This window comes from [Zimmermannella] faecalis ATCC 13722 (assembly GCF_000381765.1).
In the GTDB taxonomy this organism is placed as follows: Bacteria; Actinomycetota; Actinomycetes; order Actinomycetales; family Microbacteriaceae; genus Gulosibacter; species Gulosibacter faecalis.
The window spans coordinates 69442-125618 of sequence record NZ_KB907079.1 but is presented as its reverse complement, the minus strand read 5'-3'; the positions used below and the strand labels follow the sequence as shown (position 1 = coordinate 125618).

The window sequence follows — 56177 nt, the reverse complement described above, 5'->3', positions numbered from 1 at the left end:
GCCGACGAGGTCTCGACGATTTCGAGGCCGTCCCAGCCGTACTCGCGGAACGCCTCGGTGAGGTTCGCCCGCAGCTCGTCGACGCGGTCGCTCGGGATCAGCACGAACACGCTGCCGCCGAATCCGGAGCCGGTCATGCGGGCGCCGAGCGCGCCCGACGCGGCCGCGAGCTCGGTGATGAGGTCGATGCGCTGCGTCGAGGCGCCGAAGTCGTCGCGCAGCGCGCGCTGCGACTCGGTGAACAGCGGCCCGGTGTGCGCGGCGCCCTCGCTGCGGAGCACCCGCGCGAGGTCGAGCACGCGCTGAATCTCGGAGCTCACGTAGGCGGCCCGGCGCCGGTCGACATCGTCGAGCCCGGGCGCCTGCTCGATCTCTTCGAGCTTCGCCTCGCGCAAGAACTGGTAGCCGAGGGCCCGCGCGACGCGGTCGCACGACTCGTGCCGGTCGGCGACGATGCGCTCCCAGTTGCGGTGGTGCTCGCCCGAGCTGACGAGCAGTTGCGTGAGGCCGAGCTCCGCGAGCGGCGGCGCGTCGAGCAGGGTGACGTCGTTGCCGCGGGCGTCGTAGAAGACGTCCTTGCCCGCGGCCGCGGTAAGGCACGCGATGTGATCGGCCAGGCCCGCGGACGCGCCGACGTAGGCGTTCTCGACGCGGTAGCCGAGCCGGGCGAGCCGCTCGGGCTCGAGGCCGAACTCCCAGAGGTCGTTCAGCGCGAGCGACACGGCGGCGCAGATCGACGCGCTCGAGGCGAGGCCGCCGCCGATCGGCAGGTCGGTCGTGAGAAAAATGTCGAGTCCGGTCGGCGTGAGGGGCGCGGTTTCGTCGCCCTCGACGAGCTCGCCGTTGAACAGCGCGATGTGCTCGAGTGCGGCCCAGACGACGCCGAGCGGATAGTCGTACCAGTTGTGGTCGGCGGGCGGCACGAGGGCCTCGAGCGAGGTCTCGATGACGTCGCCGGCGAGGTCGGTGCGCACCCGGATCGTGCCGTCACTGCGGCGCGACACCGCGGCCGCCGATCGCCGCTCCGTCGCGTGCGAGAGGGTGAGCCCGTCTTCGATGTCGGTGTGATCGCCCATGAGGCTCACACGACCGGGAGCCGACCAAACGCCTTCGGGCGGTGCCCCGAACGCTGCGGTGAACTGTTCGGCGACGAGTCGGCTCGTGTCTCGAATCATCAATCTTCCTGGGGCTCGGGATCAGGGCATGCCTGCGGCACCTCGACTCTACGATGACTTGCTGAATCCGACCGCAGACGCGAATGTGCCCGAGCCGATCGTGCGCGCCCCCTTCGCCTCGACGCGGGCGCGCAGCTCGCGGTCGCTCGTGACGACGAGTGTGGCCGTGTCCGACTGCACCGCGTCGACGATCGCGTCGTCGCCGCTGCCAGCCGCGCGAAGGATGCGCACGTCGGGATGCGCGTCGGTCGCGTCGGCCGCGCGGGCGGCGCCTTCGAGCACGAACGTCACGCGTGGCCAGGCCCACTCGGCGTCGACACCGAACAGCTCGGCGGCGCAGCCACGGTCGCGCACGGGGGAGAGGTCGCGAATGAGCCGCTCGGCGGCACCCGCGCGGTCACGCCACCAACCGTCGGGCCGCGAGCCCATGAGGTTCGCGACGTCGACGACGAGTTCAGTGCGGGTCGCGAGCAGTCGGCGCAGGCCCGGCCAGGCGCGGCCGAAGCCCGGGTGGAGGTCGAGCCGTTCGACCTCGTCGACCGCAACCCACGCGAGCTGGTGCGATTCGGCGTCGTTCATCCGCGCCTCGAACGGACGGGCAACGTCGGCGACGACGGTCGAGTAGCTCCAGAAGTCGAGGCTGCGCACGATCGAGAAGCGCAGCCGCAGGGCGTCGCCGGGCACGGCGGCCTCTTCGAATGACTCGCGCAGCGCGGCCTCGACCGTCGTCTCGTCGCGATCGCGGGCGCCGCCCGGAATTCCCCATGTGTTGCCGTGGTGGCTCCACGCAGCGCGGTGCTGCAGCAGGATCCCCCGGTCGGGGTCGTGCGCGAGCAGACCGGCGGCGCCGTAGAGGCCCCACATCCGGGTACCGTCGGGCCCGGTCGCCCAGCCGTCGCCTGAGTTGCTCACGCGCGAAGTCTACGAGCCGGGCCTGGGGCGGCGCCCCTCGGCCGACTCGCGAGGTCATGCCGCGCGCCCAGGCTCATGTGATGAGTCGGGACATCCGCGACAGTTTGTGCCTCGACTCAGTGCGTTTGCGCCCTGGCCCTCGACCGACCTGCTTCTTGCCCATCCGCGCATCCCGCGCTCGCCACTTTCGCTGACTGACGGCAATTTGCAGCTTTTCGGTTGGAAAAGCCGCGAGTTGCCGTCAGTCGGCGGGAGAGGCGGATGCGTTCGGGCAGTACTCTCGCGTGGTCGCGTGGTCCCGTGGTCGCGTGGTCGCGTGGTCGTCGGGGCGAAGCCGAGTTGGCCTCGCTCGTCCGCGCATCCTGACCGCCCCCGCATCCTCGACTGCGCATCCCGATCGCCGCCAACGCCTCGTCGACTGCACCCACCTCCGCTAACTGACGGCAATTTGCAGCTTTTCGGTTGGAAATGCCGCGAATTGCCGTCAGTCGGCGGGAGAAGCGGATGGCGTGAGGCGGGTGTCGCGGATGGCGCGGGGGAGGCGCGGGTGTCGCGGGGCGTGCCGAGCGCGTCAGCTCATGACGACGAGGGCGTACACCGCGAACACGACGAGGTGGATCGCGCCGTGCGTCGCGGTCACCCGCTTCGCCGCGAAGGTCGCGACCGACAGCAGCAGCGAGCCCCCGAGCAGCAGCAGGTTCGCGGGCGTCTCGGCGAGCACGACGGTTTGTCCGGTGAGCGTGCCGATCACGAGCACCGCCGGAATCGTGAGGCCCACCGTCGACACGAGCGCGCCGTGGCAGAGGTTGCTCACGCGCTGCCCCTCGCCGGCGAGCGCGGCCCGAATCGTCGTGATCGACTCTGGCAGAAACACGATCATCGCGATGAGGATGCCCGAGAGCGCGACGGGCGCGCCGAGCCGGTCGAGCCCGTCATCGAGCAGCGTCGCGAGGTCGTGCGAGAGCAGCACGATCGGGAGCACCGTGACGACGAGCAGCACGAGCCGGGTCAGCACCTCGCGGCGGTGGATGCGCAGGGTCTCGCGGATGTCCGCCCGGGCGGGGTGCGTATCCGGGTGCTCGCTCGTCGCGGCGTCGTGTGGTGGCTGCGTTGCAGCTTCCCCCGCAGGCTTGCGCGGTGCCAGTTTCGCCGCGTCGCCCGCGACCTCGCGGAAGTCACCCGCCTGCGCGCCGAGCTGCCGCGCGAGAAAGAAGCCGTAAAGCGCGACGGTGAGCACGACGATGAATAGCCCTTGTCCGCTGCGATACGCGCCGCCGTCGCCGATGAGCGCGGGCAGCGCGAACGCGAGCGCCGTGAGCGTGACGAGCATCGCGAGGTACGTCGAGGTGCCGTTGGGGTTGTGGCGGAGTCCACCGTGGCGGAGCCCGCCGACGAGCAGCGCGGCGCCGATCACGAGGTTGAGGATGATCATCGACACCGCCATGACCGAGTCGCGCGCGATCGTCGCGTGGTCGCCCGGTCCGAGCATGACGGCCGAGATGAGGATCACCTCGATGAGCACGATCGAGAGCGTGAGCACGAGCGAACCGTACGGATCGCCGAGCCGGTGGGCGAGCGCCTCGGCCTGCTGCACGACGCCGAAGGCGCACACGAGAATGACGGCGATGATCGCCGCGAGGGCGCCGACGAGCACCGGCGCCGGCACGGGCGGCTCGAGCAGCGAGCCCGAGAGCGCGAGCGCGGCGAACGCGCCCCAGCCGAGCAGGATGCGCGCGAGGTCGGTGCGCGTGACGATGCGGGCTTCGCGGGTGGTCGTGGCGCGAGTGTCGCGGGTGGTGACGTGTGGCATGGCGTGACTCCGTGCCGAGGCCGTCCCCGGAGGCGTGGTGCGGTCGGGTCGTCCCGGCCGGCGCGCGACGCGTGCGCGCGCTCCTCCAATGTAGCGAATTTTCTGCGCGGTGGCAGGGCGCGGTGGCAGGGATGCGCTGGCCGGATGCGACGGCAGGGTCGCGGCGCGCGGTCGTGCCCCCGCGTATCCGCCCCGCTACGCCGGCGTTACGACATCGGCCGAACCGTGAGGATCTGGTTCATCGCGCCGAACGGCCCCGCGGCGTCATGGAGGATGCTGTGGGTGAGGCCCGCGCCGGTCGGCCCGAACGTCGCCGTCGTGTCGAAGCCGAGCCAGCCGGGTTCCGGGGTGCGGAACAGGTGCGCCGTGAGGTCGAGGTTCGGGAACGCGACCTCGTCGATCGGTGCCGGGTCGGTGAGTCCGTTCGCGACGTCGATGAGGCCGAGCACGCGCGCCGTTGTGCTGACGGGCTCGTTGGCGATGAGGTCGATGCCGGTGCGTACCCACGCGGATGCGCGGCCCCGCTCGGCCGGCAGGCGGCGCGCCTCGAGCGACGCGATGAAGCCGCCGGGCCAGGTGTCGGCAGCCGCCCACTCGGGATGCGCGTCGGGCGGCGCGATCGCGGGCAGCGGCGAGAGCGCGCGGTCGGCCGTGTCGAACGTCTGCGCGCACCAGGCGCGGGCGATCGCGGCGGTGCGGCCGTCGTGGTCGACGCGGGCTTCGATGAGCTCGATCGTGCGGCCGGGGCGCAGCACCGTGACCTGCACGTCGACCGCGTCGATCGGGATCACGCCGAGAATGTCGCACGACATGCGGGTGAGGGGGAGCGTGTCGGCGCCGCGGCGCTCGCGGTGGTCGGTCTCGATGACGTGCGCGAGCAGGCCGATCACCGGCGCGATGTGCTGCTCGCGCGGATTCCAACCGCCGCCGACGTGCTCGGTCGCGCGGAATCGGGTGGCGCCCTCGCGCACGAAGTACGACGTTGCGGCGGTCATCGTGGGTGGTCTCCCTCTGGGGTCGGGTTGGTGGGGCGTGCTCGGCGGGGCTGGGGTTGCTCGCTCCGGATGGGCTGGGCTCGGATGGGCTGGGCTCGGATGGGCTGGGCTCGGATGCGCTGGGCGGGGCCGCGCTCGGCGTTGCGAGGCTCGGCTCTGCAGCGCTCGGCGTGCGCGCCCTCGTGCGATTGTTGCGGCGCGGCGACGGCCCCGCAAATCGATGTGTGCCGGGTGACCAGCGGTCGTGCCGCTGCGCTGGTGCCGCGTTGTGCGTATCCGTGCCGCTGCGCGCACCGACTGGCGCCGGTGCGAACAACTGGCGCTGTCAGGACGGCGCCACTTGTCGCTGGCGGCGCCGCTTGTCGTTGGCAGCGCCGACGCCGTCGCGGGGGTGCTGATCGCGGCCCTCGCCTCGAGCACCGACATTGGCGTGGCGTTCGGCGACGCGGTGCTGCAGGCCGTCGTGACGATCCCGGCCGTGTGGATGATCACCGCGGTGTCGGTCGCGGTCGTCGGCGCTCGGCCGCAGGTGCCGCTTGCCGCGTTGGTGGGCGTCGTCGCCGCGTTCGGCCTGACGCTGCTCGGCCCAACCTTCAAACTCTGGGACTGGGTGCTCGCTATCAGCCCGTTCTGGCACATCCCGAACGTCGCCGAGGCCGGCGCCGACTGGTCGGGGCTCGCCTGGGTGAGCCTCGTGACCGTCGTGTTCGTGGTCGTCGGGTTTGCGGGTTTTCGGCGCCGCGACCTCGCGACGACGTGAGGGGGCGGATGCGCGGGGTCGGGTCGCGCTCGACGCGTGCGCGATCGTCGAGGCAGTTTCGCCCTGGTCCGGCTGACGCAGCAGCGCCAGTTGCGGATGCGCGGGGCGGATACGCGGGGTGGGATACGCGCGGGGACCCTAGCGGGTTCTTCGCCACTGTTAGGCCGACAAATGAGGAGTAGCCCGGCGGGGCTCGACGCCCCACTCGCCACTCCACGCGCGGCGGGTTTCGGGGTACGTCACGCGGGTGCGTGGGTGCCGCGCGTGGAGCCTCCGGCGAGCGGGGACCCCGGCGGGTTCTTCGCCACCGCTCCTCCTCATTGGTGGGCCCAGCGGGGCTCGAACCCGCGACCCATGGATTAAAAGTCCACTGCTCTGCCAACTGAGCTATAGGCCCGCCCGAAAGTCTAGCGGCTACTCGCGGCGCGAATCGTCGCTTGCGGCGGACTCGTTGGCGGACGCGTCGTCGGTGGTCTCGTCGGCGGCACCAGCGTCGGCGACCACCTCGTCGTCGACCACCAGGGGCTTGTCGCGAGCCACCGTATCCGCCTCGCTGCTGTCGATGCCGAACAGGGAATCCATTTCGGCGTCGCTCGCGGCGGCCCGGCGGCGGCCACGCGCGGGCCACAGGCCTTTCTCGCCTCGGCGCCACCAGTTCATGAGCGTCACCGCCGAGTAGACGGCCGCCATCGTCGAGGGCAGCATGCCCCACAGCGTCGGGAACTCGCCGAAGCTCGCGTTGAGGCGCGCCCATCCGAGCGCGACGAGCCAGAGCTGGCACAGCAGCGAGAAGACCGCCCACAGCGCGATGTTCGGCGCCGGAATCGCCCGGGGCCGCGTCGCACGCACGACGAGCAGCACCGCGAGCAGCAGCCCCGCGACGGTCGGCACGACGCCCCAGAGCACGTTGCCGAACGCCGAGAAGTTCGTCTGCGACGCCCAGTCACCGAACCCGAGCCCGAGGCCGAGCAGCTGCCAGCCCGTGAGGAAGTCGGCGTCGTTGCGAATCGGATACGTCGTCAGCCACCACGGCAGGAACATCGACACCACAATGAGCGCCGCCGCGATGAGCGCGGACCAGCGCTTCTCGGGCGTATCCGGCCGCACACGCTGGCTTTGCGACTGGCCGAGCGACTCGTCGGCCGCCTCGGGGGTGCTCGCGGCGGCGGGGGAGGAAGAGCGAAGTGCCATGCCGACAACTGTAATCGTGCGCGCCCACGCGGCGGCCGCGCGCGGTTCGCGGTGGGCGCATCCGCTCGCGTCGGCGCCGTGAACGCGAGAGACTAGAGGGCGTTGTCAGCTCAGCCGTCACCCGAAGGGAGCCACGTGGACCGCTTTCACCGACCCGTGCGAATGCCGATCAGCGCGTTCGACACGTTTGAGGGCGCTCCCGATCCCGCTGCGGTGAACCGCGTGGCGCACGACACCGCGCATGCGCTGCTCAACGGCGTGCGCACGAGCGACGATCCCGACGTCGTCGAGCGCACCGTGTCGTACGCGAACAGCAACGGGCTGGATGATCTGGTGCAGCTCTGGGCGCCGGCCGCGGCCCACAGCCTGCCGGGCTCCCTGTGGCGGCTGTACCTCGTGCACGCCGCCGTGACGCAAGACCCGACCACCTCGAGCTACCTCTACCGCCGCGGGGTCGAGGTCGACGTGTCGATCTCCCGCGTCGTCGCGGGCGCCGTCGAGCCGACCGGGCCCGACGAACTGTTGACGCTCATCGAGCAGATTCTGCGCGGCGCGTTCACCGGTGACTTCGCGGATGCGCTCGACCGCGCGGCCGCCTTCTGCGCCGTCATGTCGCAGGGAGCCGCCTCGATCGCCGAATCGGACGAGCACATCAACCCGGCGCGCGCATCCGCCGCCCTGCGCCGTGGCGCGCGGTACCTCGACTTTGCCCGCGATCTTTCGGCGAGTGCGAAGCTCTGGTGTGCGGGGCAGCTCGAGTAGGCGGGCGGCCTGCGTCGCTGGCGAGCTCGAGTCGGCGCCGCGTTTCCGTACCAAATTCAGCGCGTTCGCGGGGTGATTCATTCCCGCGCTCGCGAGTGGCGAACACGGGTTGCGACGTCGACGTGCGGCCGTAAACTTGTGGTCGCCGGGCCGCAGTAACCCCGGGCTCCAATTTTTGCCGCTTCGAGCGGCCTTCCGCCGAGAGGCGTTCTGCGGTCCGGCACTTTTTCGTTTCCGGCAGCCTTCCTCGCAGCGCCGCCCTGCGCCCTGCCTGCCGTGTCTGCCTTGCCTTGCCTGCCGGTCGCCCTGGCGCCCACGCCCATCCGCCCGCTTCCGCTGCCTGACGGCAATCCGCAACGTTTTCGCCGGCAATCCCGCAAATTGCCGTCAGGCAGCGGAAGAGACGGATGCGCCTGTGGACAACGGCGGCGGGCTCCCGTCGACCCCGGCTACGTTGCCCGCATGAATGCAGACGACCTCCCCGCAGCCATTTCGCGAGACCCGTTCTCGCTCGCCTCGGGCACGGACGCCGGACTCTCGCTGCAACAACTCCGAAGCCGCCGATTCTCGGCACCGCGATACGGCGTGCGGGTGCTGCCGGGCCCAAGCACCGATCGACTCCGCGACCTGCGCGAGTACGCGGCACGGATGCCCGAAGGCGCGGCATTCTGCGGTGCGACGGCGGCGCGAATCTATGGACTCCCGCATCCCGAGCTGAAGGCGAAGCCGGCCACCGACCAGCAGCCCGAGCAACACTATGACTCCACCGAGGAATCCACTGACACAGAACTGGTCAAACCAGCGGCCCCGCAGCCGCTCCACGTCGCCGTTCCAGCGGGCCGCTCGCAGCCGATCGCCCGCGATGTGCGGGGCCACAGGATTGACGCATCCCTCCTCCCCACGACGACGTTCGAGGGGCTGCCGGTGCTCTCGCCGCTCGCGACCTTCGTCGCGTGCTGTCGCGAACTCTCGCTGACCGACGCCGTCGTCATGCTCGACGCCTTGCTCACCGACAAGGCGCACTATCCGGGCCTGCAGCTACTCGACCGGCCGGTTACTACCCGCTACGAGGTCGAGCGGATGCTCGAAGACCTCGGGCCGCTGCGGGGCATTCGAGTTGCGCGCGCCGCCGCCGAACGGGCGCGGCCACGGGTCGCGTCGCCGATGGAGACCCGGCTGCGCCTGCTGCTCGTCGACGGCGGGTTGCCGGAGCCCGAGGTCAACGTCGAGCTGCGCGGTCGGGCGGGGGAGCGCCTCGCCGAGGTCGACCTGCTGTATCGCGAGGAGCGGCTCGTGATCGAGTACGAGGGCGACGGGCACCGGACCAGCAGCACGACGTTCCGCAATGACCTTGAGCGCGAGCGCCGTCTCCGCGCCAACGAATACGAGTACGTGAGCGTAACGGTCGAGGCGATGCGCGACGCGGGCCTGGAGCTCGTGGCGGACATCCGCCGCCAGCTCGACCGCCGCATCCGTACCCTTCGACACCCCACCAACTGACGGCAACTTGCAGCATTTCGGCCCGAAACCGCGCAAATTGCCGTCAGTTAGCGGATGGGTGAGGGAGCCGGGCGGTGCCTCTCTTCGCTGACTGACGGGAACTTGCAGGATTTTGGCCCAGAACGACGCGAATTGCCGTCAGTCAGCGGAAGAGAGAAGAAGATGCGCGGGGAAACGCGACGGCGCCCCACACGCTCGTGTGGGGCGCCGTCGCGAAAGAGCCGCCGACCTAGCCGAAGCGGCCGGTGACGTAGTCCTGGGTCTGCTTGTTCGACGGGTTGTCGAAGATGGTGCGGGTGTCGTCGAACTCGATGAGCTTGCCGGGCTTGCCGGTGCCGGCGATGTTGAAGAAGCCGGTGCGGTCGCTCACGCGGGTCGCCTGCTGCATGTTGTGGGTGACGATCACGATCGTGTACTCGGTCTTGAGCTCGTGAATGAGGTCTTCGATCGCGAGGGTCGAGATGGGGTCAAGGGCCGAGCAGGGCTCGTCCATGAGCAGCACGTCGGGCTTCACCGCGATCGCGCGGGCGATGCACAGACGCTGCTGCTGTCCGCCCGAGAGGCCGCCGCCGGGGGCGTCGAGGCGGTCCTTGACCTCTTCCCAGAGGTTGGCGCCGCGCAGCGACTTCTCGACGAGCTCGTTCGCCTCTTTGGTGCCGATGCGCTTGTTGTTGAGGCGCACGCCGGCGAGCACGTTCTCTTTGATCGACATCGTCGGGAACGGGTTCGCGCGCTGGAACACCATGCCGACCTGGCGGCGCACGTTCACGGGGTCGACGCCGGTGCCGTAGAGGTCGTCGCCGTCGAGGAGCACCTCGCCGTCGACCCACGCCTTCGGAATGACCTCGTGCATGCGGTTGAGCGTGCGCAGCACGGTCGACTTGCCGCAACCCGACGGGCCGATGAACGCGGTGACGCTCTTCGGCTCGATGGTCATGTTGACACCCTCGACAGCCTTGAACTTGTCGTAGTAGATGTCCAGGTCCTTGATTTCAATGCGCTTCGACACTGTGAAAGATCCTTTGTTTCGAAGTTGAGGCCCGACCTAGCGGTCTTTCTTGGGCGAGAAGTAGTAGCTGATGACGCGGCCGATGACGTTGAGCGCCATCACGATGAGGAGCAGGGCGAGCGCGCCGGCCCAGGCGAGGGCGTCGGCCTCCTCACCGTTGAAGCCCCACTGCTGGTAGACGAGCGTCGGCAGGGTGGCCATGGCCCCGTGGAAGGGGTTGTAGTTCATGTTCACCGACATGCCGGCGGCGACCATGAGCGGCGCGGTCTCGCCGATGACGCGGGCGATCGCGAGCAGCACACCGGTGACGAGACCGCCGAGGCAGGTGGGGAGCACGACCTTGACGATCGTGCGCCACTTCGTCACGCCGAGCGCGTACGAGGCCTCACGGAGGTCCATCGGCACGAGGCGAATCATCTCTTCGGCCGAGCGCACGACGGTGGGAAGCATGAGTACGAGCAGCGCGATCGAGCCGACGAAGCCGCTCTTGATCTGCGTGATGTCGCCGCCCGAGAGCTGCGTGAACAGCATGAACAGGGCGAAGGCGAACAGACCGGCGACGATCGAGGGGATACCCGTCATGACGTCGACGAAGAAGTTCAGCAGCTTGCTCAGCCAGTTGCCGCGGCCGTACTCGACGAGGTAGATCGCGGTGAAGATACCGATGGGCACGGCGATGAGCGAGGTGATGCCGGTGATCCAGAGGGTTCCGATGATCGCGTTGAGCGCGCCGCGCTGGCCGGGACGCGAGGCGTCGTACATCCAGAAGTTCGGCTCAATCAGGCCGGGCAGGCCGTTCACGACGAGCGTGAAGATGAGCGAGAGCAGCGGCACCATCGCGAGCACGAACGCGACGAGCAGCAGGCCCGAGATGAACCGGTTGGTCGCCTGGCGCGGCCCTTCGATCTGGCGCGAGATGAAGTAGATGCCGAGCAGGTAGAGCACGGCGGTGAGCGCGAGCCACGCACCCCAGTTGAAGTTGAGAGTGAGCTTGCCGGTCTGCTCGGTGAAGATGTACAGCGGGTCGCCGCTGAGCATCCAGAGCAGGCCGAACACGATCGTCGAGATCACCAGCGCGCCGAGCGCGATGCCGGTGACCTGGCCGCGCGAGAGGTGGCCGGCGGTGAGGGCGTTCTTGACGCGGGGCTTCGCTGGGGCAGCGGGGGCTGTCGTGGTGGTTGACATGTTTCAGTACCTCACTACTTCTTCACGCTGCGGCTGATGATCCAGCGGCCGATCGAGTTGACGATGAGGGTGATGGCGAACAGCACGAGGCCGCCGGCGATCAGCGTCGACGAGTTCTGCCCGGAGGCTTCGGGGAACTGCAGGGCGATGGATGCGGCGATGGTGGTCGGGTTCTGCGACTGCAGCAGGTGGAAGGTCACGGCACCGGTGGCCGAGAGCACCATGGTGATAGCCATCGTCTCGCCGAGCGCGCGGCCGAGCGCGAGGATCGCCGACGCGAACATGCCCGAGGAGGCGTAGGGGAACACGGCCTGGCGCACCATCTCCCAGCGGGTCGCTCCGAGGGCGAGCGACGCCTCTTCGTGCAGGCGGGGCGTCTGCAGGAAGATTTCGCGGCTCAGCGAGGTCATGATCGGCAGCACCATGATCGCGAGCACGATCGCACCCGTGAGCATGTTCTTGCCGGTCGGCGTGACGGGGCCCTCGAACAGCGGGATCCAGCCGAGGAACTCGCCGAGCCAGGCGTAGAGCGGGCCGGCGATCGGCGCGAAGACGAGGATGCCCCAGAGACCGAAGATGACCGAGGGCACGGCGGCGAGCATGTCGATCACGAACCCGAGGATGCCCGTGAGCTTGCGGCTCGCGAAGTGGCTGATGAACAGCGCCACCGCGACGCCGACGGGGAACGCCATGATCATCGCGAGGAACGATGCCCAGATGGTGCCGAACACGAGCGGGAGGATGTACCCCGCGAATCCGCCGTCGTGGCGGAAGGAGTCAGTGCCAAGGTCCTCGTTCACCGGCGTCGCGATCGCGGGGAACCCCTGCACGAGCAGGAAGAAGAACACCGCGGCAAGAATCGCGAGGATCAGGGCGCCGGAGGTCGTGGAGATGGTCTGGAAGATGGTGTCGCCAATGCGGCGTACCGCTTTCGGCGTGGACGACTGCGCCCGCGCAGTCGTGTCAGTGTTGCTCATCTGACATGCCTTCCTCGGTGATTCGTGGGGGTGAGGTAAGTCTCAAGATCGGAATGCTCTACGCAGACGGTGCCCGGGCCGGCAAAATGCACGGCACCGGGCACCAATTATTGCGTACGCAGAAGCGCGTTTCGTTACTACTGGATGCTGTCGATCGCGGTCTGGGCCTGCGTGCGGATCTCGTCGGAGATCGGCGCGTTGCCCGCGGCAGCGGCGGCGGCGTCCTGCGCCTCGGCGGTAATCACGTAGTTGAAGTACGCCTTCACGAGCTCGCCCTTGGCGTCGTCCTCGTAGTCGGCGCAGCCGATGAGGTACGAAACGAGAACGATCGGGTAGGCACCCTCAACACCGGTGTAGTCGAGGTCGTACGCGAGGTCGGTCTCGGCGCGGCCGTCTTCGAGCTGCGAGCCGGCGACGACCGCGGCGGCGGCGTCAGGCGTGTAGGGCACGAAGTCCGAGCCCGACTTGATCGCGGCGGTCTGGAGGTCGGTTGCGGCCGACGCGTCGAGGTACCCGATGGTGCCCTCACCCGCGGCAACGGCCTCGGCGACACCGGCGGTCTTGTTCGCGGCCTCGCCACCGAGGTCACCGGGGAACGCGTCTTCGGCGCCGTAGGTCCAAGCGTCGGGCGCGGCGGCCTCGAGGTACGAGAGGAAGTTGCCGGTGGTGCCCGACTCGTCGCCGCGGTGCACGGCGGTGATCGCGGTGTCGGGGAGGTCGACGCCCTCGTTGAGCGCGGCGATCTTCTCGTCGTTCCAGGTCGTGATGGTGCCGTCGAAGATCTGCGAGATCGTCTCAGCGTCAAGGTTGAGGGTGTCGACGCCCGGGAGGTTGTACGCGATGGCGATCGGGGAGATGTAGGCGGGGAACTCGACCAGGTCGGAGCCCTCGGCGCACAGCGGGAAGGTGCTCTCTTCGATCTCGTCGGTGTGGAAGGGGCGGTCGGAGCCGATGAAGTCCGAGGTGCCGGCGACGAAGTTGTCGCGGCCGACGCCCGAACCGGTGGCCTCGTAGTTCACGGTGACGCCCGACTCGACGCCCTGGAATCCGGGGACCCAGGCGTTGAGCTCGGCCTGCTCCTGCGAGCTCGCGCCGGTCGCGTTGAGCTGGCCCGACAGCGAGCCGCTGTCAGCCGCGGCGGTCGAACCTGCGGTGTCGCCACCGGCGCAGCCGGCGAGGGCGAGCGCGGCGATTGCGGTCATGGCGACCGAGGCGCCAACACGCGAAAGCTTCATTGAGTTTCCTCCGTAAGAAACGTTTGTGGTTTTCGAACCAGATGTGGTTTCTCGAACCAGTGGTTTTCCGAACCAAGGGGGGTTCGTGCTCAAAACGTAGGGTCGTGCGGTGACGCGTTCGGGCATGGAGTGTGAACGCGAAGTGAACGATCCCAGATCACTTGCGGGAATGAACAGCGGATGACGGTGTCGCGCCTAGCGCGTGAATTCGCATGAACTCGCCGGGAAACGGCGTCACCCCCCCCTCAGCGGAGGATGAAGGGCCACCGGAGGACGGAGGACCAACGGAGGATGAAGCTAGATGCGGGGCCCCTGCGACTCGACGGCGACGAGCCCGCGGCTGGCGCCCTCGGCCGGAACGTGCAGCAGCGTGAACTCCGCGGTCGACAGCATCGAGTACCGCGAGAGCGACGTCGGCTCGTTGCCGCACGCCCGCGCGACGGCGCGCACGATGTCGGGCATGACGGGGGAGTGGCTGCAGAGCACGACGGTGCTGCGGTCGGCCATCGCTTCGGCGATGACTTCGGCGATGTCGTCGTCGCCGGGCGCAGCCGACTGCGAGATGGCGCGCTCGCTCACGGGCGTCACGTCGAGTTCCTTCGAGATCGGGCCGACGGTCGTGAGGCAGCGCACCGCCGACGATGAGACGAGCCGCTTCGGGCCGAACGCGCGCAGAATCGGCATGACCTGCTCGGCCTGCTCCTGGCCGCGCGAGGTGAGCGGCCGCGAGTCGTCGTCGCCGGGCCACGAAAGGGGCGGCACCGCCTGCGCGTGCCGCAGCGCGATCACTGCGAAGGTGCGGGCGGTACCGGCGTCGATGCGCTCGCGCAGCACCGCGAGCAGCTCCTTGTCACGCGCGTAGGTGAGGTGCTTCGCGGCCTTCTTCAGGCCCATCCACTTCTGCTCGTCGACTTCTTCGTTCGGGGCGAACTGCACGCGCTCGAACTCGGCCTGCGACACCTCGGCGGCCCAGTAGTGCACCTCTTTCTGGCGCCCGCTCGGCAGCTGGTACTCGATCGACCCGAGCGGCGCGTCGAGCGTCACCCGGTAGCCGGTCTCCTCCTCGATTTCCCGCACCGCCGTCTCGGGCAGCGTCTCGCCCGGGTCGACCTTGCCCTTCGGGAACGAATAGTCGCCGTGGCGGTCGCGGTGAATGACGAGAACGCGCGGCTTCTCGCCGTCCATCCGCCAGAGAATGGCGCCAGCGGCGTAGACGGTGTCGTCGCGCAGTGCGGTGGTCATCGAGGTGGTGCTCCAGAAAAATTGATCGGATGCGCGGCGTCGACCGCGTCGTCGTGCTCCCGAATGCTAACGCAGCGCGTGCGCTACCGCAGGGCGGTGTGCCGCATGGGGCGGGCCGCGATGCGTCGCATGAGCTCGTCGTGCACCTCGGGCAGCGGCTGGCCGTCTTCGTCGAGCCGGTGGCGGGTCCACTTGCCGTCGGCGCCGAGCCACCAGGTCGCGAAGTGCTCCGACATGCCGATGTCGAAGTAGTCCTCGAGCTCCTGGATGTGGCTCGGGTCGGTGAGCCGCACGAGCGCCTCGATGCGGCGGTCGAGGTTGCGGTGCATCATGTCGGCCGAGCCGATGTACGTGTGCGTGTCGCCGCCGTTGTGGAACGTGAAGATGCGCGAGTGCTCGAGGTAGCGGCCGATGACCGAGCGCACGCGAATCGACTCGCTGAGCCCCGGCACGCCCGGCCGCAGGCCGCAGATACCGCGCACGTAGATGTCAATCGGCACGCCAGCCTTCGACGCCGAGTAGAGCGCGTCGATAATCTCTTCGTCGACCATCGAGTTCACCTTGATGCGAATGCCGCTCGCCTCGCCGCGCAGCGCGGCCTGACGCTCGCGCTCGATGAGGTCGAGCAGGCCCTTGCGCAGGTGCAAGGGCGCGACGAGCAGGCGCTTGAAGTCGCGCTCGATCGCGTAGCCCGAGAGCTGGTTGAACAGGCGCGTGACGTCGCCCGACACCTCGTCGTCGCAGGTGAACAGGCCGAGGTCTTCGTAGATGCGCGAGGTCTTCGGGTTGTAGTTACCCGTGCCGATGTGGTTGTAGGCGCGCAGCCGGCCGTCTTCGCGGCGCAGCACCTGCAGCAGCTTGCAGTGGGTCTTCAGCCCGACGAGGCCGTACACGACGTGCACGCCCGCCTTCTCGAGCTTGCGGGCCCACACGATGTTGTTCTGCTCGTCGAAGCGCGCCTTGATCTCGACGAGGGCGAGCACCTGCTTGCCCGACTCGGCGGCCTTGATGAGCGCCGCGACGATGGGGGAGTCGCCCGACGTGCGGTAGAGCGTCTGCTTGATCGCGAGTACGTCGGGGTCGGCGGCGGCCTGCTCGATGAACTCGACCACGCTGGTCGAGAACGACTCGTACGGGTGGTGAACCAGCACATCCTTCTCGGCGATGGCGCGGAACACGTTCACCTTCTCGTCGGAGTCGGAGGTGCGGAACGCGCCGTGCGTCACCGGCACGTGCGTCGGGAACTTCAGGTCGGGGCGGTTGATCTTGCCGAGCGCGAACAGCGACGAGAGGTCGAGCGGGCCGGGCAGCACCGTGACGGCGTCGTCGGTGATGTCGAGCTCGTCCTTGAGCAGGTTGAGCGTCTCGTCGTCCATGTCTTCCGACGCCTCGAGGCGAATCGGCGGGCCGAAGCGGCGGCGCAGCAGTTCCTTCTCGAGCGCCTGCAGGAGGTTCTCGGTCTCGTCTTCTTCGATCGTCACGTCTTCGTTGCGGGTGACGCGGAACGCGTGGTGGTCGAGCACGTGCATGCCGGGGAACAGCGAGTCGAGGTGCTGCGCGATGAGGTCTTCGAGCAGGATGAACCAGGCCTCGCCCTCGGGCGCGTCGAGTGGGTAGAGGCGCGGCAGCATGGGCGGCACCTTGAGGCGCGCGAAGTCGGTCTTGCCCGCGGTCGGGTTCTGCACGCGCACCGACAGGTTGAGCGAGAGGCCCGAAATGTAGGGGAACGGGTGCGCCGGGTCGACCGCGAGCGGCATGAGCACGGGGAAGATCTGCGTCGCGAACACCTCGGTGAGCTTCGCCTGCTGGTCGGCGCTGAGGTCGGCCCAATCGAGAATGTGGATGCCCTCGGCGGCGAGCGCGGGCCGCAGCGAGTCGCGGAAGTGCTCGGCGTGCCGCACCTGCAGTTCGCCGGCGAGGGCGCGGATCGTCGCGAGTTCCTGTCGCGGCGGCACGCCGGCGGGCGTCGGCACGGCGAGCCCGGTGTCGATGCGGCGCTTGAGGCCGGCAACGCGCACCATGAACCACTCGTCGAGGTTGGATGGGAAAATCGCCATGAAGTTCGCGCGCTCGAGCAGCGGCACGGCCGGGTCTTCGCCGAGTTCGAGCACGCGCTGGTTGAACGCGAGCCAGCTCGTCTCGCGGTCGATGAACCGGTCGAGGCCGATCGTGTCACCCGTCAGGGGCGTTTCGTTTTCCATGGGGCGAATCTTTCCTATCGACGGTGAACAACAAGTAATGCGTGGCGCGGATGCGCGTGGGTCGCGCGGCGGCGCGGCTAGCGGTACTGCACGTCTAGCGGTACTGCACGTCGACCGACCGCTCGGTGAACCCGAGCTTGCGGTAGAGCTCGACGGCACGGTCGTTGTCGCCGTCGACGTAGAGCACGGCGGTGTCGGCGCCAGAGTCGCGGAGGCGGCGCAGGCCCGCCTGCATGAGCGCCTTGCCGAACCCCGTGCCGGCGGCCTCGGGGGCGACGCCGATGACGTAGATTTCGGCCTCGTCGTCGGTCACTTTGAGCCAGTTGTAGCCGAGCATGACGCCGCCGGCGCCCTCGAGCACGAGGAAGTCGTCGGCGTTGAACCATGGCTGCGCGATGCGGTCGTCGAGGTCGTCGAGCTGCAGCGCGCCCTGCTCGGGGTGGTCGGCGAAGACCCGCGCGTTGAGTTCGACCCAGTCTCGGGCATCCCGTTCGCGGTTGAAGGGGCGGATGCGCGCGCCCGACGGCAGCTGCGTGGCCGGGAACTCGTCGTCGGTGAGGGGCCGCTCGAGCACGTAGAGGCGGCGGGATGCGGTGAGGCCGGTCGCGGAGGCGAGGCGCTGGGCGGGCGGCAGGTCGCCGTGGGCCCAGAAGACGGCGGCGCCGGCGGCGCGAACGCGGTGCACGAGTTCTTGCCCGAGTCCGAGGCCGCGGGCGTGTGGGGCGACGGCGAGTTCGGCCTCGACTCCGCCCTCGTCGAGGGTGCGTACGAGGGCGAGGGCGTCGAGGTCGCCGCTGTCGCCGCGGATCACGCGCGCTTCGCGCTCGGCGGGGTTGAGGAGGGTGGCTTCGTTGAAGGGGGCGACCCCGTCGGCTTTGGTGATGAGCGCGGCGAACTCGGGGAGTTCGTCGCCGAGGTCGGCGCCGGTGAGTTGCGGTGTTGCCATGCTGTGATCCTAGGCCGCGCGCCTGGCCGAATCGTGGCACGTCGGGCGGGTGCTGCGTAGACTGTCGGCCATGTCGCAAGTGCCGCCGAATGCCGAGCCCGCCGAGGGCGCGCTCGCCGAGCCCGCTTCGAGGGCGACGCGGCTGCGCATCGTCGCGGTGTGGTTCGCGGCCGTGCTCGCGGCGCTGCTCGTGGGGCTGCTCTCGTCGCCCGAGCGGCAGCTGACGTGGGTGCCGATTGCGATGCTCATGCTCCTGTTCTTTACCGCGCTGATGCAGCTCGTCGAGGGCCGACCCGAGGGCTTCATTCACCGCTTCGCACTGAGCCTCACGGGGGCCGGCGTCGTGATGGCGATTGCGTCGGGCATCTTCGTGCTCATGGGCGCGAGCGCGTCGGTCACCCCGTAGCGCAGTTCGGGTGACAGCTGGCCGGGTTAGGGCTGGGCGGCGAGGTAGGTGTCGGACTCGTAGAGGTCGAAGCTCAGCGTGGTCGAGATGCTCTGGATGGTGCCGGTCACGGTGATCGTGCGGCCGGCGGCGGCGACGGTGGCCGAGTAGTTGATGATGGCGCTGACGGTGACGGGTGCGTCGACCGAGTAGCGGTGGCTCGTGTGGGTGTCGCTGAGTTCGGGCAGGCCCTGATCGGCCCACGATGCGCCGGGGGTCTCGAGGGTCTGCGAGGTGCCGTCGCCGTAGTCGTAGGTGGTGGAGACGGGTGTGAACGTGACGGTCACCGAGTGGCCGAGCACGGTCGTGTCGACGGTGTGGGTGGATGCGCTGGTCCAGAAGTTCACCGGCTGGCCGAGAATTGCCCAGCCGTCGGGCTCCATGAAGAGCTCGGCCTGCGTTGGCGCAACGTTGGCGAGGTCGCTCGCGTTGAGCGTCGCCGGCAGGGGAGCGGGGCCCGGATCAGCCGGGTCTGCGTCTCCGAAGATGAGCTCGCCCATGCAGCGCGAGTCGGACGAACCTCCCGCACACGCGCTCGGCGGTGCATAGCCCGTGCCGCCGGTCCAGTCAGCGCCGCCACCGCCACCACTGCCGCCCGACCCGCCGCCGCCCGAGCTGTCGATCGAAATATCGACCGAGTCTCCGCCGTTGCTGCAGTTCATTTGCCAGGTCACTTGAGCGGCGCAATTGTCGGCGACGGCAGGTGCTGCGGGAGACAAGACGGCGAGCGCTACGAGTATGAGCGCTACTGACAGGCGCTTGAGTCGTTCCATGATTCGTGCTTGTCGATCTTGGGCTGTGTTGATACTTGGACTACTCGAACCTCGACAGCTTGTATTACATCTTGACGATTCGGATCGAGAGGCTTCCCGTCTTCATCGACGAGCTGGCTATCGCCAAAGTCAAGGCATGCATAGTAGGTGACAGTGTCGAGAGAGTACGACTGGATGCGAGTCCCGATGATGCTCATCTCGCCCTCTGGCGTGAATGTGCCTTCCGTGGCCAGCGCCATGAGCTCGTCGCGATAGTCGCCCATGTTGTCCGTGATGAGTGCGTCCATCGTGGCGATATCCTCACCACCCGAGGTAATGACATCGCGTTCGGCTTCGAGGAACTTCTCGTACGTCGCGACGCCGATCTCCAGCGCCTCGGCCTCGCTCAGCGCGGTCGGCGTCGGCGTCGCGACCGACTCGGCCACAGTCTCGCTCGGCGCGGGTTCCGCCTCGACATCGCTGCATCCGGCAACCAGCGCCGCAACCACCGCCGCGGCGCACACCGCGCGAACTACCGACCTGCGCATCCGACCTCCCGATTCACTCACCATCGCGAGCGTACGGAACTTTCGCGGCCCGCGGCGCAGTTATCCACAGGCCGCGCTGCCGCCCAGGAGCCGGTAGGATAGCGGTATGGAAATGTTCTTCGAGATTCTCTTCCTCGGCCTGCTCGGCGCCGCCGTTATCGGCATCCTCGGCGTCAGCGTCACGGTGCTTCGCCGCCTCTTCAAGGGCCAGAGCTAACCCCAATGATCGAACTCCCGGTCGGGCTGCAGCCCGAGCTGGTTCCGCTCTCATGGCTCATTGGGTCGTGGGAGGGCACCGGCATGATCGAGTATTCGGTCGACGGGAACCTCCGCGAACACGCGTTTCGACAGCGCGTGGAGTTCGCGCATCGCGACCTGCCGTTTCTCGAGTACCGCTCGCAGATCTGGCTCGTCGACGACACGACGGGCGACGAGACGCCCCTCACCGGCGAGAGCGGCTACTGGCGCCTCGCCCGCCCGCGCAGCGACGGCGATGTCGGCCCGGGCATGCTGCCGCCGTCGGCAGGGCCCACCGTGGCGACCGTCGACGATGTTGAGGCGCTCCGCACCGAGGCGGGCGCGTTCGAGATCGAGGTGACGCTCGCGCATCCGACCGGCGTGGCCGAGCTCTACACCGGCACGATCGCCGGACCCCGCATCGACCTCGCGACCGCCGGCGTCGAGCGCGCCGAGGGCTCGCACGACTACGAGTCGGCCACCCGCATGTACGGCCTCGTGAACAACATGCTGTTCTGGGCCTGGGACATCGCCGCCCTCGGCCAGGAGCTCGCGACGCACGCCTCGGGCACGCTCAGCCGCGTCGCAGCGCCTGAAACAGAGCCGGCCGCAGAGCCGGCAACCGAAGCCGCGCCCGACCCCGCCGCCGATCAGCCGAGCCAGGCATGACCTCCCCGTTCCTCGCGCGCCCCGGCGCCGTCGCGGTCGAATCGGGCCCCGACGTCGGCGTCGCCGCCCACTACGGTCAGCCGCTGCCCGAGCAGCGCGCGCTCGCGGCGGGCGACGCGATCGTCGACGTCTCACACCTCGGTGTCGTCGAGGTGCGCGGCGACGACCGCCGCAAGTGGATCGACTCGCTCACGAGCCAGCACGTCGCCGACCTCGCCCCGGGCGAGAGCGCCGACAACCTGCTGCTCACGCCGCAGGGCCGCATCGAGCACGAGTTCGGGATGCTCGACGACGGCTCGAGCTCGTGGCTCATCACCGAGGCGGGCGCGGCCGCCGGGCTTGCCGAGTGGTTCGCGAAGATGCGCTTCATGATGCGCGTCGAGGTGCTCGACCGCAGCGACGAACTGTTCCCGGTCGCGACGCTCGGCGACCACGACCTCGGCGCCGCCCTCGTCTGGCGCGACCCGTGGGCGACCGGCGCGCTCGGCGGCGTCACGTACTCGACCGCGGCCCCGCATCCGGGCGAGGGATACGCGCCCCGGCTGCACCTGCTCGACGCGGATGCGCTCGCTCGCGTCGCCGAATCGTTCGACTCGGTCGCGGGCATCGACGCGCTCGAGGCGCTGCGAATTGCCGCCTGGCGGCCCCGCGAGGCGCGCGAGTTCGACGACCGCGCCGTGCCGCACGAGTTCGACCTGCTGCGCAGCGCGGTGCACCTCACGAAGGGCTGCTACCGCGGGCAGGAGACGATCGCGAAGGTGCACAACCTCGGGCATCCGCCGCGCCGCATCGTGCGGCTCGACCTCGACGGGGTCGTGCCCGAGCCCGGCGCCCACATCTACGTGCCGGGGAAAGACCGGCCGGTCGGCCTCGTGACGTCGGCGGCGAACCACTACGACGACGGCCCGATCGCGCTCGCAGTGTTGAAGCGCAACACCGACCCCGAGGCGCAGCTCGAGGTCGACGGCGGCGACGAGACGCGCATCGGTGCCGCGCAGACCGTGATCGTGCCGCAGGGCGCGGGCAGCTCGGTCGACCTCAGCGCCTTCCGCGGCCGCCGCTAACGCTGCCACTCCGCTACGCGGCACCCTCCCGCCGCCCGCACTCGGCCGGATGCGGTGGGCGGGTCTGCGCGTCGTGGCCACACTTGCCCATGGCGTTTGGGCGCGCCCAGGTCATTCGCGGCAGTGCGCTCGCCCAGGTCGTTCGCGGCAGCGCGAGCGCCAACGCACCCGTGACGAATGTCACGGCAACACCGTGACGTTGCAGCGAGCGCCGCGAACCTGCCCGCGCGCATGCTGAATGCATGAGTCAACGCAGCCCCGCCGAACCAGCCCTCGAACTCTCTAACGTCACAAAGTCGTTCCGCTCCGGCGGCGACACGGTGCGCGCGGTGCGCGGCATCGACCTCACGATCGGCCGCGGCGAAATCGTCGCGCTCCTCGGCGCGAACGGCGCCGGCAAGACAACGACGCTCGACATGGTGCTCGGCCTGACCGCACCGACGACGGGCACCGTGCGCATCCTTGGCGGCAGCGCCGAGGATGCGGTGAGCGAGGGCCGCATCTCGGCCGTGCTCCAGACCGGCGGCCTGCTCCACGACCTCCGCGTCGGCGAGACGGTCGAGCTCATCGCGCGCACCTACCGCCACCACCTCGACCCCGCAGAGGTGCTGCGTCGCACGGGCCTCGAGCGGCTCGCGAAGCGGCGCGTCTCGAAGTGTTCGGGCGGCGAACAGCAGCGCCTACGCTTCGCGCTCTCGCTGCTCTCGGAACCCGAGCTGCTCATTCTCGACGAGCCGACTGCGGGCATGGACGTCACCGCCCGCCGCGAGTTCTGGGCGGCGATGCGCGGCGAGGCGAGCGCCGGCCGCACGATCATCTTCGCGACCCATTACCTGCAGGAGGCCGACGAGTTCGCGCAGCGCATCGTCATGATGGCGGGCGGCGAGATCGTCGCCGACGGCAGCGTCGCCGAGGTGCGCGCCATCGCCGGCCGCAAGCACGTCTCGGCGCGCTGGCCGGGCGCATCCGACGCCGACCTCGCCGCCGTGCCCGCGAGCGACCGCGCGACCCGCACCGATGAGCGGGTCACGTTCGAGTCGTCCGACGCGGATGCGACGGCGCGGCACCTGCTCACGGCCACCGACGCGAGCGACCTCGAGATCGTCGCGGCGAGCCTCGACGATGCGTTCGCGAACCTCGCCGACGAGGCGAACGCCGCGGCGACGACCGCCGCCGCGTCCGAGCGCCGTGCCGCGGCGCACGCCACCGCATCCGTCACCGAACCCCGCACCCGCTAGGAGCCAGGCGCATGACTACCGCAACCGCATCCACGACCCAGCCCGCCCCGAAGGCCCCGAGCCGCGCGCGCCCTGCCGCGGGACCGATGATCGCCACGTACGTGCGCATCGAGCTGATCCGGCAGCTGCGCCAGGTGTCGAACCTCGTGTTCATGGTGGGCCTGCCGCTCATGCTGTTCCTTATTTTTGGCGCGATGCAGGAGTACTCGACGGTCGAGCTCCCGAACGGCAACGGCAACATTTCGGGGTCGATCATGATTTCGTTCGCCGCGTACGGCGCGATCACCGCGACCGCGGGGCTCGCCGGCTCGGCGGCCATCGAACTCCAGCAGGGCTGGGGCCGCCAGCTCGGCATCACGCCGTTCCGCGGCGGCCACTTCATCGTCGCGAAGACGATCGTCGCGCTCGTGCTCGCGCTGCTGCCGATCGCCGCGATCTACGCCGCTGGTGCCCTCACGACGGCACGCCTCGACGGCTGGGTGTGGCTCGCGACGGGCGCGCTCGTGCTGATTCCCGCGATCGTTTTCGCGCTCTACGGGCTCGCGATCGGCACGCTGTTCCGCAGCGAGACCGCGGTCGGCGCCGCGAGCGGCATGATCGTGATCTTCATGTTCCTTGGGAACGCGTTCGTGCCGCTCAGCGGATTCCTGCTCGACTTCGCGCCGTTCACCCCGGTGTGGGGCGTCATGCAGCTCGCGCTCTGGCCGCTGCAAGAGGGGGTGTCGGTCGGGTCGGACGGCAGCCTGATGGAGTACGCGCTCTGGCAGCCGGTCGCGAACGTCGCCGTGTGGGCCGTCATCTTCGGCGTGCTCGCGGTGCTCGGCTCGCGCCGCGGCACCGACCGGCGCTAGCGCTGCCAGGTGCCCAGCGCCGCACCGTCACTAGGCTGAGAGCACTTTGACGCAGGAGGAACTGTGAGGCTGGAGGAACTGTGAAACTCTTTCGCGCCGACGACCTCTACGCGGGGGTCTGGACGATCTTCCTCGTCATCCCGGTGATCCTCGTCGCCCTCTACTCCGAGGCGGGGATCGCCTGGGATGTCGCGGCCTACGTCGCGGTCGCGGCCTTCGCGGTGTCGTACCTCGTGATCTTCCGGGCGCTCATCTCGAACGAGATGCCGGCGTTCATCGAGGGCGCGAAGCCGAACTTCCGCGTCGCGATGCTCGGCACGCTCGTGCAGCTCGCGCTCGCGGCGGTGACGGTGCCATCGCTCGGCGTGAACGTCATGAGCTTCACGCCGTTCCTCGCGGCGATCTGGCTCTGGTCGCTGCCGCTGCGGTGGGCGCTCGTGTCGGGCGTGCTCTGGTGGGGCATCAGCGTCGGCGTCATCGTGCTCGTCGTCGGCCGCCTCGAGCCTTCGTACATCCTCGGCCCGAGCATCGCGCTGCTGTTCGTCTGCTTCTTTCGGTTCTTCAACGAGCTCGCGGCCCGCGAAGAGAGCGTCGCCACCGAGCTCGCGACGGTGCGCGAGCGCGAGGAGATCTCGCGCGACGTGCACGACCTGCTTGGCCACTCGCTCACGGTTGTCGTGCTCAAGGCGCAGCTCGCCCGCAAGCTGCTGCGCGACGACCCCGACCGCGCCGAGGCCGAGCTCGACGAGCTGCTGCGGCTCACGCACGACTCGCTCGGCGAGGTGCGGGGCGTCGTGGGGCGGATGCGCACGCCCGACCTCGCGTCGCAGGTCGAGGCGGCCCGCACGGCGCTCACCGCGGCCGACGTGCAGCTGCATCTGAAGGGGAGCCCGCACCACGTGCCGACCTCGCGCCGCGCGCTGTTCGCGTGGGCGATCCGCGAGGGCGTCACGAACGTCGTGCGGCACGCCGGGGCCGAGGCGGTGACGATCTCGCTTGCCGCCGAACGGCTCGAGATCGCCGACGACGGCCGCGGCCTCACGGGCGACGAGGGGCACGGGCTCACGGGCCTGCGGCACCGCATCGAAGACGCCGGCGCGACCCTGCGCATCCTGCCCCTCAACCGGGTGGGCGACCGGCCCGGCACGCGACTGATCGTGGAGTACCCCGCATGAGCATCCGAATTCTGATCGCCGACGACCAGCAGCTCGTGCGGGGCGCGCTCGCCGCGCTGCTGCAGCTCGAGGGCGACATCGAGGTCGTGGCGCAGACGGGCCGGGGCGACGAGGTCGAGGCGCTCGTCGCCGAACACGGTGTCGAGGTCGCGCTGCTCGACATCGAGATGCCGGGCCGTAACGGCATCGAGGTGGCCGAGCGGCTCGCCGCGAGCGGGTCGGCATGCCGCTCGCTCATCGTCACGACGTTCGGGCGACCCGGGTACCTGCGCCGCGCGATGGCGGCGGGCGCGCTCGGGTTCGTGGTGAAGGATACGCCGGCCGAGCAGCTCGCCTCGGCGATTCGCGACGTCGCGGCCGGCAAGCGCGTCGTCGACGCGCAGCTCGCGGCCGAGTCGATGGGGATGGGGGAGAGCCCGCTCAGCGAGCGCGAGGCCGAGGTGCTCGGCGCGGCGCTCGGCGGCGCGAGCGTGCGCGAGATCGCCGCGATCGTGCACCTTTCGCCCGGCACGGTGCGGAACCACCTCTCGGCGGCGATCGGCAAGACCGGCGCCTCCAACCGCGCCGAGGCGGCACACATCGCGCGCGAACGCGGGTGGATCTTCGGCGAATGACGCAGGGAAACAACACGCGGCCAACTCGTCACGATCGCTCGGTACGCTGAACCCATGAACGCACCGCTTACGCTCATTCTTGTTCGCCACGGCCAAAGCGACTGGAACGAAAAGAACCTGTTCACCGGGTGGGTCGACGTCGACCTCACCGACAAGGGTCGCGCCGAGGCCACGCGCGCAGGCGAGCTGATCCGCGACGCGGGGCTCGCGCCCGACATCCTCTACACGTCGCTGCTCACGCGCGCGATCGAGACCGCGAACATCGCGCTCAAGGAGGCCGGCTTCAACTGGATTCCCGTGAAGCGCGACTGGCGCCTCAACGAGCGCCACTACGGCGCCCTGCAGGGCAAGAACAAGACGCAGGTGCGCGACGAGTTCGGCGAGGAGCAGTTCATGACCTGGCGCCGCTCGTACGACACCCCGCCGCCCGCGATCGACGACAACGACGAGTTCTCGCAGGCGCACGACCGCCGCTACGCCGACCTCGGCGACGCGGCTCCCCGCACCGAGTGCCTGAAGGACGTGCTTGAGCGCCTGCTGCCGTACTGGGAGTCGGAGATCACCGGCGACCTCAAGGCGGGCAAGACCGTGCTCGTCGCGGCACACGGCAACTCGCTGCGCGCGCTCGTGAAGCACCTCGACGGCATCTCTGACGACGACATCGCCGGCCTGAACATCCCCACGGGCATCCCGCTCGTGTACCAGCTCGACCCCGAGACGCTGCAGCCGGTCGCGGCAGCCGAGTACCTCGACCCCGAGGCCGCGGCCGCCGGCGCCGCCGCCGTCGCGAACCAGGGCGCGCAGAAGTAGGTCGCAGCACCACCAACGCGGCGGCCCGGCACACGAATCGTGTGCCGGGCCGCCGCGTTGGTGCCTCCGGGAGGTGGCTCCGTGCTTACGAGTTGGCCTCGGGGCCCTCCTGCTGGAAGCGGATGCGGCGCGCGATCGACACCGCGTGGTCGCTGAAGCGCTCGAGGTAGCGGTTCGCGAGCGTCGCGTCGACGATCTTCGTGGTCGTCGTGTCGTCGTTCTTCTCGAGCTCGCCGAGGGTGTCGAGCACGCTCTTGTGCTTCGCGTCGAGCTCGTCGTCGGCGGCGATGATCTCGTCGATGAGGGCCGGCTCTTCGGTCTCGAAGAGGCGCACGAGGCGGTCGGCCTGCGCGACGTCGAGCGCGCCCATCTCGAGCAGGGTGTTGCGCACCTGCAGCGGGCCCGACTGCTCGGGGTAGCGCATGCGGGCGAGCTGCGCGATGTGCGCGGCGAGGTCGCCCATGCGCTCGAGCGAACCGCTCATGCGCATCGTCGAGACGATGAAGCGCAGGTCGTTCGCGACCGGGGCCTGCATGAGGAGGATCTCGAGCGTGAGGTCGTCGAGCTTCGCCGTCTGCTCGTCGATCTTCAGGTCGTCGCCGATGACCTCGTCGGCGGTGGCCACGTCGGAGTCAGCGAACGCGGCCAGCGCGCGGGTCATCGCCGACTGCACGTGCTTGGCGATGTCGATGAGCCCGGTCTGTACCTGAGCGAGCTCCTGCTGGAAGATTTCACGCATGCTGTGTCCTTCGTCGGGATGAATCTTGGGGGCCGAAGCCGTCACGGAAGGGCTGATGAACCCACGGTTCGTTGCAACGCTAGTCGGCGCAGTTGACTACGCGGTAAACGGCGGGCGGCATTTCGCCCCCAGCGTTCTCGACAGGGGCCGGATGCCCGGGGCTCGTATGCTTGGAAACCGTGAGTCACGGCCTCGTCTTCTTCCTCGCTCTGCTCACCGGCCTCGCCGTCGGTGTCGTTGCTACGGCGGTCTACTTTATCGCGCGACGCAACCGGGCCGAGATCGAGGCGCTGCGCCACCCGCACGTGCCCGGCGGAATCGAAGAGGTGCTCCACGCGCTGCCGCACTCCGCGATCGTGGCCGACCCCTCGCACAACGTGATTCGCGCATCCGAGAGCGCGTACACCTCGGGCCTCATCTCGAAACCGGGCCGCCTGTCGACCGTCATTCATCCCCTCGCGGCGCGCACGTGGCGCACGGGGCAGCCGGTCGAAGAGGTGATTCAGGTGCCGCGCGGGCCGTTCGGGTCGGCCGAGCTCTCGTTTCGCGTGCGGACGTCGATGCTCGAGCCGCGGTGGGTGCTCGTGCTCGCGACCGACGTCACCGAGTCGGTGCGGGTCGAGGCGACGCGTCGCGATTTCGTCGCGAACGTGTCACACGAGCTGAAGACCCCGATCGGCGCCGTGACGCTCCTCGCCGAGGCCGTGAAGGAGGCGGCCGATGACCAGGAGCAGGTGCAGTACTTTTCTGACCGCATGCTCGTCGAGGCGGGCCGCCTCGCGAGCCTCACCCGGGAGCTCATCGACCTCTCGCGCCTGCAGGCGATGGACACGCTCGAGGACGCCGAAGACGTCGACCTCGCCGACGTCATCGAGCAGACGCTTGAGCTCACGCGCGTGACCGCCGAGGCGAAAGACATTCGGGTGCACGCGAAGGTCGACGACGACTTCATCGTGTGGGGCGACGAGCGGCTGCTGCTCATGTGCTTCCAGAACCTCATGACGAACGCGATCACGTATTCGCCGGCCGGTTCGCACGTCGGCGTCGGCGCGCGGCGCCTCGGCGACGTTATCGAGGTCTCGGTGGCCGACCGCGGCATCGGCATCTCCGAGAGCGACCAGCGCCGCATCTTCGAGCGGTTCTACCGCGTCGATTCGGCGCGCTCGCGCAACACGGGCGGCAGCGGGCTCGGCCTCAGCATCGTGCGGCACATCATCGAGAATCATGGCGGCGAGATTCGCGTGTGGTCGAAGCCCGGCTCGGGCTCGACGTTCACGGTGCGGCTGCAGTCGGCCGAGGCGCGGCTGCGCGGGCGCGATGAGGCGACCGAGGGCATCCGCACCATCGCCGCGCCCTCGCCCGCGCCTGACGCGGCGGAATAACACCGAAAGATTGGGCCCGGCTGCGGGTTCACGAATTGTTTCCCCACCGTATGCACAATGGTGAGGTGACCCGAATCCTCATCGTCGAAGACGAATCCTCCCTGAACGAACCGCTCGCATTCCTGCTCAAGCGCGAGGGATACGAGACCGCGATTGCCGAGACCGGCACGGATGCGGTGGAGCAGTTCGAGCGCGACGGGGCAGATCTCGTGCTGCTCGACCTCATGCTCCCCGAGATGCCCGGCACCGAGGTGTGCAAGCGAATCCGCGCGACCTCGACCGTGCCGATCATCATGCTCACCGCGAAGGACTCGGAGGTCGACATCATCGTCGGCCTTGAGCTCGGCGCCGACGACTACGTGACGAAGCCGTACTCGACGCGCGAGCTGCTCGCCCGCGTGCGCGCCGTGCTTCGCCGCAGCGAGGTCGAGGGGGACGACGAGGACGACAGCATTGTGCAGGTGGGCGACATTCGCATGGACATCGACCGCCACACGGTGCTCGTGCGCGGCGAGCTCACGCAGATGCCGCTCAAGGAGTTCGAACTGCTCGAATACCTCATGCGCAACGCTGGCCGCGTGCTCACCCGCAGCCAGCTCATCGACCGCGTGTGGGGCCCCGACTACTACGGCGACACGAAGACGCTCGACGTGCACATCAAGCGCATCCGCTCGCGCATCGAGCAGACGCCGTCGTCGCCCGAACTGCTCGTGACCGTGCGCGGCCTCGGCTACCGCTTCGAGGGCTAAGGCCGCTCGCCCAGGCTGCAACGAGAAGGGCCCCGACGAGTTGAACTCGTCGGGGCCCTTCTTCGTGGTCGGCTGTCGTGGTCGGCGCTACTCGCCGCCCTCGGTGGTCGTGCCGTCTTCGGGCGTCGCGGCGGGGAGGTCGGCCGGGTCCTGCGGCACCAGCGTCTGGTACTCCTCGAGCACGTGCTGCGCCTCTTCGTCGCCGAGAATCGGCACCCTGTGCGTGTCGGTCACGGTCTGGCGGGTGCCGTCGGCGGCCGTGTAGGTGGCCTCGAACTCGACCTCGACGGTCGTGCCGGTCTCGAACGAGCCGCTCACGAGGTGCTCACCCTCTTCGCCGAAGCCGACCTCGGTGATGTCGCTCTCGGGGTTGTAGGTGAGCGGGAGGTTGACGGCCGTGCCGTTAATCGTGAGGTTGAGCTGCGCGCTCTCGGTGGTGCCGTTCACCGCGGCGAACACGACGTTCGCCTGCGAGCCATCGGGGTTCGCGAGCAGCAGCATGTTGCGCACGTGCACCTCGCCGAGGTCGACGTTGATGCCGTCGCTCGCCGCGTACTCCATCGTCGTGCGCTGCGGGCTGATCATGTTGCATCCAGTCAGGCCCGCGGCGAGCGCGAGGGCGAGGGCGGATGCGGCAACAGCACGGATCTTCACTGCAGAGGCCTCCCGGTGTGGTTGCGAACCGTGCGCGGCTCGCCAAATAGCTCCACTTAGCCTAACCGATTTCGGGGTCACCCCAGTGCACGCCGGAGCGGGCCGGAATCGTAGCACTAGTTCGTGATAGAATTGGTATTTGGCGAAAGGGGCCTTATCCATGAATCTTGAGGTCGGCGAAACTGTCGTCTACCCGCACCACGGCGCGGCAACGATTGAAGAAGTGAAGATCCGCACGATCAAGGGTGAAGAGCGGACCTATCTCAAGCTCAACGTTTCGCAGGGCGACCTCACGATCGAGGTTCCGGCCGAGAACGTCGAACTCGTCGGCGTGCGCGATGTGATTGACGAGCACGGGCTGAAGGAGGTCTTCGACGTCCTCCAGGCGCCGATCACCGAAGAGCCCACCAACTGGTCGCGCCGGTACAAGTCGAACCAAGAGAAGCTCGCCTCGGGCGACGTGCTCAAGGTTTCCGAGGTCGTGCGCGACCTCTGGCGCCGCGACCAAGACAAGGGCCTCTCGGCGGGCGAGAAGCGGATGCTCGCGAAGGCGCGTCAGGTGCTCGTGAGCGAGCTCGCGCTTGCCGAAGAGATCAACGAAGACGAGGCGAACACGCACCTCGACAAGGTGCTCGCTTCCTAAGACAATTCACGCCGCGCTGCCCGGCAGCGCGCGCGTCATGTCGGCGAGGCGTTGGGCCGCGACAACCTAGGATGGGTGCGTGACTCAGCGCCTCTACGACACTCGACAGCAGACCCTCGTCGACTTCGCGCCCCTGCGCGCGGGCGAGGTGTCGCTCTACGTCTGCGGGCCGACCGTGCAGTCGGGCCCGCACCTCGGGCACCTGCGTTCCGCGCTCGTCTACGACCAAATGCGCCGCTGGTTTACGCACGAGGGCTACCGCGTGACGCTCGTGCGCAACGTCACCGACATTGACGACAAGACGCTCGCAAACGCGACCGATGAAGAGCCCTGGTGGGCGCTCGCGTACCGCGTCGAGCGCGAGTTTGGCGAGGTCTACTCGGCCCTGCGCATCCTTGCCCCGACGTACGAGCCGCGCGCGACCGGCGCGATTCCCGAGATGCTCGACCTCATCGCCCGCCTGATCGAGCGCGGCCACGCGTACGCCGCCGATGACGGCTCGGGTGACGTCTACTTCGACACCGCGAGCTGGGCCGACTACGGCGAGCTAACGCATCAGCGCCCCGCCGACATGGCCGGCGCCGACGACGGCCCCGAGCGTGCGAAGCGCAACCCGACCGACTTCGCCCTCTGGAAGGGTCGCAAGCCGGGCGAGCCCGCCTCGGCCGCGTGGCAGTCGCCGTGGGGCGAGGGGCGTCCCGGCTGGCACATCGAGTGCTCGGCGATGTCGACGAAGTACCTCGGCACCGAGTTCGACATTCACGGCGGTGGCCGCGACCTGCGGTTCCCGCATCACGAGAACGAGCTCGCGCAGTCGCGCGCGGCCGGCGACGCCTTCGCGCGGTACTGGCTGCACAACGGCCTCGTCTCGCTCGGCGGCACGAAGATGTCGAAGTCGGTGGGCAACATCATCTCGGCGACCGAGCTCGTGCGCACGCGCCGGCCGATCGTCGTGCGCTACCTGCTCGGCACGGCGCACTACCGCTCCACGGTCGACGCGAGCCGAGAGGCGTACGACGAGGCGGCGGCCGCGTTCGCGCGCATCGAGAACTTCCTCGCGCGAGCAACCCGACTGACCGGCCCCGTCGACGCCGCAACCGAGCTGCCCGACGCCTTCGCCGCGCACATGCGCGACGACTTCGGCGTGCCGCAGGCGCTCGCGCTCGTGTTCGACGCGGTCTCGGCCGGCAACATCGCGATCGAGGCGGGGGAGACCGACACCGTGCGCGATGCGGTCGCGCAGGCGCGGGGGATGCTCGGCATCCTCGGCCTCGACCCGCTCGCCGACGAGTGGGCCGACGAGGCCGCGGGCGACTCGCTCGAGCCCGTGCTCGACCGGCTCGTCGGCGAACTCGTCGAGCAGCGGGCCGCCGCGCGCGAGGCGAAGGACTGGGCCGCGGCCGACCGCATCCGCGACGGCCTCGCGGCCGCCGGCATCACTATTGAAGACAGCCCGCAGGGAACACACTGGAGCGTGAGCGAATGAGCAAGGCAAAGAAGAAGGGCCCGCAGAAGGGCACGGGCGGCCTCGGCCGCAAGGCCCTCGAGGGCAAGGGGCCGACGCCGCGCGCCGAGGACCGTCACTGGGCGAAAGACCGTCGCCGCCGCCAGGCCGCCGCGGCGAAGGCGCAGGGGCGTCCGCAGCAGCGCCAGCAGCAGCGCCGCTCGTCGGCGCCGACCGACCACGAGATGGTGACCGGTCGCAATGCCGCCGTCGAGGCGCTGCGCGCCGAGATTCCCGCGACGACCGTGTACGTCGCCCAGCACATCGAGGTCGACGACCGCATTAAAGAGATCATCCAGCTCGCGGCGAAGCGGCAGATTCCGATGCTCGAGGTCACGCGCCAGGAGCTCGACCGCATGGTGCCGTTCGACGCCGTGCACCAGGGCGTCGCCCTGAAGGTGCCGCCGTACGAGTATGCCGACCCGGTCGAGCTCACCGAGCGCGTCATCTCGCGCGGCGAGACGCCGCTGTTCGTGGCGCTCGACGGCATCACCGACCCCCGCAACCTTGGCGCGATCATCCGCTCGGTCGCGGCGTTCGGCGGGCACGGCGTGATCGTGCCGCAGCGCCGGGCCGCGGGCCTCACCGCGACCGCGTGGCGCACGTCGGCCGGTGCGGCCGCGCGCCTGCCCGTCGCGCTTGCGACGAACCTCACGAACACGATCAAGGCGCTGAAGCAGCAGGGCGTGTTCGTGATCGGCCTCGACGGTGACGGCGACGTCGACCTTCCCGGGCTCGACCTCGCCACCTCGCCGCTGCTCGTCGTGGTCGGCTCCGAGGGCAAGGGCCTCTCGCGCCTCGTCGCCGAGCAGTGCGACGCGATCGTCTCGATTCCCATCGACGCCGCGACCGAGTCGCTCAACGCGGGCATCGCCGCATCCGTGACCTGCTACGAGATCTCCAAGCTGCGGGCGGCCGCGGCCGCCGCGAAGGAGTCGCTCCTCTAGCTGGCCTGTTCTTGGTGGCCCCGCGCGAGGGGTACAGCTAGCGGCGGGTGCCGTCGTCGGCGCGGAACCGGTGGATGCGCTCGCGGTTCGGCACGAGCACGACCTCGTCGCCGATCTGCGGGTGGCTGCGGCCGTCGACGCGGGCGACGAGCTGGAGCTCCTCGCCGCCGATCGTGCCAGTGCAGAAGAGGTAGCCGTCGGCGCCGAGCTCCTCGACGAGCGTGACGCGCGCGGGGATGCCGCCCGGCGTATCCGCCCCGGGCTCGGCGAGGCGCAGGTCTTCTGCCCGCACGCCGACGCGGTCGTCGCCCTCGTTCCAGAAGTTCATTGCCGGCGTGCCGATGAAGCTCGCGACGAAGTCGTTCGCCGGGCGGTCGTAGAGCTCCTGCGGCGTGCCGAGCTGCTGCAGCTTGCCCTCGTTGAGCACCGCGATGCGGGTGCCCATCGTCATCGCCTCGGTCTGGTCGTGCGTGACGTACACGGTCGTCGTGCCGAGCCGGCGCTGCAGCGACGCGATCTGCGCGCGCGTCTGCACGCGCAGCTTCGCGTCGAGGTTCGAGAGCGGCTCGTCCATGAGGAACACCTGCGGCTCTCGCACGATCGCGCGGCCCATCGCGACGCGCTGGCGCTGCCCGCCCGAGAGCTCCGACGGGCGTCGGTGCAGCAGCGGCTCGAGGTCGAGCAGCTTCGCGGCCTCGCGCACCTTCTCGACGCGGGTCGACTTCGCGACACCGCGGGTCTTCAGGCCGAAGCCCATGTTCTGCTCGACCGTGAGGTGCGGGTAGAGCGCGTAGTTCTGGAACACCATCGCGATGTCGCGGTCTTTCGGCGGCACGTTCGTGACGTCGTCGTCGCCGATAAGAATGCGGCCGTCGTCGACGGGGTCGAGGCCCGCGAGCATCCGCAGCGTCGTCGTCTTGCCGCAGCCCGAGGGGCCGACGAGCACGAGAAACTCGCCGTCGGCGATCTCGATGTCGAGCGAGTCGACGGCGTTACGGGTGGCGCCGGGGAAGCGGCGTGAGACGCTCGCGAAGGTTACTGCGGCCATGAGCATCCATCGTAGTGGGGCACGGGATTGGCCTTGCCCGACACGGACGCAAATCAACAACTTTTGTCAGGATGCTGTTGGCTGACGGTGCGACAGTTGCGGCAGCGCTCACGGCCGCACGGTGCGCCCCCAGAGCGAGCGCCGAACCAGGAGGAATTCCATGTCATTCACTGATCGTGTAGCGCTCGTCACCGGCGGTGGCTCGGGCATCGGCGAGGCCGTCGCGAAGGAGCTCGCGTCGCTCGGCGCGAAGGTCGTCGTCGCCGACCTCAACGAGGAGGGCGCAAACCGCGTCGTCTCGGAGATCGAGGCCGCGGGCGGCACCGCGACCGCCGTTGTCGGCAACACCGCCGACCGCGGCGACTCGGAGCGGGCCGTGCAGGTTGCGGTCGAGACCTACGGCAAGCTCAACTACGCCGTGAACAACGCGGGTATCGGCGGCAACCAGGCGCCCGCCGGCGAGACCGACCTCGACGACTGGGACCGCGTCATCGACATCAACCTCAACGGCGTGCTCTACGGCATGCGGTTCCAGATTCCCGCGATGCTCGAGGCAGGCGCGGCAGAGAGCGCGATCGTGAACATGGCCTCGATTCACGGCACGGTCGCCGCGCTCGGCAACGGCGCGTACACCGCCGCGAAGCACGGCGTCGTCGGCATCACGAAGAACGCGGCCGCCGAGTACGGGCCGCAGGGCCTGCGCATCAACTCGGTCGGCCCCGCCTACATCGAGACGCCGCTGCTGCAGGGCCTGCCGAAGGAGGCGTACGACGCGCTCACCGCCAAGCATCCGCTCGGCCGCCTCGGCCAACCGGAGGAGGTCGCGAAGGTCGTGCGATTCCTGCTCAGCGACGACGCCTCGTTCGTCACCGGGGGCTATTACCTCATCGACGGCGGCTACACGACGATCTAACCCTCCCCGGCATCCCATACACCCCGTAGTATGGGGTGCCGTTGCCGACTTAGCTCAGCTGGTAGAGCATCTGTCTTGTAAACAGAAGGTCACGGGTTCGAACCCCGTAGTCGGCTCCATCGCCCTCCGATGCTCGCACGCCGATGCGCGAGCGGGCTTGGGAGCGAAGAACTACCCGCAGAGGCAAGGAACGACCACATGGCAATCGACCCGCTGCTCGCAGGCACCTGGCACATCGACAACGCCCACTCCCGCGTCGGGTTCTCGACCCGGCACGCGATGGTGTCGCGCGTGCGCGGCGCCTTCAACAACGTTTCGGGCCAGGCCGACATCAACGCGGAGTCACTGCCCGAGTCGCGAGTGAACGTCGTCATCGAGTCGGCGAGCATTGATACGCGCCAGCCCGAGCGCGACGACCACCTGCGCAGTGCCGACTTCCTCAACGTGGGGGAGTTCCCGCAGATCACGTTCGTGTCGAGCTCGATCGACGAGATCGGCGACAACCAGTTCATCGTTACGGGCGACCTCACGATTCGCGGCATCACCCGCCAGACGTCGATCCCGCTCGAGCTCATGGGCGTCGAGCACGACCCGATGGGCGCGACGCGCGCGGGCCTTGAGGGCTCGCGCCGCATCGACCGTCGCGACTGGGATGTGCGCTGGAACACCCCGCTCGACTCGGGCGGCGTGCTCGTGAGCGACAAGATCACGCTCGAGTTCGAGCTCTCGCTTGTGAAGCAGTAGCGGCTCGCCCCGCAGTACCTTCGAGAAGTCGGTGCTAGGCAGCTGGGGTGTCTAGGCAGCGGGGACGAATTCGAGGCTCACCGAGTTCATGCAGAACCGGTCGCCCGTCGGCGTGCCGTAGCCGTCGGGGAAGACGTGCCCGAGGTGCGAGCCGCACTTCGCGCAGCGAACCTCGACGCGGCGCATGCCGAGCGTGGTGTCTTCGAGATACTCGACGGCGCCCTCGCGCAGCGGCTCCCAGAAGCTCGGCCAGCCGCAGCCGGCGTCAAACTTCGTCGTCGCGGCGAACAGCTCGTTGCCGCACGCGCGGCACGTGTACGTGCCCGGTCGCTCTTCGTTCAGGAGGGCGCCCGTGAACGCGCGCTCGGTGCCGGCCTGTCGCAGCACCTGGAACTCCTGCGGGTTCAGCAGCTCGCGCCACTGCGCATCCGTTCGCTCGACCTCGTATGCCATGGTTCCTCCTCGATAGACTCGGCCAACTTTACGCGCGCCCTACGGGAATCCAGCCGTCGGCGCGTAGGCTCGCATCCAGTGCACACCGCACTCAGGTCAACGTGAGAGGAGCCTCGAATATGCCGAGCGATTCGGGTGTTCTTCGGCAGCCGGCGCAGCCGCCGCTGCACGACGAAGATCGTGACCTGCTCGAGTTCGAGGCCGAGCATCCGGCCCATAGCCGCGCGAAAGAAGACGCGATTCGGGCTCGCTTTGGCTATTCGGCCGCTCGGTATTATCAGATTCTCGGTACGCTCATTGAGTCGCCTTCGGCACTCGTGGCGTACCCGATGCTCGTTCATCGGCTTCGGCGGATGCGCGAGCAGCGCCGCACGGCCAGCTTCGGCACCGCCGGCGGCCGCCACTAGCCCTACCCCTGCAGGAAGATTCAGCACAACGTGAAGTACCCCAAGGATCGCTTCGACGACTTCCCGAACACGCTCAAGCGTCGCGGCGCGCACCGTGCGCCGCGTACGTGGGCGTCGAAGTTCATGTCGTGGATCGTGGCGATCGTCGCGTTCGTGCTGCTCGTTGGCATTGGCGTCGGCGTCATGTGGATGATCGACCGCCAGGTGCAGTTCACCGCCGACATGGGCGGACAGCAGGAAGAGACGACCGCGCCCGAGGAGACCGGCGGCGCGACCGAGGCCGCCCCGACCGAGACGGCCGCCGAGCCCGAGGCGACGATCGACGCGTCGATCTCGCTGACGGTGCTCAACGGCGTCGGCACTCCGGGCCTCGCGACGGCAGGCACGAACGTCTTTGTCGCCGACGGCTGGACCGTCGGCAGCACGGCCGACGCCGACAGCTACGACTACGCGACGACGAGCATCGTGATCGCGAGCGAAGACCAGCGCGGCGCCGCGCTCGGTGCGCAGGAGACCCTCGGCTACGGCGAAATCACGGTTGACCCGAACGTCGCGCCCGAGGGCACGATGACGATCATTCTCGGCCAGGACGCGGCCGACGCGCTGCTCTAGTTCGGGGCAGCCTCGCTCGGGGCGTTCGCTGCGGTTCGCCCGCGGCGGACGCCCCGCGTCGTTCTTGCACTCTCAGGGTGAGAGTGCCAACATGGGTGTTGGCACTCCAGCACACTGAGTGCTAACACGAAGACCACTCAGGTCCTGAAAGGACGACACATTTATGTCGAAGATGATCGCCTTTGATGAAGAGGCTCGTCGCGGTCTCGAGCGTGGCCTGAACACGCTCGCGGACACCGTCAAGGTGACGCTTGGCCCGCGCGGCCGCAACGTCGTGCTCGAGAAGAAGTGGGGCGCGCCCACCATCACCAACGATGGTGTCTCGATCGCCAAGGAAATTGAGCTCGAAGACCCCTACGAGAAGATCGGTGCCGAGCTCGTCAAGGAGGTCGCGAAGAAGACCGACGACGTCGCCGGTGACGGTACGACCACCGCAACCGTGCTCGCCCAGGCCCTCGTGAAGGAAGGCCTCCGCAACGTCGCCGCCGGCGCCGACCCCATCTCGGTCAAGCGCGGCATCGACAAGGCCGTCGCGGCCGTGACGAAGCACCTGCTCGAGTCGGCCGTTGAGGTCTCGGGCAAGGACCACATCGCCGCCACCGCCTCGATCTCGGCTGCCGACCCGCACATCGGTTCGCTCATCGCCGAGGCGATCGACAAGGTCGGCCGCGAGGGCGTCGTGACCGTCGAAGAGTCGAACACCTTCGAGACCACGCTCGAGCTCACCGAGGGTATGCGCTTCGACAAGGGCTACCTCTCGCAGTACTTCGTCACCGACACCGACCGCCAGGAGGCGGTGTTCGAAGACCCGTACATCCTCATCGTCAACAGCAAGATCTCGAACGTCAAGGACCTCCTCCCGGTCGTTGACAAGGTGATGCAGGCCGGCAAGCAGCTGCTCATCATCGCCGAGGACGTCGAGGGCGAAGCGCTCGCGACCCTCGTGCTCAACAAGATCCGCGGCATCTTCAAGTCGGTCGCCGTCAAGGCTCCCGGCTTCGGCGACCGCCGCAAGGCCATGCTGCAGGACATCGCGATCCTCACGGGCGGCCAGGTCATCTCGGAAGAGGTCGGCCTCAAGCTCGAGAACACGAACCTCGACCAGCTCGGTCACGCCCGCAAGGTGATCATCTCGAAGGACGAGACGACGATCGTTGAGGGCGCTGGCGACGCTGCGCAGATCGAGGGCCGCGTTGCCCAGATCAAGCAGGAGATCCAGAACACCGACTCCGACTACGACCGCGAGAAGCTCCAGGAGCGCCTCGCGAAGCTCGCCGGTGGCGTCGCCGTCATCAAGTCGGGCGCGGCCACCGAGGTCGAGCTCAAGGAGCGCAAGCACCGCATTGAGGACGCCGTCCGCAACGCGAAGGCTGCCGTCGAAGAGGGCATCGTCGCCGGTGGTGGCGTCGCACTCACGCAGGCCGGCTCGGCCATCGAGTCGCTCGAGCTCTCGAGCGACGAGGCGACCGGTGCCGCAATCGTGCGCGCCTCGCTCGACGCCCCGCTCAAGCAGATTGCGTTCAACGCCGGCCTCGAGCCCGGTGTCGTCGCCGAGAAGGTCCGCGGTCTCGACCTCGGCCACGGTCTCGACGCCGCCTCGGGCGAGTACGTCGACATGATCGCCACCGGCATCCTCGACCCGGTGAAGGTGACCCGCTCGGCGCTGCAGAACGCGGCCTCGATCGCCGGTCTCTTCCTCACCACCGAGGCCGTCGTCGCCGACAAACCCGCCCCCGCTGGCGCGGCCCCGGCTGGCGACCCCACCGGCGGTATGGACTTCTAAGGTCCTGCCCGCGGGGAGCATCCCCGCACCCGCGAAGGCGGGCGACTCGGCCGAGTCGCCCGCCTTCGGCGCGTTTCCGGGCGGATGCGGCTACACCGCGAAGAGGCGAATCACGTCGACCTCGGTGTTGCCGTAGTGCGTGCCAGCCGCGGCGAGCGCGCTATTGATCGACTCGATCGACTGCTCGACCTGGCTCTGCGTCGACTTCCACTGCTCGACGACGCCCTGGAACGCGGTCTGCGCCTGGCCCTGCCAGCTCGCCTGCAGGTTGAGCAGCTGGTTCGTGAGGTTGCCGGTTGCGGTGCGCACCGACTCGATGTCGGTCTGCACGGCCGAAACGGCGGACTGAATGAGGTCGCTGTCGACGGTGAACTTGGCCATGAGGGGCTCCCTTCTCGCGGCCCCGCGCAATGGTCGCGCGAGACTCGGCCCCAAAGGTAGAGCCCGGCGCTGCGGGCGCCGGGCTCCAGATCACGAATCTGTGGAGAGCTGTTCATCCACAGGCGGGGCCATCAGTAGGGGGAATCCCAAGCGGAATGTGGCACCGCCGCCCGGCGTCTCGACAACGTCGACGTCGCCCTCGTGCCCCTGCATGATCGCCGAGACGATCGCGAGCCCGAGGCCGGTGCCGCCCGTGTCGCGCGTGCGCGACGTGTCGGCCCGCCAGAACCGCTGGAAGATCTGCTTCCGGCTCTCCTCGGGAATCCCGTCGCCGTGGTCGATCACCTCGACGATCGCGCGCTCGCGCGGCACGTCGACGACGATGCCGAGCTCGAGGGGCGTGCCCTCGGGCGTGTAGCGCAGCGCGTTGCCGACGATGTTCTGAATCGCCTGGCGTACCTTGTCGCTGTTGCCGTAGATCATCGCCGGCACCTCGTCGGCGTCGTCGAACTCGGGCTGCTCCGGGTCCGCTTCGGGCGTCGCGTCGACGGGCTCCTCGGCGTCGTCGGCCACCTGCGTGCGTCGGCGCAGGCCGAGCACGCGCGCGAGCCGAGCCCGCGTCGAGCGCCTGGCCGGCGTATCCGGCTCGTCGTCGCCCTGCTCTTCGGCGTCGGGCTCGCGGGTCACGACGGTCGGGAGCGTCGCGAACGCGCTCTCGCCGGGGCGGTACGGATGCTCGTCGTCGAGCACGAGCACGATCGGATGCACGCGCACGGTGCGGTCGGGGGCCTGCGCCCGCGTATCCATCGCCGCGTCGTCGACGATCGGCTCGAGGTCGAGCACGTCTTTCGCGATCTCGCGATTCTCGTCGAGCCGCGCGAGCTGCAGGAGGTCTTCGACGAGGCCGCCCATGCGCTTCGCCTCGCCCTCGATGCGGTCCATCGCCTGCCCGACCTTCGTCGGCTCGTCGAGGGCGCCCATGCGGTAGAGCTCGGCGTAGCCGCGCACCGTCACGAGCGGCGTGCGCAGCTCGTGCGACGCGTCGCCGACGAACCTTCGCATCTGACTAATGGTGCGGTCGCGGTCGATGAGTGCCGAGTCGATCTGCCCGAGCATCGAGTTGAGTGAGCGCGAGAGCCGGCCGACCTCGGTGTTCGGCGTCGCCTCGGGCAGGCGCTGGTCGTAGTCGCCCGCGGCGAAGTTGATCGCCGTCGTCTCGACCTTGCGCAGCGGCCGCAGCGTCGCCGAGACGAGCATGCGGGTGAGCACGGCCGCGAAGATCAGCACCGAGAGGCCGAAGCCGAAGAAGATCGCGAGGAAGCTCGCCATGGTCGAGTTCACGCTCGACATCGGCATCGCGACGATGAGCGTGCCGAACACCTGATTCGAGTCGTACTGCGACTCGGGAATCACGACCGCGCGCCACGGCGAGCCGAGGCCGTCGGTCAGCTCGTAGATCGAGAATCCCGTGCCGACGGTGCCCTCGTACTTGAGCTCCATCGAGGTGAGGTCAGGCGCGATCGAGCGCGGCTGCCACTCCCAGTTGTCGACCATGATGTCGCCCGAGTCGTCGACGATCGCGACGTAGTACGGCTGCGGGGCGGTGCGGATCTGCTCGAAGCCGAACTCGCCCGTCGAGACGTCGCCGCCGAGCACGAGCGTCGGGTCGGCGGCGATCGAGCGCAGGCTCGCGTCGAGCTGCCCGACGAGGGTTGGACGCAGCAGCAACGTGGTGCCGCTGCCTGCGATCACGAGTGAGAGGGCAAGCAGCACCACGTTGACGATGGTGAGCTGATTGCGGAGGGAGAGTTGATCCCACCGCGAGGGACCGGAGGCCAAACGGCTACGCCTTCACCCCGGGCACCTTGAGCATGTAGCCAAAGCCGCGCTTCGTCTGAATGAGCGACTCCGACGTGTGCGCGTCGAGCTTGCGGCGCAGGTACGAGATGTATGACTCGACGATGCCGGCGTCGCCGTTGAAGTCGTACTCCCACACGTGGTCGAGAATCTGCGACTTCGACAGCACGCGGTTCGGGTTGAGCATGAGGTAGCGCAGCAGCTTGAACTCGGTCGGCGAGAGGTCGACCGGCTCGTCGTTGATGAACACCTCGTGCGTGTCCTGGTCCATCGTGAGGTCGCCGACGCGAATGACGGCCTCCTCTTCGGTGTGCATCGTGCGGCGCAGAATCGCCTTGATGCGCGCGACGATCTCGTCGAGGCTGAACGGCTTCGTGACGTAGTCGTCGCCGCCCGAGTTGAGGCCCTCGATCTTGTCGTCGGTGTCGTCCTTCGCCGTGAGGAAGAGGATCGGCGAGACGTAGCCCGAGGCGCGCAGGCGCTTCGTGACCGCGAAGCCCGACATGTCGGGCAGCATGACGTCGAGCACGATCAGGTCGGGCTCTTCGTCGATCACCGCGGCGATCGCGCCGGCGCCGTTCCCCACGGTGCGCACCATGAATCCTGCGAAGCGGAGGCTCGTCGAGAGCAGCTCGCGAATGTTCGGTTCGTCATCAACTACCAGGATCTTTGGTCCGCCATCAGTCATAAGGCTATTTTGCGGCCAAATTGCTGAATGCCGTCTGATGCGCCGTTATGCGCTCCCTATGCCCGCCAGCCGAGGGCGGGGCCGATGACGGTCGCGAGCTGCGTGAGCATCTGGCGCCAGTCGGCGAGCTCCATCTCGAAGGGCAGCTCGAACAGCAGGTCGTCGGCCGCCTGAATCGCGGGGTCGTTCGTGACGAACTCGAGAATCTCGTCGAGCGAGCCGAGCACATCCTTCGCAATGAGCGTGTTCTTGCCAACGATGCCCTCGGTGCGCGGGTTGCGCGCCTCGGCGTAGGTGCGGTACTTCGCGACCTGCTCGTCGGTCGCGCCGTCGGTCGGCACGATGACGCGCGCGACGGTGACCCACTTGCCGCCCGCCTCGCGGTACGCGTCGATCTGCGCGCGCTGCGCGAGCGAGAAGTCGGTGACGCCGTGCTCGCTCGTCGAGATGTTGCTCACGAGCCAGCCGAGGCCCGCCTCGCCCGCCCAGCGCGCCGACTTCAGCGAGCCGCCGCCGTACGTGAGCCGCTCGGCGAGGCCGGGGGAGTGCGGCTCGACCCGCTCCGAGTCGATGTCGCCGCCGAAGCCGGCGTAGCCCTCGAGGTCGCGCACCCTGTCGCCGGCGAGCAGTGAGCGCAGCCGCTCGATGCGGCCGTAGCCGTAGTCCTCTTCGCGCCAGCCCGTGTCGAACACGAGATCGTTCACCTCGTCACTCGAGTAGCGGGGCGGATGCACGCTGAGGCCGGGCAGCAGGCGGCCGCCCGAGAGCACGTCGGCCGTCGCGAGGTCTTCTGCGAGGCGGAACGGGTTCTCGTACTCGACGGGAATCACGGCGTTGCCGAGTCGGATGCGCTCGGTCGCCTGCGCGAGCGCGCCGAACAGTACGGCGGGCGAGGGCACGCCGTACTGCAGGTGGCGGGTGCGCAGCCAGCCCGAGTCGAGCCCGAGCGCATCCGCGTGCTGGAACAGCTCGATCGCGTCGCGGAACCCTGCCGCCGGCGCCTCACGCTCGAACGGGACGAGATGAATGAAGCCGAGGTGCTGGAAGGTCATGTGCGTGCTTTCGTTAGGCGGCGTTCGCGGCCGCGTCGATATCGTCGGCGTCGAGAATCGAGTACGAGTACCCCTGCTCGGCGAGGAATCGCTGTCGGTTCTGGGCGAAGTCCTGGTCGACCGTGTCGCGCGACACGACCGTGTAGAACGAGGCCGTGACGCCCGACGACGAGGGCCGAAGCAGTCGGCCGAGGCGCTGCGCCTCTTCTTGGCGCGAGCCGTACGAGCCCGAGATCTGAATCGCGACCGAAGCATCGGGCAGGTCGACCGAGAAGTTCGCGACCTTCGAGACGACGAGAATCGGTTCGTCGCCGGTGCGGAACGCCTCGAACAGCTCTTCTCGCTCGGCGACGGGGGTCTGGCCGGTCACCTTCGGGGCCCCGAGCTCGGTCGCGATCGCGTCGAGCTGGTCGAGGTACTGGCCGATGATGAGGATGCGCTCGCCCGCGTGTTTCGCGACGAGACGGCGGGCGACGTCGTGCTTTACCTCGGCGCTCGCGGCGATGCGGTAGCGGTCTTCGTCGCTCGCGCCGGCGTATTCCATGCGCGCCTCGTAGGGGAGGTCGACACGCACCTCGAAGCACTCGGCGGGGGAGATGTAGCCCTGCGCCTCGATCTCTTTCCAGGGTGCGTCGAAGCGCTTCGGGCCGATGAGCGAGAACACGTCGCCCTCGCGGCCGTCTTCGCGCACGAGGGTTGCCGTGAGGCCGAGGCGGCGGCGGGCCTGCAGCTCGGCGGTGAGCTTGAACACGGGCGCGGGCAGCAGGTGCACCTCGTCGTAGATGATGAGGCCCCAGTCGAGCGCGTTGAGCAGCGAGAGGTGGGCGTACTCGCCCTTTCGGCGGGCGGTGAGAATTTGATAGGTCGCGATCGTGACCGGCTTGACCTCTTTTACCTCGCCCGAGTACTCGCCGATCTCGTCTTCGGTGAGGCTCGTGCGGCGCAGCAGCTCGGCCCGCCACTGGCGCGCCGAGACGGTGTTCGTCACGAGAATGAGCGTGTTCGTGCCGGCGGCCGACATGGCGCCCGCGCCGACGATCGTCTTGCCCGCGCCACAGGGGAGCACGACGACACCCGAGCCGCCCGTGAAGAAGTGGTCGACCGCATCCTGCTGGTACTCGCGCAGCGACCAGCCGTCGCTCGTGAGGTCGATCTCGTGCGGCGTGCCGGGCGTGTAGCCCGCGAGGTCTTCGGCGGGCCAGCCGAGCTTCACGAGCTGCTGCTTGAGTTCGCCGCGGGCCCAGTCTTCGACGCGCATGACGCCGCTGCCGGCCGAGCCGCGCAGCATCGGGGCGATCTTCTTGTTTGACGCGACCTGCCGCAGCACGGCCTCGTCGCTCGCGCGCAGCACGAGGCCCTCGTCGTCGCGGTCGACGACGAGCCGGCCGTAGCGGTTCACGGTCTCGCGCAGGTCGATCGCGACCGCGTCGGGCACGGGGAACTTCGCGTAGCGCTCGAGTGTGCCGAGCATCTCCTCGGCGTCGTGGCCGGCGGCGCGGGCGTTCCAGAGGCCGAGGCGCGTGATGCGATAGGTGTGGATGTGCTCGGGCGCGCGTTCGAGTTCCGCGAATACCCCGAGTTCGTGCCGGGCCGCATCCGCGTCGGGATGCGCGACTTCGAGCAGTACGGTTCGGTCGCTCTGCACGATGAGGGGTCCGTCAGCCATACCGATTGAGTTTAGTCGTGTCGGGCGACGCGGGTTCCCTCGACGGCGACGATCGCGCGCAGCGGAACCGTGCGCTCGACCTCGGCGCCGGTGTCGCGGGCGCGCAGCCGCTGGTCGGTGACGGCGATGGGGATCACGTTGAGCTCGGCGGTGCGCTCGTCGCCGAGCGCGATTTCGAGGCGCAGCTCGAGGCGGTCGCGGCGCGCGAGTTCGAGGCGCCGGCGCAGCCAGGTCGCCTCGTCGTCGCGGGGCGGGGCCGAGGCGGCGTGCTCGGCGAGGGCTTCGGCGGCGCTGCGCAGGGTCGCGTTGGGCTCGGGCTCGTAGGGCTCGGCGGTGACACGGCGCAGTCCGCCGCGCAGCTCGCCGTCGACCGTCTCCATCGCCGCGGGGTAGCGGGCCTCGACGAGCGTGAGCAGGGCGGTCTCGGGGCTCGTGACCGAGGCGAGCTCGGCCTCGTCGCGCTGCTCGCCGGCGGGCACGACGCGCAGCGCGAGCGAGCTCAGCGCCGTGTCGATGCGGAGCGTGTCGAACAGCTGCGCCGACTCGGCGCGCACGCGGCTCGTGACCCGGCCGTGGTCGTCGACGTGGGCGCGCACGCGCACGCGGCCGAAGCGCTCGGCCGACGACTCGAGCAGGTAGGCAACGGGCTGCGGAATACCCGTGAGCGAGAGGCGCTCGAGGCGGTCGTGGATGCTCGAGATCGTCGCGCCCGACAGCAGCGCGCGCTCGATCGACGACTGCGTGAGCCGGTACTGGCTCGCGAGGGCTCGGTGCTCGAGCTGCGCGAAGCTGCGCAGGGCGGCGTCGTCGTCACCCGAGAGCGGGCCCGGCGCGACGATCGTCTGGTCGGGCTGCACGTAGACCCCGGTGACGGGCTCGGCGAGCTCGGGGGCGAGCGCGGCGGTCGCCTCGTCGAGCCGGTCGTCGAGCACGAGGCCGCCGAGGCGGGTAAGCGCGGCGCGGGTGGCGTCGGCGAGGCCGAGCGCGACGGCCGGATGCATCGAGCCCTCGGCAGGCTCGTCAAACCACGCGGCGGCGCGCACGTCGGCGATCGTGAGCGAGCGCGCCCACGCGGCGGCAAGGATGCGCCACCGTTCGGTGACGGGGCGGCGCGGGAACTCGCGGCCGGCCTCGGTGGGCGCCCACTGGTCGCCGGCGGTGGGTCCGGTCGGGGCGATGAGCTCGGTGCTCGCAAGCCACTCGTAGACGGCGTCGACGACCTCGACGGGCCGCTCGAGGTCGACCGCGAGGCGCCGCAGCTCGACCGCGCTGAGGCGCACGCCGCTGCGGGCATGCTGCACGGGCCGGTGGTGGGCGTCGAGCAGCCAGAGGGCGTCGCTCGCGAGCTGCGCGGCCTCTTGCGCCCGGTCGGCGCCCGAGGGCACGGGGTTCGCGGCGGCCGCGGCGTCGGCCTCGGCGGTGAAGTCGGGCACCTCGGGCAGCAGTTCGGCGAGGGTCTGCGCGGCGCGGGGGAGCAGCCGCGGCCGCTCGCCGTCGGTCACCGCGAGCTGCAGGCGCGCGGCCTCGGCGAGCGCGGCCTCGTCGCCGAGCCGCAGACCGCGCAGGGTGGGCCAGCGCATCCGCCCGAGCGTCGCGTCGATGTTCGTCGGGTCTTCGAGCCACTCGGCGAGGTCGATCGGGTCGGCGAGCCCGCGCGTCGGCACGCGCCGCTCACGCAGCAGCCACGCAAACCCCGACTCATCAAGCTCCCGCAGGGAAGCAAGGATGCGCATCGAGTCGGGGACGTTCGTCACTTGTGCCTGCGGTTGGCGATGATGCGGGTGATGATGACCGCGGCGACGCCGATCAGCGCGATGGGGAAGCCCCACCAGGCGACGAGGAGCGCGGCCGGCCAGTACCACGATGCGGTGGTCGCGAAGTCGACGCCGAACAGCGGGGCGACGAGCACCGAGACAAGGCAGACGAACGCGATGACGGCGAGCGCGGCAGTGGCGTTCGCGAGAATCTTCTCGCCCCGGCCGACCGGGGCCTGCTCTGGTGACTTGGGCACCGAACTAGCTTAGGCCACGTAGTCGCCGCGGCATGTCGTGATGTCGCTGCCCCGGGTAGACTGGAGCCACCGCGGCACCGCGCGGGGCACACGCCCGCGCGCGAGGGCTCGCCGCGACGGTTTCGATTCGACGCATCCGACCGAGGGTGCAAAGGAGATGTGCCATGCCAACGGGCAAGGTGAAGTTTTATGACGCCGACAAGGGCTTTGGCTTCGTGCAGGGCGACGACGGTCAGGAGGTCTTCCTCCACGCGACCGCGCTGCCGGCCGAGGTGACGCAGCTGCGCGCGGGCACGAAGCTCGAGTACGGCATTGCCGACGGGCGCCGTGGCCCGCAGGCGCTCTCGGTGCGCGTCGTGGATGCGCCCGCCTCGGTCACGCGCATGAAGCGCAAGCCCGCCGACGACATGGCGATCGTGGTCGACGACCTCGTGAAGGTGCTCGACCGCGTGGGCGCGCAGCTGCGCCACGGCAAGTACCCCGAGGGTGCGGCCGGCGCGAAGATCGCGGCGATGCTGCGCCGCGTTGCGGACGACTTCGATGCCTGAGGCCGCCGAGACGACGACTGACGAGGGCCTGATCGGCCTCGCGCTCGCGGCGCTTGCCGAGGTTGCCCCGGCCGAGCAGATCGGCGAGCACCTCGAGACCTCCGAGCCGAGCGACGAGGGCGTGCGCACGCTGCGCTTCGCCGCGAACGTGCCCGGCCACCGCGACTGGTTCTGGACGGTCTGGACGACCGTGGTCGACGACGCCGAGCCGACCGTGCTCGAGTGCGACCTGCTGCCGGGCGAGGATGCGCTGCTCGCGCCGTCCTGGGTGCCGTGGGCTGAGCGCCTGGCCGAGTTCCGCGCGACGCACGATCGCCACGGCAACCTCGTCGATGACGAGGACGACGCCGAGGGCGCGGAGTTCGACGACGAGGACGACGACTTCGACGAGGCGGAGCACGACGACGAAGACGGCGACGACGAGTCGGATGCCGACACCGACGACGCCGACGACGAGTCGGGCGAGTCTGGCGAGTCGGCGGGCTCCGAGGGACGCTCGGGCCGCGGCGGTCGCCGCTCGGGCCGACGCGGGCGCGGGCGACCGAAGTCGCAGCGCACGCAGCGCCGCACGCGCCGTCGCCGCCGCTAGCGCCATCGCGAACTGACGGCTATTTGCAGCATTTTCAACGAAAAAGCTGCAAATAGCCGTCAGTTCGCGGAGGTGTGTGGCGAATGGGGCGGGCGGATGCGCGGGGCAGGCCCGGTCTCCGTCGCTAGTTGGCGAGGAGCCGCTCGACGACGTAGTCGATCGAGGCGGTGAGCTGCTCTACGTCGCTCGTCGGCACCGAGGCGAACGTGCCGACGCGCAGCTGGTTGCGGCCGAGCTTGCGGTACGGGTCGACGTCGACGATGCCGTTCTCGCGCAGAATGCCGCGCAGCACGCCGCTGTCGACGCGCTCGTCGAGGTCGATCGTCGCGATCACCTGCGAGCGGTACTGCTCGTCGCGCACGAACGGCGTCGCCCACTCGCGCTCGGCGGCCCACTGATACATGTGGTCGCTCGAGGCACGCGTACGGGCCGCGACGGTCGGCAGACCGCCGTCGGCGAGCATCCACCGCAGCTGTGAGTCGAGCAGCGAGAGGGTCGCGATCGCGGGCGTGTTCAGCGTCTGTTCCTTGCGTGAGTTCTCGACGGCGAGCTGAAGGCTGAGCGACTCGGGAATGTAGCGGTCGGATGCGGCAAGGCGCGCGACGCGCTCGAGCGCGGCCGGGCTCATGAGCGCGAACCAGAGGCCGCCGTCGCTGCCGAAGTTCTTCTGCGGCGAGAAGTAGTAGACGTCGGCCTGCTCGAGGTCGACCTCGATGCCGCCCGCGGCGCTCGTTGCGTCGATGAGCGTGAGCGCGCCCTCGTCGTTCGCGACACGGGTCGGCGTGACCATCGCGCCGGTGGAGGTCTCGTTGTGCGGCGTCGCGTAGAGGTCGATGCCGGCGGCCGGCTCGAGCAGTGCAACTTCGCCGCCCGGCGCCTCGCGCACATCCGGTGCCTCGAGCCACGGCGCGCCCGCGGCGCGCGCAAACTTGCTGCCGAATTCGCCGAACGAGGCGGCCTGGGCGCGGCGCTCGATGAGGCCGAACGCGGCGGCATCCCAGAACGCGGTCGCGCCGCCGTTGCCGAGCACGACTTCGTATCCCTCGGGCAGGCCGTAGAGGTCGCCGAGCTGTGCGCGCACGCTCGCGACGAGCTGCTTCACGGGTGCCTGCCGGTGCGACGTGCCGAGGACGTCACGACCCCGTCGCACGAGATCATCGAGTTGCGATTCGCGGACGCGCGAGGGTCCGGCACCAAATCGACCGTCGCCTGGCAGTAGATTGGCCGGGATACGAATATCACTCATGCGCTCAAGCCTAAGCCGGGACGCGTGACAGATTCGTTCGCCTAGAACCGATATATTTGAAAATGAACTCGACCAGCGTCGAAAGGGGGTGCACGGTGTCAAACTTGGTGGATACGACGGAGATGTACCTTCGCACGATCATTGACCTCGAAGAAGAGGGAATCACCCCGCTGCGCGCGCGCATTTCGGAGCGGCTTGGGCATTCCGGTCCGACGGTGTCGCAGACCATCGCGCGCATGGAACGAGACGGACTCGTTGAGGTGGCGGCCGATCGTCGGCTCGTGCTGACGACCATGGGGCGCGAGAAGGCACTGCGGGTGCTGCGCAAGCACCGCATCGCCGAGTCGCTGCTCGCGAACGTTATCGGGCTCGATCTTGCGATCGTGCACGACGAGGCGTGCCGCTGGGAGCACGTGATGAGTGACGAGGCCGAAGAGCGCATCTATCAGCTGCTCGGTGGGCCGACCGAGTCGCCGTACGGCACGCCGATTCCGTCGGCGGTTACCGCCGACGTGCAGCCCGAGCAGGCGTTCTTCCGCGGCGTCGTGTCGCTCGACGCGGCCGAGATCTCCTCGGGCGATGTCGCCGAGGTGCGTCGGCTCGGCGAGCCGTTGCAGGCCGATCTCGAGTCGATGCGGATGTTCCGCGAGCAGGGCGTGATGCCCGGCGCCCGCGTCGTCGTCGAGTACCTCGGGGAAGACATTCGGTTGTCGCCGGTCGACTCGACCACGCAGGTCGATGTGCCGATCGAGCTCGCCCGGCACGTCTACATCACCGATGTGTGACCAACTTCGTTACAATTAAAAATCGCGCCTGACCAGGGAATCGTTATCTAAAGTAGTCGAATCTGTTACATAACCGTGACATTTTCGTGATCTTTCGTTACCGTTGGTGGACCGACGAACACATCCGTGTTGTCGTCGAGTCGAGGCGCCGCGAACCCGCCCCCTCGGCTCTGCTTCTCGAAAAGCTCAGTGGGCGGGGGTACTGCCGCGGCGCGGAGGGTCGAATTTGGACAACACCACCCCCGCCGGCGCACTCACCCGCCGAGAGGCTCGTGAGATCGAGCGCCGTACTGGCGTCCGCCCCGTCGCCGTCGCTGCCGCCTCCCCGCAGCACGACGAGCTCGCCGCGTTCCGCCGCGCGCAGCCCGCGACGCCCACCGCATCCGTCGTTACCACCCCGTGGGACACGGGTCGCATTGACCGCAACGAGCTCGACACGCTGCTCTCGGTCATTCCCGAAGACCTCGCCGCCGAGGCGGCCGCGGCCGCTCCGGCCGACCGCCCGAACCGCGGCCTCACCGTGCGTGCCGACCGCCCCGCAGCCCTCGTGGCCCGCTCGCGCCGTCGTGCCGCCGGAGGCTTCGCCGCCGCCGCATCCGTCACCGCGCTCGCCGCGGTCGGCTTCACCTCGGTGATCGGCCAGGGCGCCGTCGTCGCCGACGAGGCGCACCGCGCCGACCTGCTCGGCGGCATCAACGCGCAGGACACCGTCGACGACGTGCTCGCGAGCGACGAGGTTGCTGACGACGCGACCGAGGCGACGCAGCAGGCTGACGCGACGGCAGAGGAGTCGACGACGTCGGCGCCTGCCGCCGAGTCGACCGAGCTCACCGAGATCGAAAGCTTCGACGCCGCGTCGGTGCAGTCGGCCGCCGAGGAGCCCGCCGTAGAAGAGGTCCCCGCCGACGAGACCAGCGCCACCGAGGTCTCGGCTGACGCATCGGCCGAAGCGTCGACCGCGGCGAGCGCGACCGCCTCGACCTCGGCGACGTCGGGCAGCTCGCTGCTCGCGATCGGCGAGCAGTACATCGGCGTTCCCTATGTCTGGGGCGGCACGTCGCCCTCGATGGGCTTCGACTGCGCCGGCTTCGTCGCGTGGGTGCTCAACGAGGCCGGATACGACGCGACCACGTCGATCGCGCAGCTCGCGTCGATGGGTGAGGTCACGACGAACCCGCAGCCGGGCGACCTCGTGATCTACGACGGCCACATCGGTTTCTACGCCGGGCCGAACTCGATGCTGCACGCGCCGTACGCCGGTGACAGCGTTCGCTACGGCACGATCGACTGGGGTTCGCACTACTTCGTGCACCTCGGATAACCCCCGGTGACGGAAGTCGTTATCTTTTCGTGAGATTTCCGTCACTTGAGCGTGACATTGCCGTGATCTTTCGTTACGCTCGAACCTGTCGACGAACACCACCGTGTTCAGGTCACGCTGAGGCACCGCAAACCCGCCCCCTCAGCAGAACTCACAAAGTCTCAGTGGGCGGGGAAATATCAGCGGTGCGGAGGGTCGAAATTGGACAACACCACGCAGATTGGCGCACCGCTCACTCGCCGTGAGGCTCGTGAGATCGAGCGCCGCACCGGCGTCCGTCCCGTCGCGAGTGCCGAGCCCGGCGCCGCGTTCCGCCGTGAGGACACCGGTCGCATCGAGCGCAACGAGATGACCGCGCTCATCTCGGTGCTCCCGACCGAGCTGGTAGAGCAGATCACTGAGCCGGCCGCTGCCGAGCAGGGCGCCGAGGTGCGCAGCCTGACCGTGCGTGCGCCGCGCCCCGCCGCGCTCATCGCGCAGCGTCGTCGTCGTACCGCTGGTGGCTTCGCCGCCGCGGCGTCGGTCACCGCCCTTGCTGCGGTCGGCCTCACCACCGTTGCCGGCCAGGGTGTCGTTGCTGCCGACGCGCAGCACCAGGCCAACCTGCTCGCCGGAGTGAACAGCCAGGTCACCGAGGCGACGCAGTCGGCTGCCGACACCGCCGCGCAGGAGGCCGAGGAGGCCGAGCAGGCTGCCGAAGAGCAGACCGTTGCCGCTCCCGCCGCTGAGTCGACCGAAGAAACCGAGATCAGCACCTTCGACAGCTCGACCGTTGCGTCGGCCGCCGTCGCCGTGCCCGTCGAGGTTGAAGAAGAGGTCGAAGAGTCCTCGACCGGCGGTTCGTCGAGCGAGTCGACCTCGAACGCCTCGGGTTCGACCGAGTCGAGCGACGCCTCGGCACAGCAGGCTTCGAGCAACGCGCCGGCCACCGGCTCTGTGCAGCAGACCATCGTCGCGTACGCGCAGTCGATGCTCGGCTCGTACGGCATGGACTGCACCGACTACGTGCAGAACGCCCTCGCGGCGGCCGGCCTCACGACGCCGCGCCTCAACGGCGGCCCCGACCTCGGTGTCAGCTCGTTCACGCAGTTCGGCACGCAGATCGACCCGAGCCAGGCGCAGCCCGGCGACATCATGATCAAGTACGGCTACCACGTCTCGATCTACGCGGGCAACGGCCAGGCCTACCACGGTGGCTGGAACGGTGCCGCCGACGACAACGTGCTCTCGTCGTACCAGGGTTCGCCCTACTTCTACGACGTGATCATCCGCGTCGGCTAACCGCCGAAGAACGTATGCACCGCCGGGAACAAGCGCAGCTTGTTCCCGGCGGTGTCGTTTTCCCGCTGCGTCGATGTGCTCCGTGTCGGTGCTCACGGGATGCGGCGCCGCGAAGGTTGCCCGCGCGTGAACTCTTGGTAACCGCCGCGCGAGCCGCGGGCGCGAAAGCGCGGTCGCACGCGTATCCCGCAGTACCATCGTCCACAGAACGCCCGACCGGCCCCGCCGGTCGCCGCCTCGAATCGAAAGGAGCAGCCATGGCCTCGCAGCGTCGACAGGTCAGGCCGCAGGTGCGCGCCTGCTCCGGATTCGAGCGCCATTTCCACCACGGAATAGTCGCGCCTGCGTCGTGTGATGGCACTGCCCTGTGGCAGTGCCATTTTTTGTCTGGATATGGGGAGCAATCTCATGCGAACACTCGTACTCAACGCCGGTTTTGAACCGATCGCCGTGGTCTCTGACCGCCGTGCGCTCGTGCTCGTGCTCGGGGGCAAGGCCTCGATGCTCGAGGCCGACGAGGCGGTTCCGCTGCGCTCCCAGACCCGCGAGTACGCGCGGCCCCGCGTGATTCTGCTCACCCGCTACGTGCGGATTCCGATGGCCCGGCGCATGCCGGTGTCGCGCAAGGGCGTGCTGCGGCGCGACGACAACTGCTGCGCGTACTGCGGCCGCTTCGCGAACACGATCGACCACGTGCAGCCGCGCTCCCGCGGGGGACGCGACACGTGGGAGAACCTCGTCGCCTGCTGCCTGCGCTGCAACAACGTCAAGGGCGACCGCACGCCCGAGGAGATGGGCTGGCAACTGCGGCACCGTCCGTCGGCGCCCGTGAGCCACGGCTGGCACGTGCGCGGCGTCGACCGCGAGTCGTCGGCGGAGTGGGCGCCGTACCTCGAGCAGCAAGCGGCTTAGCGGTCGCGGTGGCGTGCCCCGAACGGGAGCACGCCCGACGCGGCGCGCTCGACGAGGTCGGCGTCGAGGGCGGCGGCGCGGTAGTCGAGCATGCGTGCGTCGAGCGTCTGGCGCAGCCGGGGGAGGAGCGCCGCCTCAGCCTGCGGCGCGAACACCGGCAGGCGGTGGCGGAACGTCACCTTCCAAGTGACGCGCGTGCCGCCGTCGGCCTCGGTGAAGTGCCAGCCCTCGCCGAACGCGTCGAGCCACCACGGCCCCTTCACGAGGTGCGTGCTCGAGAGCTGGCCCGGCAGCCAGAGGTCGTACTCGTGAATGAGGCGCAGGCCGTCGGTGAGGCGCTGAAACACCTGCGTGCCCTGGCCGAGCTCGGTCGCGTCGCGCAGCAACAGCTGCTTCTCGACCCGCGTATCCCACACCGTGCGGTCGGGCCCGAGCGTGTGCGCGAGCGCGAACGCCTCGGCGGGGGAGAGCGGAACGGTGGTCGAGGCTTCGTACGACTGCGACATGTGACCAGTCTACGAAGCCGCGGCTACGACTGAATCTGCACCGGCCATCCCTCAGAGGGCTGGATCACGACGAAGCCCTGGCCGTGGAACGCGAGCTGGAACGCCTCGCCCGAGCCGCGGCCGATGAGCGAGCCCATCTTGAAGTCGTTCTTGATGGTCGGCGCGAGCTGCGCCGACCACGCGACGGTCGCCTGCGGGTCGGTATAGATGGGGCCCTGGCTCGCGTCGAGCACAAACGGCGTGCCATCGGAGGTGACCGCGACCGTGCCGCTGCCGCCGATCTCGAGGTTGAACAGGCCACCCGCCATGAGGCCCGCATTGCCGAGCATCTTCGGTTCGTAGCTGAGCTGGTCGTCGAACGCGAGCAGATGGTCGGTGTTCAGCGTGATGCCCTCGTTCTCGAGCTCCATGAGGAACACCTGCTGGGCGCGGTTCGCGAGCCACGCCTCGCCCTGGCCGGTGATGTGCATGAGGTTCTTGCCCTCGCCCGTGAACTGCTTCTTGAAGAACTGGCCCACCGACTTCGAGCCCTGGTGGGCGAAGTCGAGGTTGCCGCGGTACCCGACCATCGCGCCCTTGCGCGAGATCGCACCGGGGCCGAAGCCGATGCGGAGCATCCGGCTGCTCTCGAGCACCCAGCGGTCGGTGGATGGGTCGCGGAAGTTGTCCTTGTCGAAAATGGGGCTGCGCATGGTGGCGTCCTTTCGTTCTGCTGCCAGTTATACGCGGTTGACCGCGCGCGCTCACTGCTTGTCTGCCGGTGCACCCCGTGCGATGTAGGGGGTTTCGTCCGATCGGCGGATCTACTGTGAGAGCACCGACCATCAACGACGATGAAACGAGGGGTCATGTACTCATCAGCCGACGAACTCATTGCCGCAGTGCAGCCCGCCGAGGGCGGCCGTGACGTGATCGACCCGAGCACCGGCGAGGTCTTCGCCCGGGTGCCGGTTGCGACACCCGCCGACCTCGAAGACGCGATCAACCGCGCCGAGGCGGCGCAGGTTGCGTGGGCGAAGCTCTCGCACGCCGAGCGCAGCGACTACCTGAACAAGGCGGCGGATGCGGTTGAGGCGTCGGCCGAGGCGCTGGCGGTGCTGCTGTCGCGCGAGCAGGGCAAGCCGCTGAACGGGCCGAACGCCCGCTTCGAGGTTGGCGCCTGCGCCGGCTGGCTGCGGGCGAACGCCGCGTTCGAGGTTGAGCCCGAGGTGCTCGTCGACGACGACACGCAGCGCGCCGAGCTGCACTACGACCCGATCGGCGTCGTCGCCGCGATCAACCCGTGGAACTGGCCAATGATGATCGCGATCTGGCAGTTCGCGCCGTCGCTGCGCATGGGCAACACGGTCGTGTCGAAGCCCGCGAGCTCGACGACGCTCTCGGTGCTCGCGCTCGCGAAGGTGCTCAACGACGTGCTGCCCGAAGACGTGCTGACGGTCGTGCCGGCCGACAGCAAGGTTGGCGCTGCGCTCACGGGCCACCCGAAGATCGGCAAGGTCATGTTCACCGGTTCGACCGAGGTCGGCAAGATCATCGCGCGCGACGCGGCCGACAACGTCGCCCGCCTCACGCTCGAGCTCGGCGGCAACGACGCCGGCATCGTGCTGCCCGACCTCGACGTGAAGGCGCACGCCGAGAACCTGTTCTGGGGCGCCTTCATCAACACGGGCCAGACCTGTGCCGCGCTGAAGCGCCTCTACGTGCCGGCTGAGATCTACGACGAGGTCGTCGAGGCGCTCACCGAGGTCGCGAAGAACATGCCGATGGGCAACGGCCTCGACGAGCAGAACGTGCTCGGCCCGCTACAGAACCGCTCGCAGTACGAGGTGGTCGACCGCCTCGTGAACGCCGCGCGCGACGCCGGCGCGACGATCAATGTCGGCGGCGACCCCGACGCCGACGCCCCGGGCTTCTTCTACCCCACGACGATCGTGTCGAACATCGACAACGACAACCCGCTCGTCGCCGAGGAGCAGTTCGGCCCCGCGCTGCCGATCATCAAGTACGACTCGCTCGAGCAGGCGATCGAGTGGGCGAACGGCCTCGAGGTCGGGCTCGGCTCGAGCGTGTGGAGCTCGAATACCGATGCCGCGGTTGAGGTCGCGCGCCAGCTCGAGGCGGGCACCACCTGGATCAACCAGCACGGCGCGATCGACCCGCGCGTGCCGTTCGGTGGCGCGAAGGCGTCGGGCTACGGCCTCGAGTTTGGCGTTGCCGGTTTGAAGAGCCTCGGTCAGCCGCACGTCATCACGATCCCGAAGGCGTAGCACCCAGCGTTCCGTATCGACCCGGCCCGGTCACCTCGCGAGGAGACCGGGCCGGGTCGTTTGCGTGTGGTGCCCCACGCTCGCACCCGCGCCCGCATCCGCGCCCTCACCCGCATCCGCGCCCTCACCCGCATCCGCATCCGCGCCCTCACCCGCATCCGCGCCCGCGCCCTCACCCGCATCCGC

At 69.1% G+C, this 56177-nt stretch carries 56 protein-coding genes and 2 tRNA genes (1 of these 58 running past the window's edge); 29 read left to right on the top strand and 29 right to left on the bottom strand.

Annotation, left to right across the window (positions count from 1 at the left end; translation table 11 throughout):
* The 4 genes from G328_RS14910 to G328_RS0108675 form a co-directional block, all read right to left on the bottom strand.
* Positions 1-1175, bottom strand: partial view of a galactokinase gene (locus G328_RS14910; protein WP_019618958.1) — the 5' portion only. 25 nt of this gene lie to the left of the window's left edge; 1175 of the gene's 1200 nt are visible here — the first part of the coding sequence; the start codon lies at positions 1173-1175; its stop codon lies off the left edge, out of view.
* A gap of 48 nt (positions 1176-1223) precedes the next feature.
* Positions 1224-2087: an NUDIX domain-containing protein gene (locus G328_RS0108685; protein WP_019618957.1), complete on the bottom strand. Its 864-nt coding sequence runs from the start codon at positions 2085-2087 to the stop codon at positions 1224-1226.
* A 571-nt stretch (positions 2088-2658) separates the two neighbouring features.
* Positions 2659-3897, bottom strand: a complete 1239-nt coding sequence (locus G328_RS0108680; protein WP_019618956.1) for a calcium:cation antiporter — start codon at positions 3895-3897, stop codon at positions 2659-2661.
* Between the two features lie 206 nt (positions 3898-4103).
* Complete coding sequence (locus G328_RS0108675; RefSeq protein WP_019618955.1) at positions 4104-4892, bottom strand: thioesterase family protein; 789 nt, start codon at positions 4890-4892, stop codon at positions 4104-4106.
* A 340-nt stretch (positions 4893-5232) separates the two neighbouring features.
* On the opposite strand from G328_RS0108675, the gene G328_RS0108670 reads away from it, so the two are divergent.
* The gene (locus tag G328_RS0108670; RefSeq protein WP_019618954.1) at positions 5233-5652 is read left to right on the top strand and encodes a hypothetical protein; all 420 of its coding nucleotides are present in this window, start codon (positions 5233-5235) and stop codon (positions 5650-5652) included.
* 321 nt (positions 5653-5973) lie between these two features.
* Here the strand turns inward: G328_RS0108670 and G328_RS0108665 are convergent.
* Positions 5974-6049, bottom strand: a tRNA-Lys gene (locus tag G328_RS0108665).
* Positions 6050-6066: 17 nt separating this feature from the next.
* Positions 6067-6843: a hypothetical protein gene (locus G328_RS0108660; RefSeq protein WP_019618953.1), complete on the bottom strand. Its 777-nt coding sequence runs from the start codon at positions 6841-6843 to the stop codon at positions 6067-6069.
* Between the two features lie 135 nt (positions 6844-6978).
* Between G328_RS0108660 and G328_RS0108655 the strand changes: the two genes are divergently transcribed.
* Complete coding sequence (locus G328_RS0108655) at positions 6979-7605, top strand: hypothetical protein (protein ID WP_019618952.1); 627 nt, start codon at positions 6979-6981, stop codon at positions 7603-7605.
* 462 nt (positions 7606-8067) lie between these two features.
* Positions 8068-9105 (top strand): hypothetical protein, encoded by a 1038-nt coding sequence (locus G328_RS15915; RefSeq protein ID WP_019618951.1) that lies wholly within the window; start codon positions 8068-8070, stop codon positions 9103-9105.
* 229 nt (positions 9106-9334) lie between these two features.
* Here G328_RS15915 and pstB read toward each other — a convergent pair whose 3' ends face one another.
* The 7 genes from pstB to mshD form a co-directional block, all read right to left on the bottom strand.
* Positions 9335-10114, bottom strand: coding sequence for a phosphate ABC transporter ATP-binding protein PstB (pstB, locus tag G328_RS0108645; RefSeq protein WP_019618950.1), 780 nt, complete (start codon positions 10112-10114; stop codon positions 9335-9337).
* 36 nt (positions 10115-10150) lie between these two features.
* Positions 10151-11299: a phosphate ABC transporter permease PstA gene (gene pstA / locus G328_RS0108640; RefSeq protein WP_019618949.1), complete on the bottom strand. Its 1149-nt coding sequence runs from the start codon at positions 11297-11299 to the stop codon at positions 10151-10153.
* 14 nt (positions 11300-11313) lie between these two features.
* Positions 11314-12276, bottom strand: a complete 963-nt coding sequence (gene pstC / locus G328_RS0108635) for a phosphate ABC transporter permease subunit PstC (RefSeq protein WP_019618948.1) — start codon at positions 12274-12276, stop codon at positions 11314-11316.
* 137 nt (positions 12277-12413) lie between these two features.
* On the bottom strand, positions 12414-13511 hold the full coding sequence (gene pstS / locus G328_RS0108630) for a phosphate ABC transporter substrate-binding protein PstS (RefSeq protein ID WP_019618947.1): 1098 nt from the start codon (positions 13509-13511) through the stop codon (positions 12414-12416).
* 297 nt (positions 13512-13808) lie between these two features.
* Complete coding sequence (locus G328_RS0108625) at positions 13809-14753, bottom strand: NUDIX hydrolase (protein ID WP_019618946.1); 945 nt, start codon at positions 14751-14753, stop codon at positions 13809-13811.
* 83 nt (positions 14754-14836) lie between these two features.
* A complete protein-coding gene (locus G328_RS0108620) occupies positions 14837-16954 on the bottom strand; it encodes an RNA degradosome polyphosphate kinase (RefSeq protein WP_019618945.1) in 2118 nt (705 codons plus the stop codon).
* A 94-nt stretch (positions 16955-17048) separates the two neighbouring features.
* A complete protein-coding gene (mshD, locus tag G328_RS0108615; RefSeq protein WP_019618944.1) occupies positions 17049-17900 on the bottom strand; it encodes a mycothiol synthase in 852 nt (283 codons plus the stop codon).
* Between the two features lie 70 nt (positions 17901-17970).
* On the opposite strand from mshD, the gene G328_RS0108610 reads away from it, so the two are divergent.
* On the top strand, positions 17971-18306 hold the full coding sequence (locus G328_RS0108610) for a hypothetical protein (protein WP_019618943.1): 336 nt from the start codon (positions 17971-17973) through the stop codon (positions 18304-18306).
* A 26-nt stretch (positions 18307-18332) separates the two neighbouring features.
* Here G328_RS0108610 and G328_RS14900 read toward each other — a convergent pair whose 3' ends face one another.
* Positions 18333-19019 carry a hypothetical protein gene (locus tag G328_RS14900; RefSeq protein ID WP_154651559.1) on the bottom strand — a complete coding sequence of 229 codons (687 nt, stop codon included), beginning with the start codon at positions 19017-19019 and terminating at the stop codon, positions 18333-18335.
* 71 nt (positions 19020-19090) lie between these two features.
* Positions 19091-19666 (bottom strand): hypothetical protein, encoded by a 576-nt coding sequence (locus G328_RS0108600; protein WP_154651558.1) that lies wholly within the window; start codon positions 19664-19666, stop codon positions 19091-19093.
* Positions 19667-19867: 201 nt separating this feature from the next.
* On the opposite strand from G328_RS0108600, the gene G328_RS0108590 reads away from it, so the two are divergent.
* From G328_RS0108590 to G328_RS0108560, 7 genes are all read left to right on the top strand, one after another.
* The gene (locus tag G328_RS0108590) at positions 19868-20551 is read left to right on the top strand and encodes a heme-binding beta-barrel domain-containing protein (RefSeq protein ID WP_019618939.1); all 684 of its coding nucleotides are present in this window, start codon (positions 19868-19870) and stop codon (positions 20549-20551) included.
* A complete protein-coding gene (gene ygfZ, locus G328_RS0108585) occupies positions 20548-21615 on the top strand; it encodes a CAF17-like 4Fe-4S cluster assembly/insertion protein YgfZ (RefSeq protein WP_019618938.1) in 1068 nt (355 codons plus the stop codon). Before G328_RS0108590 ends, ygfZ begins: the two co-directional genes overlap by 4 nt.
* A 242-nt stretch (positions 21616-21857) precedes the next feature.
* The gene (locus tag G328_RS0108580) at positions 21858-22853 is read left to right on the top strand and encodes an ABC transporter ATP-binding protein (protein WP_019618937.1); all 996 of its coding nucleotides are present in this window, start codon (positions 21858-21860) and stop codon (positions 22851-22853) included.
* 11 nt (positions 22854-22864) lie between these two features.
* Entirely contained in the window at positions 22865-23704 is an 840-nt protein-coding gene (locus G328_RS0108575) for an ABC transporter permease (RefSeq protein WP_019618936.1), read from the top strand.
* A gap of 80 nt (positions 23705-23784) precedes the next feature.
* A complete protein-coding gene (locus G328_RS14895; protein ID WP_019618935.1) occupies positions 23785-24879 on the top strand; it encodes a sensor histidine kinase in 1095 nt (364 codons plus the stop codon).
* On the top strand, positions 24876-25493 hold the full coding sequence (locus G328_RS0108565) for a response regulator transcription factor (RefSeq protein ID WP_019618934.1): 618 nt from the start codon (positions 24876-24878) through the stop codon (positions 25491-25493). The genes G328_RS14895 and G328_RS0108565 overlap by 4 nt, the downstream gene beginning before the upstream one ends.
* A gap of 54 nt (positions 25494-25547) precedes the next feature.
* Complete coding sequence (locus G328_RS0108560; RefSeq protein ID WP_019618933.1) at positions 25548-26303, top strand: phosphoglyceromutase; 756 nt, start codon at positions 25548-25550, stop codon at positions 26301-26303.
* An 85-nt stretch (positions 26304-26388) separates the two neighbouring features.
* Here G328_RS0108560 and phoU read toward each other — a convergent pair whose 3' ends face one another.
* On the bottom strand, positions 26389-27042 hold the full coding sequence (phoU, locus tag G328_RS0108555; protein WP_019618932.1) for a phosphate signaling complex protein PhoU: 654 nt from the start codon (positions 27040-27042) through the stop codon (positions 26389-26391).
* 179 nt (positions 27043-27221) lie between these two features.
* Here phoU and G328_RS14890 point away from each other — a divergent pair, with 179 nt between their 5' ends.
* Positions 27222-28424, top strand: a complete 1203-nt coding sequence (locus G328_RS14890) for a sensor histidine kinase (protein WP_019618931.1) — start codon at positions 27222-27224, stop codon at positions 28422-28424.
* Positions 28425-28489: 65 nt separating this feature from the next.
* Positions 28490-29173: a response regulator transcription factor gene (locus G328_RS0108545; RefSeq protein WP_026339764.1), complete on the top strand. Its 684-nt coding sequence runs from the start codon at positions 28490-28492 to the stop codon at positions 29171-29173.
* A gap of 87 nt (positions 29174-29260) precedes the next feature.
* Here the strand turns inward: G328_RS0108545 and G328_RS15910 are convergent, their stop codons facing one another.
* Positions 29261-29827, bottom strand: coding sequence for a hypothetical protein (locus tag G328_RS15910; RefSeq protein WP_154651557.1), 567 nt, complete (start codon positions 29825-29827; stop codon positions 29261-29263).
* A 160-nt stretch (positions 29828-29987) separates the two neighbouring features.
* On the opposite strand from G328_RS15910, the gene G328_RS0108535 reads away from it, so the two are divergent.
* The 3 genes from G328_RS0108535 (at position 29988) to rlmB (ending at position 32921) form a co-directional block, all read left to right on the top strand.
* Entirely contained in the window at positions 29988-30470 is a 483-nt protein-coding gene (locus G328_RS0108535) for a CarD family transcriptional regulator (protein ID WP_019618928.1), read from the top strand.
* A 79-nt stretch (positions 30471-30549) separates the two neighbouring features.
* Entirely contained in the window at positions 30550-31956 is a 1407-nt protein-coding gene (gene cysS, locus G328_RS0108530; RefSeq protein WP_019618927.1) for a cysteine--tRNA ligase, read from the top strand.
* The gene (gene rlmB, locus G328_RS0108525) at positions 31953-32921 is read left to right on the top strand and encodes a 23S rRNA (guanosine(2251)-2'-O)-methyltransferase RlmB (RefSeq protein WP_019618926.1); all 969 of its coding nucleotides are present in this window, start codon (positions 31953-31955) and stop codon (positions 32919-32921) included. Before cysS ends, rlmB begins: the two co-directional genes overlap by 4 nt.
* A 37-nt stretch (positions 32922-32958) precedes the next feature.
* Here rlmB and G328_RS0108520 read toward each other — a convergent pair whose 3' ends face one another.
* A complete protein-coding gene (locus G328_RS0108520; RefSeq protein ID WP_019618925.1) occupies positions 32959-33969 on the bottom strand; it encodes an ABC transporter ATP-binding protein in 1011 nt (336 codons plus the stop codon).
* 160 nt (positions 33970-34129) lie between these two features.
* Between G328_RS0108520 and G328_RS0108515 the strand changes: the two genes are divergently transcribed.
* The 3 genes from G328_RS0108515 (at position 34130) to G328_RS0108505 (ending at position 35626) form a co-directional block, all read left to right on the top strand.
* Positions 34130-34882, top strand: a complete 753-nt coding sequence (locus tag G328_RS0108515; protein ID WP_019618924.1) for an SDR family NAD(P)-dependent oxidoreductase — start codon at positions 34130-34132, stop codon at positions 34880-34882.
* A gap of 43 nt (positions 34883-34925) precedes the next feature.
* Positions 34926-35001: transfer RNA gene (locus G328_RS0108510), tRNA-Thr, on the top strand.
* 79 nt (positions 35002-35080) lie between these two features.
* Positions 35081-35626: a YceI family protein gene (locus G328_RS0108505; RefSeq protein ID WP_019618923.1), complete on the top strand. Its 546-nt coding sequence runs from the start codon at positions 35081-35083 to the stop codon at positions 35624-35626.
* A 51-nt stretch (positions 35627-35677) separates the two neighbouring features.
* On the opposite strand, the gene msrB is transcribed toward G328_RS0108505, so the two are convergent.
* Positions 35678-36079 carry a peptide-methionine (R)-S-oxide reductase MsrB gene (gene msrB, locus G328_RS0108500; RefSeq protein ID WP_019618922.1) on the bottom strand — a complete coding sequence of 134 codons (402 nt, stop codon included), beginning with the start codon at positions 36077-36079 and terminating at the stop codon, positions 35678-35680.
* 119 nt (positions 36080-36198) lie between these two features.
* On the opposite strand from msrB, the gene G328_RS0108495 reads away from it, so the two are divergent.
* The 3 genes from G328_RS0108495 (at position 36199) to groL (ending at position 38881) form a co-directional block, all read left to right on the top strand.
* A complete protein-coding gene (locus tag G328_RS0108495; protein WP_019618921.1) occupies positions 36199-36486 on the top strand; it encodes a DUF3263 domain-containing protein in 288 nt (95 codons plus the stop codon).
* 30 nt (positions 36487-36516) lie between these two features.
* A complete protein-coding gene (locus G328_RS0108490) occupies positions 36517-37098 on the top strand; it encodes a LytR C-terminal domain-containing protein (protein ID WP_019618920.1) in 582 nt (193 codons plus the stop codon).
* Between the two features lie 163 nt (positions 37099-37261).
* On the top strand, positions 37262-38881 hold the full coding sequence (gene groL, locus G328_RS0108485; RefSeq protein WP_019618919.1) for a chaperonin GroEL: 1620 nt from the start codon (positions 37262-37264) through the stop codon (positions 38879-38881).
* Between the two features lie 90 nt (positions 38882-38971).
* Here groL and G328_RS0108480 read toward each other — a convergent pair whose 3' ends face one another.
* The 7 genes from G328_RS0108480 to G328_RS0108450 form a co-directional block, all read right to left on the bottom strand.
* Positions 38972-39262, bottom strand: a complete 291-nt coding sequence (locus G328_RS0108480; RefSeq protein WP_019618918.1) for a WXG100 family type VII secretion target — start codon at positions 39260-39262, stop codon at positions 38972-38974.
* A 90-nt stretch (positions 39263-39352) separates the two neighbouring features.
* A complete protein-coding gene (locus G328_RS0108475) occupies positions 39353-41038 on the bottom strand; it encodes a sensor histidine kinase (protein WP_235619864.1) in 1686 nt (561 codons plus the stop codon).
* Between the two features lie 67 nt (positions 41039-41105).
* Positions 41106-41807 (bottom strand): response regulator transcription factor, encoded by a 702-nt coding sequence (locus tag G328_RS0108470; RefSeq protein ID WP_019618916.1) that lies wholly within the window; start codon positions 41805-41807, stop codon positions 41106-41108.
* Positions 41808-41863: 56 nt separating this feature from the next.
* Positions 41864-42859 carry an LLM class flavin-dependent oxidoreductase gene (locus tag G328_RS0108465; protein ID WP_019618915.1) on the bottom strand — a complete coding sequence of 332 codons (996 nt, stop codon included), beginning with the start codon at positions 42857-42859 and terminating at the stop codon, positions 41864-41866.
* Between the two features lie 13 nt (positions 42860-42872).
* Positions 42873-44525 (bottom strand): DNA repair helicase XPB, encoded by a 1653-nt coding sequence (locus G328_RS0108460; protein ID WP_019618914.1) that lies wholly within the window; start codon positions 44523-44525, stop codon positions 42873-42875.
* Between the two features lie 11 nt (positions 44526-44536).
* Positions 44537-46279, bottom strand: a complete 1743-nt coding sequence (locus tag G328_RS0108455; protein ID WP_019618913.1) for a helicase-associated domain-containing protein — start codon at positions 46277-46279, stop codon at positions 44537-44539.
* Complete coding sequence (locus tag G328_RS0108450; protein WP_019618912.1) at positions 46276-46536, bottom strand: hypothetical protein; 261 nt, start codon at positions 46534-46536, stop codon at positions 46276-46278. The genes G328_RS0108455 and G328_RS0108450 overlap by 4 nt, the downstream gene beginning before the upstream one ends.
* 164 nt (positions 46537-46700) lie before the next feature.
* Here G328_RS0108450 and G328_RS0108445 point away from each other — a divergent pair, with 164 nt between their 5' ends.
* Positions 46701-47084, top strand: coding sequence for a cold-shock protein (locus tag G328_RS0108445; RefSeq protein WP_019618911.1), 384 nt, complete (start codon positions 46701-46703; stop codon positions 47082-47084).
* A complete protein-coding gene (locus G328_RS14880) occupies positions 47077-47673 on the top strand; it encodes a DUF3027 domain-containing protein (protein WP_019618910.1) in 597 nt (198 codons plus the stop codon). Before G328_RS0108445 ends, G328_RS14880 begins: the two co-directional genes overlap by 8 nt.
* Before the next feature lie 124 nt (positions 47674-47797).
* On the opposite strand, the gene serC is transcribed toward G328_RS14880, so the two are convergent.
* Positions 47798-48919: a phosphoserine transaminase gene (gene serC, locus G328_RS0108435; protein WP_026339763.1), complete on the bottom strand. Its 1122-nt coding sequence runs from the start codon at positions 48917-48919 to the stop codon at positions 47798-47800.
* 95 nt (positions 48920-49014) lie between these two features.
* On the opposite strand from serC, the gene G328_RS0108430 reads away from it, so the two are divergent.
* The 4 genes from G328_RS0108430 to G328_RS0108415 all read left to right on the top strand — a co-directional run bounded on the left by G328_RS0108430 (position 49015) and on the right by G328_RS0108415 (position 53218).
* Complete coding sequence (locus G328_RS0108430; RefSeq protein WP_026339762.1) at positions 49015-49704, top strand: metal-dependent transcriptional regulator; 690 nt, start codon at positions 49015-49017, stop codon at positions 49702-49704.
* A 226-nt stretch (positions 49705-49930) separates the two neighbouring features.
* The gene (locus G328_RS16825) at positions 49931-51025 is read left to right on the top strand and encodes a C40 family peptidase (RefSeq protein WP_019618907.1); all 1095 of its coding nucleotides are present in this window, start codon (positions 49931-49933) and stop codon (positions 51023-51025) included.
* Positions 51026-51226: 201 nt separating this feature from the next.
* Positions 51227-52306 (top strand): NlpC/P60 family protein, encoded by a 1080-nt coding sequence (locus G328_RS15900; protein WP_019618906.1) that lies wholly within the window; start codon positions 51227-51229, stop codon positions 52304-52306.
* 408 nt (positions 52307-52714) lie between these two features.
* On the top strand, positions 52715-53218 hold the full coding sequence (locus G328_RS0108415) for an HNH endonuclease (protein ID WP_019618905.1): 504 nt from the start codon (positions 52715-52717) through the stop codon (positions 53216-53218).
* Here the strand turns inward: G328_RS0108415 and G328_RS0108410 are convergent.
* Together G328_RS0108410 and G328_RS0108405 are read right to left on the bottom strand one after the other, a co-directional pair.
* Complete coding sequence (locus G328_RS0108410) at positions 53215-53724, bottom strand: SRPBCC family protein (protein WP_019618904.1); 510 nt, start codon at positions 53722-53724, stop codon at positions 53215-53217. The two genes, G328_RS0108415 and G328_RS0108410, sit on opposite strands and share 4 nt — an antisense overlap.
* 23 nt (positions 53725-53747) lie before the next feature.
* Positions 53748-54416, bottom strand: a complete 669-nt coding sequence (locus G328_RS0108405) for an AIM24 family protein (RefSeq protein ID WP_019618903.1) — start codon at positions 54414-54416, stop codon at positions 53748-53750.
* Between the two features lie 156 nt (positions 54417-54572).
* Between G328_RS0108405 and G328_RS0108400 the strand changes: the two genes are divergently transcribed.
* Positions 54573-55991, top strand: coding sequence for an aldehyde dehydrogenase family protein (locus G328_RS0108400; RefSeq protein ID WP_019618902.1), 1419 nt, complete (start codon positions 54573-54575; stop codon positions 55989-55991).
* The last annotated feature ends 186 nt before the right edge of the window (positions 55992-56177 follow it).

Coding starts and splice junctions, on each gene's coding strand:
- G328_RS0108680 (WP_019618956.1), bottom strand. CDS start 3,897: ATGCCACACGTCACCACCCGCGACACTCGCGCCACGACCACCCGCGAA.
- G328_RS0108400 (WP_019618902.1), top strand. CDS start 54,573: ATGTACTCATCAGCCGACGAACTCATTGCCGCAGTGCAGCCCGCCGAG.
- ygfZ (WP_019618938.1), top strand. CDS start 20,548: ATGACCTCCCCGTTCCTCGCGCGCCCCGGCGCCGTCGCGGTCGAATCG.
- G328_RS0108410 (WP_019618904.1), bottom strand. CDS start 53,724: ATGTCGCAGTCGTACGAAGCCTCGACCACCGTTCCGCTCTCCCCCGCC.
- G328_RS14880 (WP_019618910.1), top strand. CDS start 47,077: ATGCCTGAGGCCGCCGAGACGACGACTGACGAGGGCCTGATCGGCCTC.
- G328_RS15915 (WP_019618951.1), top strand. CDS start 8,068: ATGAATGCAGACGACCTCCCCGCAGCCATTTCGCGAGACCCGTTCTCG.
- rlmB (WP_019618926.1), top strand. CDS start 31,953: ATGAGCAAGGCAAAGAAGAAGGGCCCGCAGAAGGGCACGGGCGGCCTC.
- G328_RS0108590 (WP_019618939.1), top strand. CDS start 19,868: ATGATCGAACTCCCGGTCGGGCTGCAGCCCGAGCTGGTTCCGCTCTCA.
- G328_RS0108515 (WP_019618924.1), top strand. CDS start 34,130: ATGTCATTCACTGATCGTGTAGCGCTCGTCACCGGCGGTGGCTCGGGC.
- G328_RS0108580 (WP_019618937.1), top strand. CDS start 21,858: ATGAGTCAACGCAGCCCCGCCGAACCAGCCCTCGAACTCTCTAACGTC.
- msrB (WP_019618922.1), bottom strand. CDS start 36,079: ATGGCATACGAGGTCGAGCGAACGGATGCGCAGTGGCGCGAGCTGCTG.
- G328_RS0108460 (WP_019618914.1), bottom strand. CDS start 44,525: ATGGCTGACGGACCCCTCATCGTGCAGAGCGACCGAACCGTACTGCTC.
- mshD (WP_019618944.1), bottom strand. CDS start 17,900: ATGGCAACACCGCAACTCACCGGCGCCGACCTCGGCGACGAACTCCCC.
- G328_RS0108565 (WP_019618934.1), top strand. CDS start 24,876: ATGAGCATCCGAATTCTGATCGCCGACGACCAGCAGCTCGTGCGGGGC.
- pstC (WP_019618948.1), bottom strand. CDS start 12,276: ATGAGCAACACTGACACGACTGCGCGGGCGCAGTCGTCCACGCCGAAA.
- G328_RS0108405 (WP_019618903.1), bottom strand. CDS start 54,416: ATGCGCAGCCCCATTTTCGACAAGGACAACTTCCGCGACCCATCCACC.
- G328_RS0108675 (WP_019618955.1), bottom strand. CDS start 4,892: ATGACCGCCGCAACGTCGTACTTCGTGCGCGAGGGCGCCACCCGATTC.
- G328_RS0108480 (WP_019618918.1), bottom strand. CDS start 39,262: ATGGCCAAGTTCACCGTCGACAGCGACCTCATTCAGTCCGCCGTTTCG.
- G328_RS0108660 (WP_019618953.1), bottom strand. CDS start 6,843: ATGGCACTTCGCTCTTCCTCCCCCGCCGCCGCGAGCACCCCCGAGGCG.
- G328_RS0108610 (WP_019618943.1), top strand. CDS start 17,971: ATGTCGCAAGTGCCGCCGAATGCCGAGCCCGCCGAGGGCGCGCTCGCC.
- G328_RS0108415 (WP_019618905.1), top strand. CDS start 52,715: ATGCGAACACTCGTACTCAACGCCGGTTTTGAACCGATCGCCGTGGTC.
- G328_RS0108620 (WP_019618945.1), bottom strand. CDS start 16,954: ATGGAAAACGAAACGCCCCTGACGGGTGACACGATCGGCCTCGACCGG.
- G328_RS0108445 (WP_019618911.1), top strand. CDS start 46,701: ATGCCAACGGGCAAGGTGAAGTTTTATGACGCCGACAAGGGCTTTGGC.
- pstA (WP_019618949.1), bottom strand. CDS start 11,299: ATGTCAACCACCACGACAGCCCCCGCTGCCCCAGCGAAGCCCCGCGTC.
- G328_RS0108495 (WP_019618921.1), top strand. CDS start 36,199: ATGCCGAGCGATTCGGGTGTTCTTCGGCAGCCGGCGCAGCCGCCGCTG.
- groL (WP_019618919.1), top strand. CDS start 37,262: ATGTCGAAGATGATCGCCTTTGATGAAGAGGCTCGTCGCGGTCTCGAG.
- G328_RS0108535 (WP_019618928.1), top strand. CDS start 29,988: ATGAATCTTGAGGTCGGCGAAACTGTCGTCTACCCGCACCACGGCGCG.
- G328_RS0108470 (WP_019618916.1), bottom strand. CDS start 41,807: ATGACTGATGGCGGACCAAAGATCCTGGTAGTTGATGACGAACCGAAC.
- G328_RS0108575 (WP_019618936.1), top strand. CDS start 22,865: ATGACTACCGCAACCGCATCCACGACCCAGCCCGCCCCGAAGGCCCCG.
- pstS (WP_019618947.1), bottom strand. CDS start 13,511: ATGAAGCTTTCGCGTGTTGGCGCCTCGGTCGCCATGACCGCAATCGCC.
- G328_RS0108465 (WP_019618915.1), bottom strand. CDS start 42,859: ATGACCTTCCAGCACCTCGGCTTCATTCATCTCGTCCCGTTCGAGCGT.
- G328_RS0108505 (WP_019618923.1), top strand. CDS start 35,081: ATGGCAATCGACCCGCTGCTCGCAGGCACCTGGCACATCGACAACGCC.
- phoU (WP_019618932.1), bottom strand. CDS start 27,042: ATGCGTGAAATCTTCCAGCAGGAGCTCGCTCAGGTACAGACCGGGCTC.
- G328_RS0108520 (WP_019618925.1), bottom strand. CDS start 33,969: ATGGCCGCAGTAACCTTCGCGAGCGTCTCACGCCGCTTCCCCGGCGCC.
- G328_RS0108560 (WP_019618933.1), top strand. CDS start 25,548: ATGAACGCACCGCTTACGCTCATTCTTGTTCGCCACGGCCAAAGCGAC.
- G328_RS0108625 (WP_019618946.1), bottom strand. CDS start 14,753: ATGACCACCGCACTGCGCGACGACACCGTCTACGCCGCTGGCGCCATT.
- serC (WP_026339763.1), bottom strand. CDS start 48,919: ATGAGTGATATTCGTATCCCGGCCAATCTACTGCCAGGCGACGGTCGA.